This window comes from Enterococcus sp. BWT-B8, from assembly GCF_020567625.1.
GTDB lineage: Bacteria > Bacillota > Bacilli > Lactobacillales > Enterococcaceae > Enterococcus_L.
This window is the reverse complement of sequence record NZ_JAJDJV010000004.1, coordinates 115,343-173,013: the sequence shown is the minus strand read 5'-3', so window position 1 is coordinate 173,013 and position 57,671 is coordinate 115,343. Positions and strand designations below refer to the sequence as shown.

Annotated in this window: 58 protein-coding genes and 1 riboswitch (2 of these 59 running past the window's edge); of the genes, 45 read left to right on the top strand and 13 right to left on the bottom strand. The window is 39.2% G+C overall.

The window, feature by feature from the left end; genetic code table 11:
• From secY to truA, 12 genes are all read left to right on the top strand, one after another.
• Nucleotides 1–347, top strand: the final stretch of a protein-coding gene (secY, locus tag LI951_RS06175) for a preprotein translocase subunit SecY (protein WP_202069163.1). The gene continues 952 nt to the left of window position 1, outside the view; only the last 347 of its 1,299 coding nucleotides appear in the window; its start codon lies beyond the left edge, outside the window; its stop codon occupies nucleotides 345–347.
• Between the two features lie 201 nt (nucleotides 348–548).
• The gene (locus LI951_RS06170) at nucleotides 549–1,199 is read left to right on the top strand and encodes an adenylate kinase (RefSeq protein WP_202069165.1); all 651 of its coding nucleotides are present in this window, start codon (nucleotides 549–551) and stop codon (nucleotides 1,197–1,199) included.
• Between the two features lie 201 nt (nucleotides 1,200–1,400).
• Nucleotides 1,401–1,619, top strand: a complete 219-nt coding sequence (gene infA / locus LI951_RS06165; protein ID WP_067395111.1) for a translation initiation factor IF-1 — start codon at nucleotides 1,401–1,403, stop codon at nucleotides 1,617–1,619.
• A 32-nt stretch (nucleotides 1,620–1,651) separates the two neighbouring features.
• Complete coding sequence (rpmJ, locus tag LI951_RS06160; protein WP_002288710.1) at nucleotides 1,652–1,768, top strand: 50S ribosomal protein L36; 117 nt, start codon at nucleotides 1,652–1,654, stop codon at nucleotides 1,766–1,768.
• Between the two features lie 18 nt (nucleotides 1,769–1,786).
• Nucleotides 1,787–2,152 carry a 30S ribosomal protein S13 gene (gene rpsM, locus LI951_RS06155; RefSeq protein ID WP_202069167.1) on the top strand — a complete coding sequence of 122 codons (366 nt, stop codon included), beginning with the start codon at nucleotides 1,787–1,789 and terminating at the stop codon, nucleotides 2,150–2,152.
• A gap of 27 nt (nucleotides 2,153–2,179) precedes the next feature.
• Nucleotides 2,180–2,569: a 30S ribosomal protein S11 gene (rpsK, locus tag LI951_RS06150; RefSeq protein WP_202069169.1), complete on the top strand. Its 390-nt coding sequence runs from the start codon at nucleotides 2,180–2,182 to the stop codon at nucleotides 2,567–2,569.
• Nucleotides 2,570–2,649: 80 nt separating this feature from the next.
• On the top strand, nucleotides 2,650–3,588 hold the full coding sequence (locus LI951_RS06145) for a DNA-directed RNA polymerase subunit alpha (RefSeq protein WP_202069171.1): 939 nt from the start codon (nucleotides 2,650–2,652) through the stop codon (nucleotides 3,586–3,588).
• A 27-nt stretch (nucleotides 3,589–3,615) separates the two neighbouring features.
• A complete protein-coding gene (gene rplQ, locus LI951_RS06140; RefSeq protein ID WP_229441613.1) occupies nucleotides 3,616–3,996 on the top strand; it encodes a 50S ribosomal protein L17 in 381 nt (126 codons plus the stop codon).
• A 697-nt stretch (nucleotides 3,997–4,693) separates the two neighbouring features.
• Nucleotides 4,694–5,533, top strand: a complete 840-nt coding sequence (locus tag LI951_RS06135; RefSeq protein ID WP_202069173.1) for an energy-coupling factor ABC transporter ATP-binding protein — start codon at nucleotides 4,694–4,696, stop codon at nucleotides 5,531–5,533.
• On the top strand, nucleotides 5,509–6,372 hold the full coding sequence (locus LI951_RS06130; RefSeq protein ID WP_229441612.1) for an energy-coupling factor ABC transporter ATP-binding protein: 864 nt from the start codon (nucleotides 5,509–5,511) through the stop codon (nucleotides 6,370–6,372). Before LI951_RS06135 ends, LI951_RS06130 begins: the two co-directional genes overlap by 25 nt.
• Nucleotides 6,369–7,166: an energy-coupling factor transporter transmembrane component T family protein gene (locus LI951_RS06125; protein WP_229441611.1), complete on the top strand. Its 798-nt coding sequence runs from the start codon at nucleotides 6,369–6,371 to the stop codon at nucleotides 7,164–7,166. Before LI951_RS06130 ends, LI951_RS06125 begins: the two co-directional genes overlap by 4 nt.
• Nucleotides 7,167–7,186: 20 nt before the next feature.
• On the top strand, nucleotides 7,187–7,933 hold the full coding sequence (gene truA, locus LI951_RS06120; protein WP_202069176.1) for a tRNA pseudouridine(38-40) synthase TruA: 747 nt from the start codon (nucleotides 7,187–7,189) through the stop codon (nucleotides 7,931–7,933).
• Between the two features lie 924 nt (nucleotides 7,934–8,857).
• Here truA and brnQ read toward each other — a convergent pair.
• The 3 genes from brnQ to LI951_RS06105 all read right to left on the bottom strand — a co-directional run bounded on the left by brnQ (nucleotide 8,858) and on the right by LI951_RS06105 (nucleotide 11,490).
• Nucleotides 8,858–10,210 (bottom strand): branched-chain amino acid transport system II carrier protein, encoded by a 1,353-nt coding sequence (gene brnQ / locus LI951_RS06115; protein WP_229441610.1) that lies wholly within the window; start codon nucleotides 10,208–10,210, stop codon nucleotides 8,858–8,860.
• A gap of 391 nt (nucleotides 10,211–10,601) precedes the next feature.
• On the bottom strand, nucleotides 10,602–11,090 hold the full coding sequence (locus tag LI951_RS06110; protein WP_229441609.1) for a GNAT family N-acetyltransferase: 489 nt from the start codon (nucleotides 11,088–11,090) through the stop codon (nucleotides 10,602–10,604).
• A 67-nt stretch (nucleotides 11,091–11,157) separates the two neighbouring features.
• Complete coding sequence (locus LI951_RS06105; RefSeq protein ID WP_202069404.1) at nucleotides 11,158–11,490, bottom strand: MazG nucleotide pyrophosphohydrolase domain-containing protein; 333 nt, start codon at nucleotides 11,488–11,490, stop codon at nucleotides 11,158–11,160.
• Between the two features lie 130 nt (nucleotides 11,491–11,620).
• Between LI951_RS06105 and LI951_RS06100 the strand changes: the two genes are divergently transcribed.
• Together LI951_RS06100 and LI951_RS06095 are read left to right on the top strand one after the other, a co-directional pair.
• On the top strand, nucleotides 11,621–12,250 hold the full coding sequence (locus LI951_RS06100) for a histidine phosphatase family protein (RefSeq protein ID WP_229441608.1): 630 nt from the start codon (nucleotides 11,621–11,623) through the stop codon (nucleotides 12,248–12,250).
• Between the two features lie 25 nt (nucleotides 12,251–12,275).
• Nucleotides 12,276–12,863 carry a TIGR00730 family Rossman fold protein gene (locus tag LI951_RS06095; RefSeq protein ID WP_229441607.1) on the top strand — a complete coding sequence of 196 codons (588 nt, stop codon included), beginning with the start codon at nucleotides 12,276–12,278 and terminating at the stop codon, nucleotides 12,861–12,863.
• Nucleotides 12,864–12,929: 66 nt separating this feature from the next.
• Here the strand turns inward: LI951_RS06095 and LI951_RS06090 are convergent, their stop codons facing one another.
• Nucleotides 12,930–13,667: an amino acid ABC transporter ATP-binding protein gene (locus tag LI951_RS06090; RefSeq protein ID WP_202066709.1), complete on the bottom strand. Its 738-nt coding sequence runs from the start codon at nucleotides 13,665–13,667 to the stop codon at nucleotides 12,930–12,932.
• A gap of 11 nt (nucleotides 13,668–13,678) precedes the next feature.
• Complete coding sequence (locus LI951_RS06085; protein WP_229441627.1) at nucleotides 13,679–15,238, bottom strand: ABC transporter permease subunit; 1,560 nt, start codon at nucleotides 15,236–15,238, stop codon at nucleotides 13,679–13,681.
• Nucleotides 15,239–15,379: 141 nt separating this feature from the next.
• A riboswitch (Lysine riboswitch) is annotated at nucleotides 15,380–15,552 on the bottom strand.
• 271 nt (nucleotides 15,553–15,823) lie between these two features.
• On the opposite strand from LI951_RS06085, the gene LI951_RS06080 reads away from it, so the two are divergent.
• Nucleotides 15,824–16,432: a YczE/YyaS/YitT family protein gene (locus tag LI951_RS06080; protein WP_229441606.1), complete on the top strand. Its 609-nt coding sequence runs from the start codon at nucleotides 15,824–15,826 to the stop codon at nucleotides 16,430–16,432.
• A 161-nt stretch (nucleotides 16,433–16,593) separates the two neighbouring features.
• A complete protein-coding gene (gene queG, locus LI951_RS06075; RefSeq protein ID WP_229441605.1) occupies nucleotides 16,594–17,778 on the top strand; it encodes a tRNA epoxyqueuosine(34) reductase QueG in 1,185 nt (394 codons plus the stop codon).
• A gap of 218 nt (nucleotides 17,779–17,996) precedes the next feature.
• Here the strand turns inward: queG and LI951_RS15380 are convergent, their stop codons facing one another.
• Complete coding sequence (locus tag LI951_RS15380; RefSeq protein WP_420705920.1) at nucleotides 17,997–18,170, bottom strand: transposase; 174 nt, start codon at nucleotides 18,168–18,170, stop codon at nucleotides 17,997–17,999.
• Between the two features lie 156 nt (nucleotides 18,171–18,326).
• Nucleotides 18,327–18,539 (bottom strand): hypothetical protein, encoded by a 213-nt coding sequence (locus LI951_RS06070; RefSeq protein WP_202066714.1) that lies wholly within the window; start codon nucleotides 18,537–18,539, stop codon nucleotides 18,327–18,329.
• 790 nt (nucleotides 18,540–19,329) lie between these two features.
• Between LI951_RS06070 and LI951_RS06065 the strand changes: the two genes are divergently transcribed.
• From LI951_RS06065 to LI951_RS05990, 16 genes are all read left to right on the top strand, one after another.
• Nucleotides 19,330–19,899, top strand: coding sequence for a LysM peptidoglycan-binding domain-containing protein (locus tag LI951_RS06065; protein WP_229441604.1), 570 nt, complete (start codon nucleotides 19,330–19,332; stop codon nucleotides 19,897–19,899).
• A gap of 774 nt (nucleotides 19,900–20,673) precedes the next feature.
• On the top strand, nucleotides 20,674–21,213 hold the full coding sequence (locus tag LI951_RS06060; protein WP_202066716.1) for an HdeD family acid-resistance protein: 540 nt from the start codon (nucleotides 20,674–20,676) through the stop codon (nucleotides 21,211–21,213).
• Nucleotides 21,214–22,202: 989 nt separating this feature from the next.
• Complete coding sequence (locus LI951_RS06055; RefSeq protein ID WP_202066718.1) at nucleotides 22,203–23,219, top strand: lipoate--protein ligase; 1,017 nt, start codon at nucleotides 22,203–22,205, stop codon at nucleotides 23,217–23,219.
• A gap of 6 nt (nucleotides 23,220–23,225) precedes the next feature.
• On the top strand, nucleotides 23,226–23,960 hold the full coding sequence (locus LI951_RS06050; RefSeq protein ID WP_202066719.1) for a methionine ABC transporter ATP-binding protein: 735 nt from the start codon (nucleotides 23,226–23,228) through the stop codon (nucleotides 23,958–23,960).
• Entirely contained in the window at nucleotides 23,953–24,627 is a 675-nt protein-coding gene (locus LI951_RS06045; protein ID WP_202066720.1) for a methionine ABC transporter permease, read from the top strand. Before LI951_RS06050 ends, LI951_RS06045 begins: the two co-directional genes overlap by 8 nt.
• 11 nt (nucleotides 24,628–24,638) lie before the next feature.
• Nucleotides 24,639–25,472 carry a MetQ/NlpA family ABC transporter substrate-binding protein gene (locus tag LI951_RS06040; protein WP_229441603.1) on the top strand — a complete coding sequence of 278 codons (834 nt, stop codon included), beginning with the start codon at nucleotides 24,639–24,641 and terminating at the stop codon, nucleotides 25,470–25,472.
• 586 nt (nucleotides 25,473–26,058) lie between these two features.
• Nucleotides 26,059–27,768 (top strand): glucosaminidase domain-containing protein, encoded by a 1,710-nt coding sequence (locus LI951_RS06035; RefSeq protein ID WP_229441602.1) that lies wholly within the window; start codon nucleotides 26,059–26,061, stop codon nucleotides 27,766–27,768.
• A 286-nt stretch (nucleotides 27,769–28,054) separates the two neighbouring features.
• Nucleotides 28,055–29,410 (top strand): metallophosphoesterase, encoded by a 1,356-nt coding sequence (locus tag LI951_RS06030; RefSeq protein WP_229441601.1) that lies wholly within the window; start codon nucleotides 28,055–28,057, stop codon nucleotides 29,408–29,410.
• 208 nt (nucleotides 29,411–29,618) lie between these two features.
• Complete coding sequence (locus LI951_RS06025; protein WP_229441600.1) at nucleotides 29,619–30,752, top strand: hypothetical protein; 1,134 nt, start codon at nucleotides 29,619–29,621, stop codon at nucleotides 30,750–30,752.
• A gap of 18 nt (nucleotides 30,753–30,770) precedes the next feature.
• A complete protein-coding gene (locus LI951_RS06020) occupies nucleotides 30,771–32,015 on the top strand; it encodes a hypothetical protein (protein WP_202066725.1) in 1,245 nt (414 codons plus the stop codon).
• 213 nt (nucleotides 32,016–32,228) lie between these two features.
• Nucleotides 32,229–32,909: an ABC transporter ATP-binding protein gene (locus tag LI951_RS06015; RefSeq protein WP_202066726.1), complete on the top strand. Its 681-nt coding sequence runs from the start codon at nucleotides 32,229–32,231 to the stop codon at nucleotides 32,907–32,909.
• The gene (locus tag LI951_RS06010; protein WP_229441599.1) at nucleotides 32,910–34,181 is read left to right on the top strand and encodes an ABC transporter permease; all 1,272 of its coding nucleotides are present in this window, start codon (nucleotides 32,910–32,912) and stop codon (nucleotides 34,179–34,181) included. It abuts the gene before it with no gap.
• A 368-nt stretch (nucleotides 34,182–34,549) separates the two neighbouring features.
• Complete coding sequence (locus tag LI951_RS06005; protein WP_202066728.1) at nucleotides 34,550–35,146, top strand: nitroreductase family protein; 597 nt, start codon at nucleotides 34,550–34,552, stop codon at nucleotides 35,144–35,146.
• 133 nt (nucleotides 35,147–35,279) lie between these two features.
• On the top strand, nucleotides 35,280–35,456 hold the full coding sequence (locus tag LI951_RS06000; protein WP_202066729.1) for a hypothetical protein: 177 nt from the start codon (nucleotides 35,280–35,282) through the stop codon (nucleotides 35,454–35,456).
• A 948-nt stretch (nucleotides 35,457–36,404) separates the two neighbouring features.
• A complete protein-coding gene (locus tag LI951_RS05995) occupies nucleotides 36,405–36,911 on the top strand; it encodes a DNA-3-methyladenine glycosylase I (protein ID WP_229441598.1) in 507 nt (168 codons plus the stop codon).
• Nucleotides 36,912–37,104: 193 nt separating this feature from the next.
• Nucleotides 37,105–37,941: a hypothetical protein gene (locus LI951_RS05990; protein WP_229441597.1), complete on the top strand. Its 837-nt coding sequence runs from the start codon at nucleotides 37,105–37,107 to the stop codon at nucleotides 37,939–37,941.
• 181 nt (nucleotides 37,942–38,122) lie between these two features.
• Here the strand turns inward: LI951_RS05990 and LI951_RS05985 are convergent, their stop codons facing one another.
• Nucleotides 38,123–38,854, bottom strand: a complete 732-nt coding sequence (locus LI951_RS05985) for a MerR family transcriptional regulator (RefSeq protein WP_202066731.1) — start codon at nucleotides 38,852–38,854, stop codon at nucleotides 38,123–38,125.
• Between the two features lie 160 nt (nucleotides 38,855–39,014).
• On the opposite strand from LI951_RS05985, the gene LI951_RS05980 reads away from it, so the two are divergent.
• Complete coding sequence (locus LI951_RS05980; protein ID WP_229441596.1) at nucleotides 39,015–41,237, top strand: ATP-binding cassette domain-containing protein; 2,223 nt, start codon at nucleotides 39,015–39,017, stop codon at nucleotides 41,235–41,237.
• 140 nt (nucleotides 41,238–41,377) lie between these two features.
• Here the strand turns inward: LI951_RS05980 and LI951_RS05975 are convergent, their stop codons facing one another.
• From LI951_RS05975 to LI951_RS05960, 4 genes are all read right to left on the bottom strand, one after another.
• A complete protein-coding gene (locus LI951_RS05975; RefSeq protein WP_229441595.1) occupies nucleotides 41,378–42,808 on the bottom strand; it encodes a 6-phospho-beta-glucosidase in 1,431 nt (476 codons plus the stop codon).
• Nucleotides 42,809–43,001: 193 nt separating this feature from the next.
• Nucleotides 43,002–44,330, bottom strand: a complete 1,329-nt coding sequence (locus LI951_RS05970; protein ID WP_202066734.1) for a PTS sugar transporter subunit IIC — start codon at nucleotides 44,328–44,330, stop codon at nucleotides 43,002–43,004.
• A 283-nt stretch (nucleotides 44,331–44,613) separates the two neighbouring features.
• Nucleotides 44,614–45,372, bottom strand: a complete 759-nt coding sequence (locus tag LI951_RS05965; RefSeq protein ID WP_202066735.1) for a MurR/RpiR family transcriptional regulator — start codon at nucleotides 45,370–45,372, stop codon at nucleotides 44,614–44,616.
• A gap of 311 nt (nucleotides 45,373–45,683) precedes the next feature.
• On the bottom strand, nucleotides 45,684–47,174 hold the full coding sequence (locus tag LI951_RS05960; protein WP_229441594.1) for an amino acid permease: 1,491 nt from the start codon (nucleotides 47,172–47,174) through the stop codon (nucleotides 45,684–45,686).
• A gap of 107 nt (nucleotides 47,175–47,281) precedes the next feature.
• Here LI951_RS05960 and LI951_RS05955 point away from each other — a divergent pair, with 107 nt between their 5' ends.
• The 10 genes from LI951_RS05955 (at nucleotide 47,282) to LI951_RS05910 (ending at nucleotide 55,982) form a co-directional block, all read left to right on the top strand.
• Nucleotides 47,282–47,716 (top strand): GAF domain-containing protein, encoded by a 435-nt coding sequence (locus LI951_RS05955; RefSeq protein WP_229441593.1) that lies wholly within the window; start codon nucleotides 47,282–47,284, stop codon nucleotides 47,714–47,716.
• Nucleotide 47,717: 1 nt separating this feature from the next.
• Nucleotides 47,718–48,758: a sensor histidine kinase gene (locus LI951_RS05950; RefSeq protein WP_229441592.1), complete on the top strand. Its 1,041-nt coding sequence runs from the start codon at nucleotides 47,718–47,720 to the stop codon at nucleotides 48,756–48,758.
• Nucleotides 48,736–49,380 carry a response regulator gene (locus tag LI951_RS05945; RefSeq protein ID WP_202066739.1) on the top strand — a complete coding sequence of 215 codons (645 nt, stop codon included), beginning with the start codon at nucleotides 48,736–48,738 and terminating at the stop codon, nucleotides 49,378–49,380. The genes LI951_RS05950 and LI951_RS05945 overlap by 23 nt, the downstream gene beginning before the upstream one ends.
• An 11-nt stretch (nucleotides 49,381–49,391) precedes the next feature.
• Complete coding sequence (locus LI951_RS05940) at nucleotides 49,392–50,135, top strand: sirohydrochlorin chelatase (RefSeq protein WP_229441591.1); 744 nt, start codon at nucleotides 49,392–49,394, stop codon at nucleotides 50,133–50,135.
• The gene (locus LI951_RS05935) at nucleotides 50,116–50,559 is read left to right on the top strand and encodes a precorrin-2 dehydrogenase/sirohydrochlorin ferrochelatase family protein (protein WP_229441590.1); all 444 of its coding nucleotides are present in this window, start codon (nucleotides 50,116–50,118) and stop codon (nucleotides 50,557–50,559) included. Before LI951_RS05940 ends, LI951_RS05935 begins: the two co-directional genes overlap by 20 nt.
• A 121-nt stretch (nucleotides 50,560–50,680) precedes the next feature.
• Nucleotides 50,681–50,836, top strand: coding sequence for a hypothetical protein (locus LI951_RS05930; RefSeq protein ID WP_229441589.1), 156 nt, complete (start codon nucleotides 50,681–50,683; stop codon nucleotides 50,834–50,836).
• A 464-nt stretch (nucleotides 50,837–51,300) separates the two neighbouring features.
• On the top strand, nucleotides 51,301–53,703 hold the full coding sequence (nirB, locus tag LI951_RS05925; protein ID WP_229441588.1) for a nitrite reductase large subunit NirB: 2,403 nt from the start codon (nucleotides 51,301–51,303) through the stop codon (nucleotides 53,701–53,703).
• A 1-nt stretch (nucleotide 53,704) separates the two neighbouring features.
• On the top strand, nucleotides 53,705–54,013 hold the full coding sequence (gene nirD, locus LI951_RS05920) for a nitrite reductase small subunit NirD (RefSeq protein ID WP_202066744.1): 309 nt from the start codon (nucleotides 53,705–53,707) through the stop codon (nucleotides 54,011–54,013).
• Complete coding sequence (gene cobA, locus LI951_RS05915; RefSeq protein ID WP_229441587.1) at nucleotides 54,014–54,979, top strand: uroporphyrinogen-III C-methyltransferase; 966 nt, start codon at nucleotides 54,014–54,016, stop codon at nucleotides 54,977–54,979.
• 220 nt (nucleotides 54,980–55,199) lie between these two features.
• Nucleotides 55,200–55,982 (top strand): formate/nitrite transporter family protein, encoded by a 783-nt coding sequence (locus LI951_RS05910; RefSeq protein ID WP_202066746.1) that lies wholly within the window; start codon nucleotides 55,200–55,202, stop codon nucleotides 55,980–55,982.
• A 4-nt stretch (nucleotides 55,983–55,986) separates the two neighbouring features.
• On the opposite strand, the gene LI951_RS15375 is transcribed toward LI951_RS05910, so the two are convergent.
• Entirely contained in the window at nucleotides 55,987–56,634 is a 648-nt protein-coding gene (locus LI951_RS15375) for a hypothetical protein (protein ID WP_420705919.1), read from the bottom strand.
• 116 nt (nucleotides 56,635–56,750) lie between these two features.
• Here LI951_RS15375 and hemC point away from each other — a divergent pair, with 116 nt between their 5' ends.
• Entirely contained in the window at nucleotides 56,751–57,656 is a 906-nt protein-coding gene (hemC, locus tag LI951_RS05900) for a hydroxymethylbilane synthase (protein WP_229441585.1), read from the top strand.
• Nucleotides 57,657–57,671, top strand: the 5' end (the start) of a protein-coding gene (locus LI951_RS05895) for a uroporphyrinogen-III synthase (protein ID WP_202066749.1). Its footprint extends 672 nt past the window's final position; only the first 15 of its 687 coding nucleotides appear in the window; its start codon is at nucleotides 57,657–57,659; the stop codon falls past the right edge of the window. It abuts the gene before it with no gap.

The following is a 57,671-nucleotide window of genomic DNA, read 5'->3' as shown; positions in this document are numbered from 1 at the left end:
TACTGATCGTTGCTTTTACATTCTTCTATGCATTTGTTCAGGTTAATCCGGAGAAACTTGCGGAAAATCTGCAAAAACAGGGAAGTTATATACCAAGCGTACGACCAGGTAAAGGGACAGAGGATTACGTGTCCGGAGTGTTGATGAGACTGAGTGTCGTTGGTTCTATATTCTTGGGTATCATTGCTTTGCTGCCAATTATTGCGCAAATGCTTTGGAACCTGCCTCAATCAATTGGGTTGGGCGGAACCAGCCTGCTGATTATCATCGGTGTTGCGTTGGAAACAGCGAAGCAACTAGAAGGTTTAATGTTGAAACGTCAATATGTTGGCTTTATCAATAAGTAAGAATCGTGTGTTGAGGATCTTCCTCAGCACCATTCTCACATATTTTCTAGATTGATTCAGCTTACTCAGATTTATCTAGCTTTACAGGTCAGCATTTAGAGAATGACAGATGAGTACTTTAAAGGAAGCAGCTCATTGTTTCTGTTTTTCAACTGTTGCTGTTTTAAACCTGTTCAGCTTTTAAATTTAGGAGGAAAACAAATGAACCTCATTTTAATGGGACTTCCCGGAGCAGGGAAGGGAACGCAGGCAGAAAAGATTATCGACAAATATGGGATTCCTCATATTTCTACTGGTGATATGTTTCGAGCTGCAATGAAGAACGAAACTGCTCTTGGAGTTAAAGCAAAATCGTTTATGGATAAAGGTGAACTGGTTCCGGATGATGTAACAAATGGAATCGTAAAAGAACGTCTTGCTGAACCGGATACAGAAAAAGGCTTTCTGTTGGACGGGTTTCCAAGAACGATTGATCAGGCTAAAGCTTTGGATAAAATGCTTAAAGAGTTAGACAAAAAAATTGATGCTGTAATTGACATCCATGTAGAAGAGAATGTGCTGATCGAACGGTTGGCGGGGCGCTATATGTGTAAAAACTGCGGAGCGACCTATCACAAACTTTTCAACCCTACAAAAGTAGAAGGAACATGTGATCGATGCGGCGGACATGAGTTCTATCAAAGAGAAGATGACAAACCTGAAACGGTGAAAAATCGTTTAGCGGTAAACATCGAAAGCAGTGCGCCGATTTTGGCTTACTACAAAGATAAGAACTTGCTGCACACAATCGATGGAAATCGTGAAATCGCTGATGTATTCTCCGATGTAGAAAAAATTATTGAAGAGAAATAGTCGATCCAGATTTGCCCGCCGGTTTCCGTTGTGTCTGTGCTTAGTAGATTCTCTTGCTAAATAGAATATTTTATGCTAAACTGTATCAGTCCGACTTCTATGCGATTTTTTAGAAGTTAAATTGAAAATTCCAGGTGGGAGCAGCAGTTTCCGCCGTTTTATCGTGTGAAAATGCGAAACAAGTACAAGGAGGTACTGTGCGTGGCAAAAGATGATATGATTGAAATCGAAGGTACAGTCGTCGAAACTTTGCCGAATGCAATGTTTAAAGTCGAATTGGAAAATGGGCATGTTGTATTAGCTCATGTTTCCGGTAAAATCCGTATGCATTATATTCGAATTTTACCCGGGGATAAAGTAACTGTTGAGTTATCACCATATGATTTAACTCGCGGTCGCATCACCTACCGATTTAAATAATTGTACTCCGTAAAATCTCAGGAGGTATTATCATGAAAGTAAGACCATCAGTAAAACCAATGTGTGAACATTGTAAAGTAATTCGTCGTAAAGGACGCGTTATGGTTATTTGCCCGGCAAATCCAAAACATAAACAGCGTCAAGGATAATAGGAGGTGTAACGAATAATGGCTCGTATTGCAGGAGTAGACATTCCTCGTGATAAACGTGTAGTAGTTTCTCTTACTTATATTTTCGGTATTGGTAACACTACTGCGAAACAAGTTTTAGCGAATGCAGGCGTATCAGAAGAAGTTCGTGTTCGTGACTTAACAAATGAACAGACAGATGCGATCCGTGCAGAAATTGACAAATTAAAAGTTGAAGGTGACCTTCGTCGTGAAGTGAACTTGAATATTAAACGTCTGATGGAAATCGGTTCATACCGTGGAATCCGTCACCGTCGTGGATTACCGACTCGTGGACAAAACACGAAAAATAATGCACGTACTCGTAAAGGCCCAGCTCGTACTGTAGCAGGCAAGAAAAAATAATTCCTAAGTGAAGGAGGTTAGAACTTCATGGCAGCAAAGAAAGTTAGTCGTAAACGCCGTGTGAAAAAGAATATAGAAGCTGGAATTGCACATATCCATTCTACATTCAATAATACAATTGTGATGATTACTGATACTCATGGAAATGCGTTAGCATGGTCATCAGCAGGATCTTTAGGCTTCAAAGGAAGCAAAAAATCAACTCCTTTTGCCGCTCAAATGGCTGCAGAAGCTGCAACTAAGGTAGCACAAGAACATGGACTTAAAACTGTCGAAGTAACAGTTAAAGGACCTGGCTCTGGACGTGAAGCAGCAATTCGTTCATTACAAGCAACAGGTTTAGAAGTGACTGCAATTCGTGACGTGACTCCAGTTCCTCATAATGGATGCCGCCCTCCAAAGCGTCGTCGTGTTTAATGAGTGCTGCTCATTTTGAGTTTGAAATTAAAAGGTCATTGAACAAGACACTTTTCGTTTTGAAAGGGGTATAGATAAGAATGATTGAATTTGAAAAACCAAGAATCGAAAAAATTGATGAAGATAGAGATTATGGCAAGTTCGTTGTAGAGCCTCTTGAACGAGGTTATGGGACTACTTTAGGCAATTCTCTACGTCGTATTTTATTATCTTCATTACCTGGGGCCGCAATTACGAATATTCAAATTGACGGTGTTTTACATGAATTCTCCACGGTTAAAGGTGTTAGAGAAGACGTGACACAGATCATTCTGAATATTAAAGGATTAGCGCTTAAGCTCTATGCTGAAGAAGAAAAAACCCTTGAGATCGATATTACAGGACCCGCTGCAGTAACTGCCGGCGATATTATCGTAGACAGTGATGTTGAGATCCTAAATAAAGATTTACCTATCTGTAGTGTTGCTGAAGGAGCTACTTTCCATGCTCGCTTAACAGTGAAACCTGGTCGTGGCTATGTTCAAGCAGACGAAAACAAAAAGGAAGATATGCCGATTGGTGTTCTGCCTGTCGATTCCATCTACACACCAGTACGCCGTGTGAACTACCAGGTAGAAAATACGCGTGTTGGACGTCGTGATGACTTCGATAAACTAACAATGGAAATATGGACAGATGGATCAATCATTCCACAGGAAGCTCTTAGTTTAGCGGCTAAGATTATGACTGAGCATTTAGATATCTTTGTGAATCTGACTGATGAAGCGAAAAACGCTGAAATTATGGTAGAAAAAGAAGAAACACAGAAAGAAAAAATGCTGGAAATGACCATCGAAGAACTAGACCTGTCTGTTCGTTCATATAACTGTTTAAAACGTGCAGGAATTAATACTGTACAAGAGCTTACAAACAAATCTGAACCTGAAATGATCAAAGTACGTAATTTAGGCCGTAAATCTCTTGAAGAGGTTAAGCTGAAATTATATGATTTAGGTTTAGGCTTACGTAAAGACGATTAATACTTTTTACGAAGGAGGGAAACCAACGTGGGTTATCGTAAATTAGGACGCACATCTAGCCAACGTAAAGCGATGTTGCGTGACTTAACAACTGACTTAATTATTAACGAACGTATTGTTACGACTGAAGCTCGTGCAAAAGAAGTTCGTTCAACAACTGAAAAAATGATTACTTTAGGTAAACGTGGAGATCTTCATGCACGTCGTCAAGCTGCTGCTTATGTGCGTAATGAAGTTGCCAGTGTTCGTGAAGAAAATGAAGCTATCGTAGTTGAATCAGCTTTACAAAAACTGTTCAATGACTTAGGACCTCGTTACGCAGAACGCCAAGGCGGATACACTCGTATCCTTAAAACTGAACCTAGACGCGGAGATGCTGCGCCAATGGTAATCTTGGAATTTGTTTAATAATCAAACTATACCGTCACTTTATAGATGATTCTGTTAGAGTGTTATGATGTTGGAGGCGACTCCGAGTCTAGCTCGCGCACTACCCGCTGGTATTTCCGGCGGGTAGGCACTCATCATATAGGGTGTTTTTTTGTCTAAAAATGGATGCACAGCTGATTGCTGTTGTGTCTTTTTTTATATCATCAGAAAACTATCTGCTGCAGCTGTAGCAAATGATTTTCTGGCCGCATGGATACAGATCGCCAACAATGCTGGGTTTTTGAATAATTATTGAGCTGACCAATCTTGACCAATTATAAGGAATACTTTTTCTTCAGCCTGTCAAAGTTTTCACAGATAAAGGTATTAAAGTTTCTTTGAATCAATATTTTCAGCAATTTTTTCAGTGAGATTCATATATTATTTTTTTTGTTGTTTCACCTGAGTTTCCTTTTTTCTAATCTCTTGTTTTTGATCACTTACATGGTATCATATAAAAATCAGACTACTCTTCCAGTAAATATTTTAGGAGTGCCTTGACTGTTAGAACTCCCAATTAAAGGATTCTTTTGTTATAATGGAAACTATGGAATTAATCGAAAGAAAACATTGAAAGACAATGTTTTTTTGATAGTATTGGTGCGTGTCTGAAAACTCCAGCGTTAAATGCTTTTAGACATGCTCTAATTCGAATAAATAGGCGAAGGAGTCTATCATGGAATCAATCATAGAGTTGAGTAATATAAATTTTAGTTATCAGCTGGAGGATGCTTCTCCTGCACTAAAAGATGTTTCTTTTACTATTCAAAAAGGGGAATGGGTAGCGATTATCGGGCATAATGGGTCAGGAAAATCAACATTGGCTAAAACGATTAATGGTCTGCTGCTGCCTGTATCTGGTCATATTTCTGTTGGCGGAAAGGAACTGAATGAAGCGAATGTCTGGGATATTCGCCGTATGGTGGGAATGGTTTTTCAAAATCCTGATAATCAGTTTGTGGGTTCGACCGTTGAAGACGATGTGGCATTTGGGTTGGAAAATCAGGGGATACCCAGAAACCAGATGGTGGAACGCGTACTTGATGCACTGCAAAGGGTCCGAATGGACAGCTTTGCAACCAGAGAGCCTGCCCGTTTGTCTGGTGGTCAGAAGCAGCGTGTAGCAATTGCCGGAGTTGTTGCCTTACGTCCGGATATTATTATTTTAGATGAAGCAACCAGTATGCTTGATCCAGAGGGCAGAGAAGAAGTTATTTCTACAATTAAGAAGATTAAATCAGAAAGTAATCTAACGGTTATTTCGATTACACATGATATTGATGAAGCTGCAAATGCGAATCGAATCCTTGTAATGAAGCAGGGGGAGCTGGTTAATGAAGGAACCCCTGAAAAAATTTTTTCTATGGGCTCTGATTTGGTTAATATGGGACTGGATCTGCCTTTTCCTGAAAAATTAAAAATTGCATTGAAGGATCGGGGTATTCAAGTTCCGGAAGAGTATCTGACAGAAGAAAGGATGGTGGATTGGCTATGGACATCCGTTTTGAACAAGTAGATTTTACCTATCAGCCGAATACACCATTTGAACAGCATGCATTGTTTGATATCAATTTAACCATAAAGGATGGTTCCTATTCTGCAATTGTCGGGCATACGGGGAGCGGAAAATCGACACTTCTACAGCATTTAAATGCGTTAGTGAAACCAACAAAAGGAACAGTAACGATAGGCGATCGAGTGATTACCCCAGAAACAGATAATAAGAATCTGAAACCCATTCGGAAAAAGGTTGGTATTGTATTTCAGTTTCCTGAAGCACAGTTGTTTGAAGAAACAGTGGCTAAGGATATTGCTTTTGGTCCGCAAAATTTTGGTGCTTCTGAAGAAGAAGGTCGGAAGCTGGCAGAAGAAATGCTTGGATTAGTTGGAATGGATGAGAGCTATTTGGATCGTTCACCTTTCGAATTATCAGGTGGACAAATGCGGCGTGTAGCAATTGCCGGAGTATTGGCGATGGAACCGGAAGTTCTTGTTTTAGATGAGCCGACCGCCGGCTTAGATCCTCAGGGGCGTAAAGAAATGATGGAGATGTTTCAGCATTTACATGAAAACCGTGGAATGACGATAGTATTGGTGACACATTTGATGGATGATGTTGCCAACTATGCAGATCAGGTCTTTGTAATGGAAAAAGGACAGGTGATTAAAACAGGCAAGCCTTCGGATGTGTTTCAGGATACTCAGTGGCTCAAGAAAAAGCAACTAGGAGTACCAACGGCGGCTGTTTTTGCTGAGAAGCTGTCAGAAAAAGGTTTCTCAATAGATCAATTGCCGTTAACAGCAAATCAACTGGCTGATCAGATTCTGAATGCAAAGGCTGGTGAAGCGCAATGATGAATAAGCTGATTTTTGGACGCTATATACCGGGAGCTTCTTTTATTCATAGAATGGACCCCAGAGCAAAACTGCTAGGCAGCTTCTATTTTATAGCAATCATTTTTCTGGCTAATAACTGGCAGACTTATGCGGTATTGGCTGTCTTCACTTTAAGTGCTGCGGCACTATCAAAAATTAATCTCCGCTTCTTCATCAGGGGAATTCGACCATTAATATGGCTGATTCTGTTTACTGTAGCATTGCAGATGCTGTTTACTCAGGGAGGAGCAGTGTACTTCCAATGGTGGATTTTCTCTATTACAGAATTTGGTGTAATTAATGGGTTGTTTATTTTCTGCCGCTTCGTTTTAATCATCTTCATGTCGACTTTACTAACACTTACAACACCGCCGCTGGCTTTATCGGATGCTATTGAGTATCTGCTGCGGCCGTTCAAGGTTATTAAGGTTCCTGTGCATGAAATTTCCCTGATGCTTTCGATTGCGCTGCGTTTTGTGCCCACATTAATGGATGAAACTGAAAAGATTATGAATGCGCAACGGGCTAGAGGGGTTGATTTTGGTGAAGGGAATTTAATTCAGAAAATGAAAGCAATTATACCTCTTTTAATTCCGCTTTTTGTCAGTAGTTTTAATCGAGCAGAGGATCTGGCTACTGCTATGGAGGCACGTGGCTATCAAGGGGGAGAAGGAAGAAGTAAGTATCGGATTCTTGATTGGCAGTTCGGTGATACAATGGTTATGCTGCTGTTCGCAGCATTAACAGCAGCTTTAATTTTTATCAGAAGTTAATTATAGAAGAAGGTGAGTGAATGCCTCGTTATAAAGCAGTAATTGCTTACGATGGAACCAATTTTAATGGGTTTCAGGCTCAGCCTAACGGAAGAACCGTTCAGGAAGAAGTTGAAAAGACGTTGACAAAAATGAACAACGGTCAGGTAATTCAGGTTTTTGGGTCTGGACGAACGGATGCTGGTGTTCATGCACTCGGACAGGTGATTCACTTTGATTATCCAGAAGACAGACCATTGGAACGCATGCGTTTTGGTTTGGATACACAGACACCAGAAGACATCAGTGTAAAGAGCGTGGAAAAGGTATCGGATAATTTTCATGCCCGTTATCATGTGATTGAAAAGACATATCAGTTTCGAGTTGATATAGGTAAGCCGCGCAGTCCGTTTCGCCGTTTTTATGCGAGTTATTTTCCATATCCTCTGGATTTGGAAAAAATACAGCGGGCATTGCCTGATCTGATAGGTACCCACGATTTCACGTCATTTTGTGCTTCCGGAAGCAGTGTAGAGGATAAGGTGCGCACAATTTATGAAGCTAGAATGGAAGTTAATGCAGAAGGCGATGAACTTCTATTTACGTTCCGAGGCGATGGGTTTCTTTATAAAATGATTCGAATACTTGTTGGAACACTACTGAAAATTGGTAATGGACGGATGGATGAAAAAGCAATTCCGGCAATTTTGGAAGCTGAAAACAGAAATCTGGCTGGACCAACGGCACACCCAGAAGGACTTTATCTTAAAGAAGTCGTATATGAATAAAAAGTTTATCTGATGGATTTAATGAATCCCGTCAGATAAACTTTTTGTTTTACATCAGCATATTGTTTTCTTTTTTAAAAGTTGATGAAGCTGGATATAAAGATTTGCAAGATATTTATCTTCAATGAGATATCCATAAAATAAAGCAGAAGACCTGAATGAGTCTTTAATAGCAAGAAGGATAAACTGATAACCAAATCAATCATAGGCAGCAGTGTATTTTTCCAAATAAGGACTTATTTTAAAAGAATCCAGTTGATTCAGGAAATGATACAAACTCTTTATTGTTAAATGGTAATATATAAACAAAAAATAATGTCATAGTCCCCTAAAACCGAATAAATGGTGTTCCAGTCTTTGTATGATTCGAGCATTCGGATAAACCGTAGGCGCAGAAAAACGGATACAGTGTAATGGTTTGTCTCGAGAATCGTTAGACTCGTAGAGACAGCAGTTCTGGAAATAAGTCGAACTATACTAAAAATATGAATAACTTCAGGGAGGTATTCATATATTCCGCTGACTTGTCAGAGTAGATGATGCTGGTTCTTGAGGCAGAACACTTCTTATACGCAGGTTCTATGACCTAATGAATGGTACATATCTTTTTGTGCGACGAGTAAGCGCAGGAGCAAGTATTTTGTGCGACGAGTAACCGCAGGAGCAAGTATTTTGTGCGACGAGTAACCGCAGGAGCAAGCATTTTGTGCGACGAGTAACCGCAGGAGCAAATAAGTAGAATGATCTAGTTTGTCCCTCAAGGTCAACTTGAAAAAGAACCTCAATAAGTGATCGACCTACAAGCCCTTCTGTCCTCTTTAGTATGACAGGAAATAGCGTGTAGGTCGATCGTTTTTTCTTTTCATTCTGTTTGATGTGGGCGATAGCCCTCATGAGTGTTTGTCACAACCTCATTTATTAAATTTAAATGTTTGCTTTCTCAGGTGTAACTTTGCTCCATATCCAGCCAACAATAAAACCTATAATTGATGGAACAATCCAGCCCATACCGATTGAAAAGAATGGGAGATAGGACCCAGCCCATTCAAGGATGTTTTGGACAAATCCGCTGTCTTTAATAAAACTGGGAGAATTGTTCAATGCATCCAATAAAGCTGCCAGCAAAGTTACGTAAGTGGTCATCTGGTAGACTTCAGGTCGATGATGAAATAGCGGTCCGATAATAACCAGCAGCATCAATGTGATCGCTAAAGGATACAGGAACATCAATACTGGAATAGAAAACTGAATAATGTTTGTCAGCCCTACATTAGCAAACAGGCAGGGAAGAATACTTACTGCAATAATATAAGTTGAATAGCCAGCCTGGGGAAATAATTCAGAAAATGTTTCTGCACAGGCCGTTATCAGTCCGATCGCTGTTTTGAGACAGGCAATAATAATAATTAAAGCCAGAATCAGGCTGCCCCAGCTGCCCAAATAATGATTGGCGATTTGAGCTAAGGCAATGCCTCCATTTTCGCTTAAAGGAAATGCTCCCATACTCATTGCTCCCATATAAGCCAGCAAAGAGTATATGATGCCCATTAAAAGAATACTGACAGCTCCGGATTTAATCGTATCTCTGGCAATTTCATTAGGTTCTTCAATACCCATTCTGCGAATCGTTGTGACAATAATGATTCCAAAAGCTAAAGAGGCCAGTGCATCCAATGTATTGTAGCCTTCTGTAAATCCTTTGAAAAAGGCATGTTGCACATAGGCTTCACTTACAGGGGCTGTACCCGCTGATCCAAGTGGATAGATAAAAGCAAGCAACAGCAGAATGCCTAGTAAAACTAAAAAGAGAGGATTCAGAAATTTTCCGACATAATCCAGTATTTTAGAGGGTTTTCTGGAAAAAAGCCAGGCTGTAAAAAAGAAAAGAGCTGAGAAAAGAGCTAGAAAAACAGGCTGCTGTTGAGGCGCAATGAATGGAGCCAAACCAATTTCAAATGAAGTGGTCGCCAGTCTCGGCAGTGCAAAAAATGGACCAATTGTTAAATAAAGCAGTGTAGTAAAAATAATTGCATAAGGACGGCTGATTCGCTGAGCCAGATCAAAAAGCCCATTACTCTTTGAAATACCGATAGCAATGACTCCCAGAAAAGGCAACCCTATTCCGGTGATTAGGAAGCCCAAGTTAGCCCAAAAGACGGCTGAACCAGCCTCCTGTCCCAGATGAACAGGGAAAATCAAATTACCGGCACCAAAAAATAGGCCGAAAAGCATAGATCCGACGAAAAGATATTCCCGCCAGGAAAGTTTTTTATTCATTTTAAGTCTCCTCTTGATGATAAAATTGTGACAGCTTGTTGCTTAACTCAAGCTGCTAGAAGCATCTTTATTAAAATAACAGACTTAAGAAGACGAGGCAAGACATTGGAATAAGAATTTATTGTCTTTTCATAATAGAGAAACTAGTGTATTTTTCTATAAAGGCAACTGTAAGAATTGTCATGCTCAAGTAAGCGGGCTGCCCGATTTATTGCTGAATCGAGCCAAACTAGCTGTAAAGTAGTATAAAATTTAACTGAGCTCGCTTCTTTCAAGGAATACTTATTGAAGCTGCTCAGTTTTGTCATTGAAGTATATGAGTTAAAATTTTCTAGCATGGAACATCATTTATAGACTATCTTTTATTGTAATTTATAATTTGGTCAATACACTAAGGCAAAATGAAGGCAAATAAATAGTCATCGCAATAATCCCCGTTGATATAGAATTCATCAACTAAATGTCCCTCTTGAATAAACCCATTTCGTTTATAAAAAGCAATCGCTCGTTTATTTGGTCCCATTACCCGCAGGGATATTTTGTGAATATTATAAACTGGAGCAATTTCTTTTAGATGGGTTAGAAGATGTTTTCCTGCTCCAACGGATTGAAAATCAGGATGAACACCAATCCCAATCATCCATTGATGTTGATGAGAGGGGAGCGGGGTTGGCGGATGAACATCAACAAATCCGATTACTTTTTCTGAAAGAACGGCAACAAAAATCAATTTATCCCCCATCCGTTCTTTATATTGTTCGACATTGTCATAATGGTGGAGAACAGGAGAATTTTCATTGGTCCAAATACTGTTCTCAATATGCATCAAGGCTGTATAGTCCTGCTCTTGCACTTTCCGAATGATTATTGCTTCAGTCATGGCTATCCCTCTCTTGTATTTATTTTTTGACTACTATTTTGTTTTAGGAAAAAGTCCTTCTAGTTGATTATAAATCAATTTTCTCTGTGTGGAATCGGCGAATAAGTTTTTCCTGATGAGACGTTAAAATGTCCTCCAACTGAATATCATATTTATCCGCCAGAATAAAAATATTATCTAAAACATCACCTAACTCTTCTGTCAGCTGCTGCCGCAATACGTGTTGTTCTTTATCCGGCTCATCGGGACGGTCACGACCAATTTCCAAAGCGCGTACTGCCTGCGCCACTTCACCGGTTTCTTCTGATAAAAAATTTACTCGAATAAAAGGATTCAACTCATACCATCCTCTTTTTTTATAAAAGTCGCTAATCCATTTCTGGTAATTTTGTATATTCAATGAAACTCCCCCTTTATCTTCTATTTATCATATCACAAGATTACTTAAGATCCATTCACAATAGAAGGACAGATAAAAAAATAACTGCTATAATCAAAAGCAGCAGAGTGAGAAAGGAACGGATTTTTGTATGACAACATTTTATTTGATTAGACATGGGAAAACAGAGTTGAACAAAAAGACTTGTTTTCAAGGCGGAGGCATTGACTCGCCATTGCTTTCAGAAGGCATTGAACAGGCGGTTAAACTTGGGCAATATCTGTCGAAAACGACTTTTGCAGCAGCAGCTGTCAGCACGCAAAAACGCGCTATGGATACAGCAAACTATATCTTGACAGAAAACCAATACGTGAACGATTTAACTGTACAGTATTATGATGAATTAAAGGAGCTTGGATTTGGTGAGCGTGAGGGAATCGAAGTGGATATTGCTGATCAGCAAACTAACTATTTACGCCAAAGACCAGATCTGTATAATCCTTCTGAGTTTAATGGTGAAACCTATGACTCGCTGATTAAACGAGGAATGAGCATGGTTGAAAGGTTAAGCACAGATTATCCGGACGGCAATGTCCTGATTGTGGCTCATGGGGTTTTACTGCTGGTATTGATCAATTATCTGATGGGTGAAGAGAAAAGAAATTGGCGGAAAAATGGTCCATTGGAAAATACAAGTGTGACGGTGATACACAAAGAACAGGGGAACTGCATTTTAGAAACATTTAACGATGTCTCCTATCTGGAAGAGCAGCTGCCGTAAATAAGCAATCGGGTTAAAAGAATAAATGAAACGGGGAAATGTATTGAAACGAATAGCAGTATATTGCGGCGCCAATAAAGGAAATAATCCTGTTTATCAGGAACAGGCAAAAAAGCTGGGAAAATGGATGGTTTCTCAGGGGTATGGTCTTGTGTATGGCGGCGGCAATGTTGGGTTAATGGGAATTATTGCTGACATAGTTTTGCAAGAGGGCGGTGAAGTAATTGGCGTGATGCCAACATTTCTGGTGGATAGAGAGATTGCTCATCCGTCTTTGACAGAACTGATTGTTGTGAAGGATATGCATGAACGGAAGAAGAAAATGATGGATGAGGCTGATTGTTACTTAGCTTTGCCCGGAGGACCAGGTACGCTGGAGGAGATTTCCGAAGCAATTTCATGGGCTCGTGTGGGAGAGCATGCACATCCATGTGTCCTGCTGAATCCGAATGGCTATTACGATTTGCTGGCTGATTTCTTTAATCATATGGTTACGGAAGGATTCCTGTCACAGGAAGATCGTGAAAATATTCTAATTACAGAATCATTTGATACCATAGAAGAATTTATTAGAAATTATCAGGCGATGAAAGTCAGAAGCTACAAGGAATAACAGGATAAGCATCAAACCAAAAAGCAGCGGTTCATCCCAGAGCCGCTGCTTTCTATAAATATATTATCATTTTGATAATATCCGCTGAAGAAATTCTTTTGTCCGCTCCTCTTTTGGATGGGCAAAAAATTCTTCTGCGGTCCCTTCCTCTGCTATGACCCCTTTATCCATGAAAATGACGCGATCAGAAACATCACGGGCAAACTCCATTTCGTGAGTGACGATCATCATTGTCAGCCCGGTATGAGCCAGGCTTTTTATTGTCTTTAACACTTCTCCTACCATTTCAGGGTCAAGTGCAGAGGTTGGTTCATCAAATAATAAAACATCGGGATTCATGGACAGTGCACGAGCAATTGCGACACGCTGCTTTTGTCCTCCGGAAAGTTGTGCCGGCTTCGCTTTGATAAAACGAGCCATACCGACTTTTTCCAAGTTTTCTTTTGCTATTTGCTCAGCTTCGCTCTTTGAGCGTTTCAAGACAGAGAGTTGTCCGGCCGTACAGTTATCTAAAACGTTTAAGTTATTAAATAAATTAAATTGCTGAAATACCATGCCCAAATGAGTTCTGTATTTAGGCAGATCATAACCAGGTACTAAAACATTTTCTCCCTGATAGATAATTTTTCCTGCTGTTGGTTTCTCCAAAAGATTGACGCAGCGCAGCATTGTCGATTTTCCAGAACCGGATGAGCCGATGATGGTTACGACCTCTCCTTTTTCTACAGTCATGTTGATATCTTTTAACACTTCGTTTTCACCGAAATTCTTTTTTAGATGTTCAATTTTAATAATTGTATTCATGAGCGGTCTCCTTATTTATCTTCACCGGTAATAACAGCTTGCTCTGCTTCTTCAACTGGAATATATGCAGCAGGTCCGTCGATTCGTTTTTCTACCCAGCGTAAAATGCGGGTTATTGTAAATGTCAGTATGAAGTATATTACACAGATGATAGAGAATGTTTGGAAAAACTGATAATTTGCTCCGGCAGCCGAATTTCCCTGGAAGAACAAATCGGATACTGAAATAACACTCAATACAGAAGTATCCTTAATATTAATAACAAATTCATTCCCTGTTGCCGGCATGATATTCCTGATAACCTGAGGCAGTACAATTTTAGTCATCGTCTGACTGTGCGTCATTCCAATCGCCTGTGCAGCTTCAAACTGTCCTTTATCGACAGAGAAGATTCCACCGCGAACGATTTCCGACATATAAGCTCCGGTGTTAATGGAGACAATGAATAAAGCGGCTGCCGTACGATTTAAATCAATACTGAATGCCAAAGCAATTCCATAATAAATAACCATCGCCTGTACCATCATTGGTGTACTGCGGAAGATTTCTATATAGGCAGACAATAACCAGTTACTGACTTTTTGGAGAGCATATTTCCCTTTATTCTCTGACTCTGGAACTGTCCGAATGACACCAATCAATAAACCGATTAGAGTACCGACAACTGTACCGATAAGTGCCAGAAGTAAAGTCGTTCCTGTACCACGAAGGAACAGCACACCATATTGATTTAGAATATTTTTAAAATCAGTCAGCAAACCAGGTTTTGATTGGTTCTCATCTCCGATATTTTCAGCTGCCGGTTGATCAATGATTGCCTGATCCATGATTTTCGTTCGTTCTTCTTGAGAGATGCCTGCTAAAATTTCGTTTATTTTATCAAGATTTGGATCTTCTTTACGCAGTCCAATAGCAATCGTTGTATCTGCAGGATCTGTTTGGAAGCCGTTCTCTTCGCTAAATTCAACCATTTTGATGTCAGGATTAACACTTGCAGCAGTAACACCCTCAGGACGTTCACTGACATAACCGTCAATGACTCCGGAAGCTAAAGCTGTACGCATGGCACCGAAATCTGCCTGTGCCTGTTGTTTCTGGACACCGGGAATTTGATCAATCACTGTGTAGTGGAAGGTATTTAGCTGAGCGGTAATTTTTGCCCCTCTGAAATCTTTAATACTTTTTGCGTCTGCGTATTTACTGTCTTTGCGGGTAACAATCACCAGATTTGATTCATAATAAGGGTCTGAAAAATCAATTTCTTTTTTTCGTTCCGGCGTTGGCGACATGCCTGCAATAACAGCATCTATTTTACCGGACTGTAAAGCAGGAGCTAAGCCGTCCCATTTTGTTTTTACAATCACGAGACGTTTATTCAAGCCTTCTGCAACTTTTTTTGCGATTTGTACATCGTAACCGCCAGCATAAGAATGATCCCCCGGAATTGCGATAGCCCCGTTTGCATCAGTTGTCTGAGTCCAGTTGAATGGTGCATATCCTGCTTCCATGCCGACCCTAAATTCACCGTTTGCGATGCTTGAAGTTCCTTCAGCAGTGACACTCAGCGGCATCCAGACAATCCCTAGTAATAAAGTGAACAATAAGCTGAAGGAAAAAAATTGTTTGTTCTTAATCATTTTATTTATCCTCTCTTTCTACATAACAAAAAACAACCATGCGCATGCTGGTTGTTGAAATCAAAAATTCCTCAACAGAAACATAGCGCAACTTGGCATTACTGCCAAGACAGTCCATCAGCTATTTGCATGATGTCCCAATATATAACAGGGAGGCTGCTATATATTTCGGCGATTGTTCCTAGGCTTGCTTCAAAGTGTCCTCTCACTCCGCAAGATTAATAAAAATCGCGACCTCTACCTCAGTCTGAGGTACTTATTTAGTTGTCTTTCAAGTAGTAACCAGTCTACGTTATCTAAAGAAAAAAGTCAATAGATTGGAAGTAGGTTGAGGGAAGAAAATGTGTTCTGTTTTATAGTGAAGGAATTTGGCTTCGTTCTTCTAACCTGTGGTAAAATGAGAGTACATTGACTAATTCTGTTTTTTGAAGTATAAATAACAAGTTACAGGGTTTTTTTGTAAGGTTTCTAAAATATAAAATATTTGACTATACTATAAGAAAGAAAATGTGAAAGAAAATGACAAAATTAAATCCGGTTTATCGTATTTTTTCTGTGTTTTTTGGAACAACGTTAACAGCATTTGCTATTTTTATATTGTTAAAGAGCGGATATGGAACAGATACCCTAAGTGTTTTTCTTACTGGAGTGCAAAATCATATTCCGTTGGAGTTTGGCTATCTTAGTATGCTGTTCAACTGTCTGGTTATTATTGCAGCCTTTTTCATTAAAAGGGAATTGATTGGTCCTGGGACTATTATCAATGGTTTTGGTATAGGGATCATTCTTAATTTCTTTTTTTCAATTTTTGGTGATTGGGAGCTTTCTTTTTCATTAATCTGGGCAGTAGCAGCAGCTGTACTTTATGGCGTGGGTATTGGCTTCTATGTTTCAGCTCAAATGGGATCGGCAGCCATCGAGTGTCTTTCTTTTATTCTGGAAGCATACAGTAAATTTAGTCTGCGTGTTGTTAGAATAACTCTGGATACCAGTCTGGTGATTGTGGGTATTCTGCTGGGAAGCAAGGATTTTCATGTGGCGACCTTTATTTGTTTGCTGGCAACAGGACCTATTGTAGAGTGGATGCTAAGAAAAAGCATGAAAATTGAAGAGAACCGCAGCGAATGATTTTTGCAGCTTTTTATTTTGAAAAGACAGCTGTGAGAGTAATGGAACGGTCGATCATGGAGAACAAGCTGATAGCCAATTGCGTAACTATTTTCGACAGTTCTGGAAAGTAATTTAAGCCGCACTTTTATTTGGGTAGTGAATCGTGAAGGAGGAGACAGATGAGGGGCATAAAAGAAAAAATCATTTTGGAGAGTAAGCGTCTGGGAATCGATAAGATTGGTTTTGCCTCTGCAGAACCATTTTCTCATTTGGAAGATTCACTAAAGGAGCAAAAAGAACGAGGTTACACTTCTGGTTTTGAACATCCGGTAATAGAGGAACGAATTTATCCTGAAAAAACATTTCAAAATCCTCAAACAATTATAGCAATTGCACTGGCTTATCCGACAAAAATTAGGGGAAAAGTTCCAAGAGATGAAAAGAGAGGACAGTTTGCCAGAGCCTCATGGGGAATTGATTACCACGATATATTGCGTGAAAAGCTGAATCAGCTGATTGCGTTTATTCGAAAGCAGGCCGACAGCGTAGAGGAGCAGGAGGAATGGCAATTTAAGCCGCAGGTGGATACAGGAGAATTGATTGATGTTGCAGCTGCACAACGAGCCGGTTTGGGATTTATCGGTAGAAATGGGTTGCTCATCACAAAAGAATTTGGTTCTTTTGTTTATCTGGGGGAAATAATAACGAATATTTCATTTGAACCAGATCAGCCAGTTCCTTTTGGCTGCGGAGACTGTACAAGGTGTATTAAAGCCTGTCCGACAGAAGCACTTTTGGGAGATGGCAGAATGAATGCCAAGCGTTGTCTGTCCTACCAAACACAGACAAAAGGAATGATGCCGGAAGAGTATCGAAAAAAGATGCATAATATTATTTACGGCTGTGATATTTGTCAGATGGTCTGTCCTTATAATAGAGGGAAGGATTTTCATTTTCATGAGGAAATGGAACCTCAGCCAGACGAAGTATATCCGAAGCTTCAGCCGCTGCTGTCACTTTCCAACAGAGAATTTAAGGAACAGTTTGGACATCTTGCCGGTTCATGGCGGGGCAAAAAGCCGTTACAGAGAAATGCATTGATTGCTTTGGCTAATTTAGGCGGCAGAGAAGCGTTACCTGAAATTTTGAAGTGTGCGGGGGATGTACGTCCAGTGATTCGTGGTACCGCAGTGTGGGCAATCGGTAAACTTGGAACTAGAGAACCGCAGAAATGGCTTGATATTTTACGGGAGATTGAAGAAAATGAAGATGACAAAGAAGTTTTGGCAGAAGCAGGGAAGGCCATTGAATTTTTAAGGAAATATGCTTTTGGTAGTCAGCAGGTGACTCGGAGGAAAAAATAGCTAAAAGATAAAAAATAAAAGATTGCAGATGAAAGTTAGATTGTTTTTGTCTTTGTGTATATTAAAATAAGATAAATGATTTTATGAAGATAATGGATGGAGAGCATGTCTCGCATTTATTATCTTCTTTATTGTTAATTTATTTTAATTAGACCTGCAGTTAAAAAGATGCGTGTCTTCATACTTAGTGTAGGATTTGAATTTATAAGAGAAATGTTTTAAACGTCTTGATAGAGGTGCAGGATTGCTTCATGCCCATCTGTCTTTAGTTCTTTCATTTCTTGGATTCGGAAGTTGTTAGAGGCTGAATTCAAGTACTCAACAATGTGAAAGCGGTCGACAATTACTTCTGCTATTATAGAACTGTTTTTTGTTTGAAGAGTACAGCGCATAAAAATTTTGTTCTCTGTTTCTGCTCCAATTACAGGGACTGTGAACCCTACCTGGTTATAAAAATTCTTGGCGGTAATATTCTCCGGATGAAGACTTAGCCACAATTTATCATTATCAAATGCTTCACTCAGATGGGTTAGAAGAAGCTGCAGTGCTTATTTTCCGTAACCCTTGCTTTGTTGAACATGGCTGATCATAAATCTCAATAGATTCAAATCTCCGACATCATCCAACTGGTAAGCAAGAAACCCAATCGGTATTTCTTCTTTGTAAATCGCCAGTATGCTCATTGCATCTTCAAATTTTGATTCGGCCAGAGAATAGATATTTGAAGGAAGATATTGGCTCTGTCTTTCTGAAACACTCAATGAAGCAATCGCCTGCCAGTTATTTTTGGTGATTTTCTTTAGTTCAATAGTCAGGAAGATTCCTCATTTCTTTCATCGATTTTCTAATCAAGAATAGTTTCCTACTATTATAGTGGACTTAAACAACATGTAACTAAATAGCAGTTGTTCAAAGAATACATAAATAGAAGGTTCTGCTAAATTTTATAAGGTAGATTGACTTGTGAGAGTGTGTCCAAAAATGATTAACGACAAACCGATAAATATTTAACTGTTGTCAGGAAAAATTGTCAGGAGAAAGTAAACCAGATTTATATTTTCTATCAATTTGATTAATGGAAAGATAACTTTTGCACTTACATATGAGGAGCCTATGAACTTGCCGAAATTACTGGGAAATCTATCTGAAAAAGACAGTTGATGCTTCATTTTTAAAAGGAAAAACAGATAAATTCTTTGAAAAAATGATGAAAATAACATAAAACTTGCTTTTTTATATTACATTTTTGATATATACTACATTTTTTTTGAAAAAAAACTTCATTTATTATTGGAAAAAGATTAGAAAAAGATAAGTGAACACAAATTTTACATGTTCTTTATAAAAAATGGTAGTTTTTTTAAGAGGCTGTTAGATTGCTAAAACCCTTATATAAAGGGAATGCTTAATGCTTCTTTTACAGAGTGTTACGAAAAATAAATACTCGTAATGAATTGTCACGATATTTTCACCTATGAAATACGATGAGATGATAAAGTATGAAACGTCTCATTGAGAGGCAAAAATCATTTTTGCGAAGGAGAATAGATAATGCGATCTATTAAAACAATTCTTTTAGGAACAATCTTAGCAGCAGGCTTTGGAATTTTTGTAGGAACAACAGACGTACATGCAGACACTTTATATACAGTTCAATCAGGGGATTCACTTTCAAAGATTTCCCAACAATTTGGCGGGGATGCTAATTTCATCAATAAAATTGCTGAAGACAACAACATTGATAACATTCACATGATCTATGTAGGTCAGGAGCTGGTAATCAAAACAGGTGAAGGGACGGAAATAGCTGCAGCACCTGCAGCAGCAGTACAAGTAGAAACTCAACCAGCAGCACAGCCGGCAGCAACTGAGTCTGCAGCTGCATCAGCATATACAGGAACTTCATCATCAGCAAAAGAATGGATTGCACAAAAAGAATCAAACGGTTCTTATACTGCAACTAACGGAAGATATATTGGAAGATACCAATTAGATTCTTCTTATCTGAACGGAGACTACTCTGCAGAAAACCAGGAACGTGTAGCAGATCAGTATGTTGCACAACGCTATGGCTCTTGGGAAGCAGCACAAGCTTTCTGGTTGGCTAACGGCTGGTATTAATAATTCGCTGGGTACAATGAAAGCAAGAGGGCGTGACAAACACTCATTCCCTCACCAAACAGAATGAAAATAAAAAAGAATTGACCTACAGGCTATTCCCTGTCATACGAAAGAGGACAGAGGCGGCTTGTAGGTCGATTTTTTTTGCAAGTTGACCTTGAGTAACAAACTAGGTCATCCTACTTATTTAGGGACTGTGGCATAAGTATGTCTGAGATCCCTAAAACCGAATAAACGGTGTTCCAGTCTTTGTATGATTCGAGCATTCGAAGAAGCGTAGAAGCAAGTTCCTACATGCCCCCCAGACATGCTTCGAGGATCGGAACGAAGACCTTCAATTCTTAATGGCTCTGACATTTAGAATTGAAGGACCTTGTTCGATTCTCGATACAAACGTGTTTATTTGGAAAAGTGTTGGCAACTCGGCACAGTTTAGACTGACAAGTGCTAGTTCTACTTTGCCGCTGCTGCTTATATCAGTACTTTAGCAGAAGGGTATGCGTAGCGGAGCTGCTTCGGGAACAGCGTTTATTCGGTTTTAAGGGTTCAAGTCCCCAGCGTGTTTGAGTAGTGGAAAATGTCTGGTTGAGGACAAGGATATCCATGGTGACGTGGAATCTAAAGGAAGTAATGAAGCGGAGCAAAGGAGCTGCTGTTTTTGACGTTGAACAGCTGTTAATGAGAAAATAAATAGAAATGATAGATTTCGATTCTAAATAGTAGTGTTTAAGCAAAAAAATTTATACAATGAATAAAAAACAGGAGGTGCAGAATGTGGATACACTAATTTATCATTTAAGAAGACACGCTTTATTGCGAGGAATCGTTTATGCATTAGCAGGGTTGGCAATTGTGGTGAATCCGTCTGCAGTATTTAAAATTGCTGTTTATTTAATTTCAGGATATTTGGCATTTATGGGGCTGGTTGATTTGATAGAAGGGATTAAAGTCAAACGGTCTGCAGATGTTTATGACAGCAGTTTTGTTCTTGGTATTATCTTTTTAGTCTTAGCGGGGATCGTTTTAGTATTTTCCAAAGTAATTGTGAGTATTTTTCCGATTTTTCTGGGGCTGCTTCTTGTTATGCTTGGAAGTACACGTTTGATTCAATCATTTAATCTAAGAAAATATACAGATGTTAATTGGGTACTTTTTCTCCTGTATGGCTTATTTTTATTAATCGGTGGTATTCTTTTGATATTTAATCCATTTAAGAGTATTTTGCTGTTGTTTCAATTGTTTGGTGGAATTCTTATTGTTATGGGAATCTCTGAATGTCTGACATTGTTTCAATTGCGCAAAATCGACAACTAGCTATTATTTAACAATGGGGATGTGACGAAAATATGTCATATCCCCTAAAAACTAAATAAACGGTGTTCCAGTCTTTGTATGATTCGAGCATTCGTAAGAAGTATAGGAGTAAAGCCTTTCCCTTTCGATCCTTGATACATGCAATTTAGAATGTGTATCTACAGTTTTCCTACACTACACTTCGTTTCGATCTCATCACTTTCTAAACGGCAGAGCCGCTAAGAATTGAAGGACTTCGTTTCGAGCTCAACAATTTCTAAATGGCAAAGCCATTAAGAATAGAAGGATTTTGTTCCAATTTTTGATACATAACCATCTAGTTACTGAAAGGTATCCTACAAGCTTTCTTGTCATTTCCGTAAACGCCTTATTATTGCCTCTGCGATTAATTATTTCTCTTTTTGGAATGAATGATCGCTAATTCATTTGACTATCGCACTTATATCATTTCACTAAAAAATTTGATAAACATTGTCACAAATCACTGCGATTGACCTGTCAGAGTAGACGCTCCATGATACCTACTTGATTCTCCGAGATGAACACTTATGCTCCTGCGGTTACTTGTCGCATGGAGAGCTATGCTCCTGCGTTTACTCGTCGCAGTTACGTTCGCGTATGTGCTCCTGCGTTTACTCGTCGCATGGAGAGGTACTGTATGTTTCTATCCAAGCAGGACTGGCAATTCCTCAGTTGCTTTTGAAGCTGCTTGTTCTTATCATTGAGCATCGTTTATAGAATATCCTTTATTGTAATTTATAATTTGGTCAGAGCATTAGCAGAATTGGCAGCCCAATACAAGCTAAGTTCTGTCATAACTTCGTTTTTTGATACAAAATAATAAGCTGTATTACATTTGTTATCTGTTATATAAATAAGGAATATTATTTACCTGAGGATAAATAAGTGCGTATGTTCATTTATGATGGTATAATTGTGATGTTATCTTTGAAAATATTTATGAATACAGATGTGGAGTTGATCTGAAGGTGTATCATATTCGACTTGAATCCAGAGATATACGTGAAAATCTTGCAGCAGAACACTATCTGTTAAATCATTTCAATTTAAAGGATTCTCTGGTGCTGTTTTATATCCAAACACCGTCTGTCATTATTGGACGTAATCAGAATGCACTGTCAGAAATTGATATGAGTTATGCAGAGAAAAAGAATATTATCATAACAAGAAGGCAGTCGGGCGGCGGTGCGGTATATGATGATCTGGGAAATGTAAGCTTTAGTTTTATAATGGATGCAAAAGACCATGAGTTTGGAGATTTCAAAACATTCACTAAACCCATTCTGAAAGCCCTCCATCGCATGGGAGCAGTAGGAGCAGAAATGAATGGCAGAAATGATCTATTTATAGATGGAAAAAAATTTTCAGGTAATGCAATGTATAAAAAAGGACAGAAGATGTTTATGCATGGAACATTGATGTTTGATGTGGATATGGAAGAGATGGTCTCAGTACTTGATGTTTCTCAGAAAAAAATTGAAGCAAAGGGAACGAAATCGGTGAGAAGTCACGTAACCAATATAAAACCCTATTTATACAAAGCGTATCAGAATCTGACAACTGAAGAATTTCGTGATCAGCTTCTTCTTCAGCTGTTTGAAGTGGAACGGATCGCTGATCTGGAACAATGGAGTTACCGACTTACTCAAAAGGATAAAGATAAGATACAAAATTTGGTTCAGGATATCTATGGGAACGAGCAATGGATATATGGTGAAGCACCAAAATATACCATAGAAAAAGAGGAAAAATTTCCTGGAGGTATGCTTGAACTTAAATTTTCAGTTGAAAAAGAGGTGCTGACGCACTTGAGAATTTATGGAGACTATTTTAATCAGCGGGATACCAAAGAAATTGAGGAGCTGCTGATTGGGAGCTTATATACCAAAGCTGCGATTGAAGAGAGGCTGAAAGAGATATCTTTTGAAGACTATTTTACAAATATAACTCTTCAGAATTTTGTCCAATTATTGACAAGCAGGTGACACCGGATGATTGTATTTGAAAAAGTAAGTAAGCACTATGAACAGAAAAATGAAAAAATAACAGCAGTGAAAAATGTTGATTTGTTTATCCAGCCAAAAGAAATATTCGGCATAATCGGAGAGAGCGGCTCCGGGAAATCAACACTGCTTAAACTTTTGAACACATTGGAAAAGCCTGATAACGGCATGATTACAATTGATGGAAAAGATATCTCTAAAAGAACGAAAGCAGAACAGCGGGAGGATCGCCGAAAGACAGGAATGATATTTCAGCATTTCAATTTGCTGTACAATAAAACAATCGCTGAAAATGTAGCTTTGCCGTTAAAATTGTCAGGAATTGAAAACCCTGAAAAAGTTAACGCAGCACTTCGCTTTGTAAAAATGGAAGAAAAAAGAAATCGCTTTCCAAAACAGCTGAGCGGCGGGGAAAAGCAGCGGGCAGCTGTTGCCCGCGCTTTGGTAAGCGAGCCAACTCTTCTTTTATGTGATGAGCCGACTTCTGCTTTGGACGGTCAGCATGCTTATGAAATATCAAAACTGCTGCAAAAAGTAAATGAAGAGTTCGGTACAACGATTGTCATCGTCAGCCATGAACTGGAGTTGATACGTACGCTATGCAGCCGAGCAGCAGTCATGGAAAAGGGGCAGCTGCTGGAAACAGTAACCATATCCCAGCCTGAAAAGGCACAGACTTTTTCTTCTTACTATGATCGAATAAAGGAGACTCTAAATGAATGAATATTTAACGACACTCTCCTATTATTTACCGGAACTGCTGAAAGCTTTGAGAGAAAGCGGCATAATGATGTTTTACGCTATACTTTCGGCAGTTTTTCTGGGTGTTCCTCTGGGAACGGCTTTATACCTGATTAGTAGAAGAAAAGCAGCTCGTTCAAAAATACTGTCGATCAGTTTGAATAGAGTCATTGATATTGTCCGTTCGTTTCCTTTTCTTTTGCTTGTTATAGCATTGATCCCATTTACGCGTCTTGTTGCAGGAACAGCTTTTGGAACAAAAGCTGCAGCAGTTCCTCTTAGCTTTGTTGCGGCTGCGCTTTCTGCGCGTCTGGTTGAACAGACATTGTTTGAAGTGCCGGAAGAAGTGCTTGAATTGGCAGAAATTCTTGGTGCAGGGAGAAGGCAGTTGATTTTTCATTTTTTATATGTGGAAGCGAGGTCTGGCATCGTGCTGTCGTTAACATCAGTAATAATAAGTATGGTCTCATATTCAACTGTGATGGGGGTAGTCGGTGGCGGAGGAATTGGAGACTTTGCTTTACGGTATGGATATCAAAGATATGAATATGCATTAATGTATACAGCCATTATTTTGATGATAGTCAGTGTCAGTCTGATACAGATTGGCGGAAATTATCTTGCCAAAAGACTGGATAAAAAACATTAGGGGGAATACAAATGAAAAAAATCTTAAGTATCAGTCTATGTCTTGGAGGTCTTCTTATGCTTGCAGCCGGGTGCAGGAATCAGGCAGAGGATCAATTAGAGGGAAATGTAGAAAAAGAAACCAATATTATTAAAGTAGCTTCTCATATGCCGCCGATGACGGATGTTGTAAAAATAGCCGGTGAAGTCATTGAAAAAGACGGTTATAAAATCGAACTGGTTCAAGTCAACGATAATATTCAATATAATGAGCTGCTGAATGACAAGGAAATCGATGCCAATTTTGCTCAGCATGAACCTTTCATGGAGAAATTCAATCAGGAAAAAAATGCAGACCTGGTGCTGGTTCAGAAAATTTATAATGCCAAAGTGGGCTTCTATTCTAGAAACTATACATCTGTAGAGGAAATTCCAGATGGAGCGAAAATAGCTTTACCGAGTGATATTTCCAATGAAGGTCGAGCTTTGGCGATTTTAGACGAGCAGGGGTTGATTCAATTGGAAGAAGGCGTTGGATTTGAAGGAACGATTAAAGATATAAGAGAAAATCCTAAGAATTTTGAATGGCTGTCGATAGATTTGCTTAACTTGGCAGAAGCTTATAATGAACAGGATGTCGCACTGGTCTACAACTATCCGACCTATATTGCTAAAGTTGGTTTAACACCAAAAGATGCACTTATCCTGGAAAAGACTATCGATGACCGTTTTGCAATCAGTCTGGTAGCACGAGAAGATAATCAGAATTCAGATGAAATTAAAGCACTGAAAGCTGCGATGACCAGTGATGAAGTCAAAAGCTTTTTGGAAAATGAGCACAGTGAAACATTAACACCTGCTTTTTAAGAGTGAGCTGACAGTAATAAAACAGGGAATTTATTTTTCATTCATGGAAAATAGGTTCCCTGTTTTGGTTAAAAAGACTCAAATCAGGCTAGAGCTGTAAAATGTGGGAAATATCTTTATATAAATAGGAAGAAATATTTCTAAAGAGCTGCACAAAGTGATAAATTAAGTTGAAAGCTTTCTTTTTCTGGTGGGATTATTATTTAAAAAAGAATCGTATTCTATTGTAGATGTGATTTCATAAAGATGTATCATGAGAAAAAGGAAATATAAGCTCCATTTTTAGTATTATAAGCAGAAATATTTCATTTGGGAAATAAGTGGTGAAATGATTCCGGAATAAAAATTAAATAGTTGAGAAAAGATATTTCTAGCTGTAAAATGAGAGTGGGATTAGAAAAGAATCATTATTTCTCTGTTTGTCTTCAAAATTTTAGCAATCTATTAAATTTTTGAGAAGAAAAGGACTTTTTTTTCTGGTATAATATGTTAGAGTGTCCATGGTATACAATTGTTTATTAGTAAAAATCATTATATAAATAGAAAGTAATAAAGAGTGTTAATATGTTGAAAGGAAGAAAAAGAAATGAAAAGGAAAAAAAGTCTAAAAAGAATGTGTCTTGCCAGTGCCGGACTTTTGACTGCTTCTGCAACTTCCACATTCACAAATAGTACGATTATTTCTGCACAAAATAAAACAGAAGATTCAGTCCTTGAAAGCACGGAACAACAGGATGAAATTTTATTTACAACAGAAGTATCCACTGAATATGAAAATTTTGAAGAAAGCTCAACTTCTGAGGCTGCACCGGAAATGCCGGAATCTTCTACTACTGAAAGTATTGTAGACGTGCCGATTGAAACGGAAGAAAGCAGTGAAGAGAGCATTGTAGAAGAAAGTTCGACAGAGGAAAGCAGCACGACAGAAAGCAGTTCTACTGAAGCCTCTGAGTCTGAATCTGAAGAAACAAGCAGTACAACCGAGTCAAGTACAACTGATTCAACAACAGAAGAAAGTACGTCATCTTCTTCAACAAACGAAAGTTCGGAAACAACAACAAGTTCAAGTAAACCCGATACATCAACAAGTACAAGCAAGCCTAATAAGCCGAGCAAACCGAGTGTTTCTACAAATAATAATCGGCCAAGCACATCAACAAACAACCCGTCAACTGTTGGACCGGCACAGTCGATTCCTGTATACAATCAAACGACAACAGGAACAGATTCTGGGATTTCAACCAGTGTTTACTATATTCCAAGAAATCTGACGACACAGGCATTTATTGATGAAATCAGTGAAGATGCCCGGGAGATAGCAGGCAAGAACAATCTCTATGCTTCAGTAATGATTGCCCAGGCGATTTTGGAGAGCGGCTCTGGAAACAGTGCGCTGGCTTCTGCACCTAACTATAATCTTTTTGGGATTAAGGGAAGCTACGAAGGTGAAAGTGTTAATTTTCTGACCCAAGAGGACACGGGCGGCGGCAATATGATCAGTATTCGCGCCAGCTTTAGAAAATATCCGTCATATAAAGAGTCATTAACAGATTACATGAAATTATTAAACGGCGGAGTGAACAGCAATAGCGGTTTTTACAGCGGTACCTGGAAAAGCAATACAAAGGAATATAAAGATGCTACAAAATTCCTTACAGGGCGTTATGCTACAGATACCAGCTACGCATCTAAACTGAACAGTCTGATTGAAGCTTATGATCTGACAGAGTTTGATAAACTGAATACTGAGACTGAAACGCTTGCAAGTCTAAATAATAAAGTAACACAGAAAGACAGCAAGACTGATCTAAAAAAAGAAGATAAAGAAATGGAAGAAAAGCTGGATATTCTTTATCACGTTGTGAAAAAAGGTGACTCTCTGAAATCTATCAGCGAGTTATACAATATCCCTGTCTCTGCTATTTTGGAAAGAAATCAATTTGAACGTCGAATGATTTTTGTAGGTCAGAAATTAGTCATTCCTACTACTGAAGTAAAAGAAGAAAAAACAGTAGTGAAGCAGGAAAAAATTGTTGATCGTTCTATTCGAAGTGTTCAACGTGTTATCAATTCGATGCAGGGAGAACAGGCGAATGCTAAATCTTATAAAATGACTGCTTCCAAAAAGAAAAGCAGCAGTGTCTATGAAGTGAGATCAGGCGATACATTAGCGAAAATTTCTAAAAAGACAGGAATTTCAGTTATTTCACTGAAAGAGTGGAATAGCTTAGATCAGTATTTCTTAACTGAAGGCCAGGAGTTGGTATTGACTCCGCCCTATGCGACGTCTATCTAATTGAATGTTGTCAAGTGGAAGCTGGGACAGATCCGTTATGAGGTTACAGATTGAATCATATCATTCAACTGTAATTTCATGATATGGACCCACAATTACTCGTCAAAAGGAATGGTGAATAAGTATTTTGCCTGTGTTGTGCTGCTTGTCGGTCAGCAGGGTGAATGTGCCATATTCCAGTTTTGGTTATTCAATTATATATGATAGCTTATGTGGCTGGGATTCTTCCCAGCCATTTTTGAACTATTTATATTTAAAATATAATGGTTTGGGTGAGAGAATAGAAATGAAAAAGAAAGCACCAGTGATTTTTATAAGTATTTTTGGTACGGTATTTCTAAGCTTTGTTATATTTGCTTTTAACAATCCAGGGAAAGCAGAACCTGTAGACAAAGTGCTTTTTCAAAAAGATAATCTGGATTTTTGGGTCATTACAGATACTCATTATATTGATGAGGAATTGTATGATTCAGGTGAAGCTTTTCAGCGTATTCAAATGACAACTGCGGGAAAAGATTTAAATTATCAGAAAGAAAGTCTTCAGGCACTTATAACAGATGCTGCAGCTCGAAAGCCGGATGGATTGATAGTTACAGGAGACATTACGCTGAATGGAGAATATGTCAGTGCTCAAAAATTTGCAGAAATACTGTCTCCCTTGAAGGACTCAGGTATAGAGACATTTGTCATCCCAGGCAATCATGATATTTATGATGGATGGGCACGAAGTTTTTTAGGAAAAGAACAAGAAAAGATCGATCAAATTTCTCCAACTGATTTTCAGGAGCTGTTTGCTGAGTCTGGCTATGCTCAGGCCGCTGTTCGGGATGACTCTTCTTTAAGTTATCTGGTTCAGATAAATGATGAGTATGACTTCATGTTTTTAGATACAAATATTTATACAAATGACTCTTCAAATCGTGCTCCGATGACTGCTGGTAAAATTGATTCGAAGACACAGAAGTGGATGTCGGAACAATTAAAAATTAGTTTTGATAAAAGTAAGAAGACACTGGTTTTTATGCATCACAATCTTTTTGAGCATAATGCTGTAGTGAGTAAGGGATACGTATTGAATAATGCTGAGGAGATTGGTAAGCTGCTTCAGGAATTTAAGGTTTCAGTCGTGTTTTCCGGTCACATACATGCACAGGATATTTTGACAAATGAAGCAACGGGAATTACAGAGATTGTAACCGGCTCATTTGCCATCACACCTAATCCAGTTGGAATCATTGAATTGGAAAAAGATAAGCTGACTTATTCAAGAAAAAAAACGGATGTTGATCAATGGGCCAAAAAACAGTCTCTTACTGACGAAAATATACTGGGACACAGTACTTATTTAAAAGAACTGTTTATTAAGGACAGTCGCAGAATGGGATACAGTACATTATTGGAAAATAGTTTTTATGAAGATGAAGCGCTGGACAAAGCGGTGGAACTTGTTAGTAGACTAAATGTGCGGTTCTTTACCGGTGAAGATGATATCTCTGATAAAGAAGCTGAAGAAATTAGAAAATCCGAAGCTTATAAGATTATCTATGAAGAATCCTCATTCTTAAAGGAATATCTAGATTCCATTATTCAGGACACCAATGAGAATGATTTGTTTTTTGAAAAAGAATTTATAAAACCATAACTATATTGACTACAAGTCTGTTTTGACAGTTCAATAAAGAAAAATATTATAAGCAGATGTAATCTACTGCTGATTGATCGCTATAATTTATATAGACCATAAAAAATGATAATTCGTACGATTGAAGTAAAAAGGGGGATAGGATAAAATAGACACATAAATATAAATATAAATAATAGTTAACATAAATTAGGAAGGCTGTGAATCCATGTTCTCTTTTTTAAAAAAAGGAAAAAATAAATCCAAAAAAGACTATGATGAGTACTATGATGAAGACGAGTATGACGACGATGATTACGATGATGATGATTATGACGACGATGATTACGATGATGATTATGACGACGATGACGACGATGATGATTATGACGACGATGACGACGATGACGACGATGATGATTATGACGACGATGATGATGATTATGACGATGACGATGACGATGACGATGACGATGATGATTATGACGATGATGATTATGACGACGATGAAGATGAAGATGATTACGATGAAGCTCCGAAACGCTTCTCATTTAAAAAGAAAGAACAGTCTGAACCGGCTGCTCCTAAAAAGAAAAAGCGGCCGGCACCAGTTGTTGTCGATGATGATGAATTAGAAGAGCTGCAGGATGAGATTCAGGAATTAAAAGCTGAATTACGAAAAAGTCAACGAGCTCTTACAAAAGCAGAAACAGAAGCGGCTGAACTAAGAGAGGAAAATGTTTCCCTTGAAAATGAATTGGCTACAGTTCAGGCTGTACCGAAGGATTATGAAATCCGGATTGTTGAACTGCAGCAGCTGCAGAGAAAATATGATGAATTATCCAGAGAAAATACACGTCAGCTGGATGAACTTGACTTGAATCGCAAGAAAGCAGAACGTTTTTCTCAAAAAGTTCGTCAATATGAGCAGGAGTTACTTTCCAAACAGCAGGAAATTGATAAATTGTCTGAGGATAGAATTGTTATTATGTCAAATGATCCGACGACAACAGATACTTCTACTTATGAAGAATTATCAAGACTGCGTCAGGAGCTTGATTCTGCAAAACGCCGTTTGGCACAGCAAGAGCTTACTACTGAGACACAGTTATCTAAAGAAGATATTGGTGAAGTTCTTCTGGAAGCAAAACGTCAGGCGAAAGAAATTGTTAATCAGGCAAACCATCGCGCTCAGCTGATTAATGAGGAAGTTCAGCGGAAAGCTGTTATTCTAAAACGATTGGAAAAAGCGGAGCGGGAATATACAAATTATTACAATCGAATCAAAAATGTAAAAGAAGAGTCAGAATTGGCGTTCAGTCAGATCATCAATTTAGTTAAAGATGACCAAATGGATTTATAGAGAAGGGAGGAAGATTCAGTGAGTGAGGCATTTGATGTTTTTTTTCACCAAAAAGCAATTCCTGATTATTTAGGAACAACAATTTATGAAAACAGTTCTGCGGATGAGTTGCTGGTTTCATGTGAAGGCATCTATAGCCGAGTAACTGGAAGTAGTTTCTCTCCAATGGAGGAACAAAAGGTAGTTAAACAGTTACAGAATTCACAGAAGAACCGCGACTATCTAGAAATCCAATTTTTTCAGGTTCAGTTAGATGAAGAAGCATTGCTGGATGAATTGAAGGAGCTGTTTCCTCAGTTTCTGTGGACGAAAATGTCGGAAGAAATTGAAGCAGAATTCAGTACGTACGCCTGTGAGTTCATTCCCATTGCCATTCGTGATGAAAGTTATGATACACCGATCTATTTCAATATCATAGAAAGCCTTCAGCAAATGAAGGGTAACTTAAATGAATCCATCAGTGAAATGCTGGAGAAGCATCTGGATGAGATTTTGAATGAAGAAGATGATTCAGGATCGGCTGAAGAGCTGTCATTTCCAGTTAATGTAACTATTGATGAAACACCAGAAGAGGATGATTACGAGTATGAGCCGGTTGCTGCCAGCAGAAAAAGTCGTAAAAGTCGTAAAAATTCTGTTGACCTTCCTGCAGTCAGGAAGTCTTCAGAAAACTCCTTAGCTCGGACAGAAGAGAGTGAAATTGTTTATCTGAAAGAAAGTCTGAAGCGGGAAAAAGCGTCAAAGGAACGTGTGCGGGTAGCAAAAGAAAAATTGGAACACGAGCTGCTCGCTATAGAAAATAGTCTGCTTGTCAGCGGGTTAAAACGTTTTAAGAAGCACAGAAAAATAACTGTGGATGAAGAAGACTGGTACAAACCAGTTAAAATTGACCTGATTCATTATGATGATTTATATAAGAAAGCTAAGTTTATTGAACAGTCATGGAAGTTGAATAAGGAGTTAGTGACAATTACAGAGAAAATGATTGTTACAAAAGACGAACTTACTTATGAGCGCGAACGAGTTGAACGGATCAAGAACAGTGTTTCTGAGATGGATCTTCAGTCAATGATGGAGCAGTGTCATCTGATTAACAATCGCGTACGAATCAATCGCGGCTTCCTGTTCATAAAACCAAGTGTGAAGCTGTATCAGATTGATTATGAACAGCTTGAAAAAATCAGCGGCTTCTTTGATGTTATTCAAACAGAGAATCGTCTGCTGGAACAGATAATTCTTAATCAGGACAATGATAATAAATAAGTAAAGCTCTTGAAAAAGGAGATGTACAGATGAATTCTGGCACAATTCCTTTTTCAGGGCTTTTTTATTATAAAAATACCCATTTCCTATTCCTGTTTTCAATGAACTAAATGATGAGAAATAAATACATCCTCAGTACCATGACAAGTAACAGGTGTTGCTTCAAAATGAAAGATGTGATAAAAAATCAGTAAAAAATGATGGAGGATAATCATGTCTGTAATTGAAGCAAGAGCGTTGAAAAGAAGCTATGGACGAAATGAATCAAAGTTTGAAGCACTGAAGGGAATTGATCTTAAAATCGAACAAGGCGAGTCTATAGCAATTATTGGGAAAAGCGGTTCCGGCAAGTCTACATTAATGCATATTTTGGCATTATTGGATAAACCTACTTCGGGTGAAGTTTTATTGAATGGAAGCAGTGTTAAAAATATCAAGACAAAGGAACTGAACCATATGAGAAATGAAGGCTTTGGCTTTGTTTTTCAGCAGTTTTTTATGAATCCGAAAGATACAGTTTTAAATAATGTAATGCTTCCGTTAAAAATTGCCGGAATATCAGGACGTCAAAGAAAAGAAATGGCAATGAAGGCGTTGAAAGCAGTGGAACTGGAAGATAAGACCAACAATAAAGCAAATAATTTATCGGGAGGACAAAAACAGCGGGTTTGTATTGCACGTGCATTGGTAAATAATCCTCAGATTATTTTTGCTGATGAGCCGACCGGCAACCTCGATTCAACTACAGGGGAAAAAATTGAAAAATTATTATTTGATCTGAATAAAAAATCAGGAATTACACTGATTATAGTGACTCATGATGATGAATTAGCTGCTCGTTGTGATCGTCAAATACGTATTAAAGATGGAGAAATCATAGAAGGGGATGAATAAATGAAAATCAGTGATATTTTAAAATCAGCAGGAGCAAATTTATTAAGAAATAAAGGAAGAACGATTTTAACTGTTGTGGCAATATTTATTGGCGCCTTCACTATCTCTTTAACAACGGGTGTAAATACAGGTGTGAATGATTATATTGATAAACAAGTCAGCAGTGTAGGCGGAGAAAATCAGTTGTTTGTCCAGCCTAAGATGGAAACAGGAATGGAAAGCAGTGACGGGCCGGCTGAATATAATCCAGAACAGGCAAGTGCTGAAATGGAATACCTTTCAAACAGGGATTTGGATAAAGTAAAAGAGAAAAAAGGGATTAAAAAAGCAGAGCCTTTCATGTTCCTGTCAACTGACTATATTCAGGGGACGGGAGATAAAAAATTTGTTTTTTCTGCAGCAACACCGAGTGAGATAACAATAGATTTGGAAGCTGGGAAAGAAGTAACTTCAACTGGGGAAGCTTATGAACTAAATCTTGCTCCTGAATACTTGGAAAGCTTGGGTTATAAAAAAGCACAGGATGCTATAGGCGAAATAGTTAGAATTGCTGTCAGTTCTCAGGCAACAGGTGAGCAGGAAATTTTAGAAGCTAAAATTATCGGGGTTCGAACAACCAGCCTGATTCAAGGCGGTCAATCAATCGTCAGCAAGGCGTTGGGAAACAGAATTGCTGAAATTAATGAGAAAGGGCTGCCCGATGCAATGAAGAACCAGTATACTGCAATTTCAGCAGTGACGGCAGATGGACTGTCAACAGAGGAAGTCAAAGAAATCCAGAAGAAGCTGGAAGAGGACGGTTATACTGCAACGACTGTTGAAGATGAAATTGGTATGATTCGGGATATTATCAATGCTATCACTGGAGTATTAACAATGTTCGGAGCTATTGCCTTGTTGGCAGCCAGCTTTGGAATTATCAATACTCTGTATATGTCTGTTCAGGAAAGAACGAGAGAAATTGGTTTGATGAAAGCTATGGGATTGAGCAGCGGGAAAGTATTTATGATTTTCAGTGTTGAAGCAGCACTGATCGGATTCCTTGGTTCTGTCTTAGGAATTGCTGGTGCAATGGGGGCAAGTGTGTTTATTAATCAGTTTGCTGCAAAGTCATTTTTAGATGCATTAACTGGGTTTACGCTATTACAATTTTCGCCAATTTCCAGTCTCTCAATTATTGTCATCATTATGGTTATTGCGTTCCTTGCAGGAACACTGCCGGCAAGAAGAGCAGCAAGCTTAGATCCAATTGAGTCACTAAGGTATGAATAAATAAACGGAAACAGTAGTTGGAGAAAAAGGGAGCGGGACAGAAATAAAGTTCTGAACGCTTTTCGTATCTATCCCTGAATAAAGGTCAGTACAAATACTCATGAGGGCTATCACCCTCATGAGTATTTGTACTGACCTCCTTTTAATTTAGGGAATTCATCCATTTCTTGTGGATAACCAGATTGATAAAGAGAATGTTTCCCAAGTGAAATTCTTTGATTTTAAGCTTAAATGTATGCGACTTCGAGAAAATAAAAAATAATCAAGCAAAAATAGGCATATCTTTTTACTTACTTTTCGTAAGGGTGTATAGTAATAACAGTAGCAGTAATTATTGATTTGTAATGATGAAAGGATGGAAGTAAATTATGTCAAATTTTGTAAATGGATTAAAGAATCGTCGTTCAATTTATGCTTTAGGAAATAATCTGCCAAAGACAAGAGATGAACTTACTGCACTTGTTAAAGAAGTGGTAAAAGAAAGCCCGACTGCTTTTAACTCTCAAACACAACGGGTGGTATTTTTGTTTGGGGATGCCCATAAAAAACTGTGGGATATAACAGAGAAAGCGTTGAAGCCATTAACTCCTGCTGAAGCATTCCCTAATACTCAGGAGAAACTAAAAAGTTTTACTGCTGCTGCCGGTACTATTTTGTTCTTTGAAGATCAGGATATTGTTAAAAACCTGCAAGAGCAATTTGCATTGTATGCTGAAAATTTCCCTGTCTGGTCTGAACAAGCAAGCGGTCTGACTCAGGCTAATGTCTGGACCGCATTGGCAGAAATTAATATTGGCGCAAACTTGCAGCATTATAACCCAGTAATTGATGAAGCTGTTGCGAAAGAATGGAACATTCCAGACAGCTGGAAGTTAAGAGGCCAACTGGTATTTGGTTCAATCGAAGAACCTGCTGGTGAAAAAGAGTATATGAGTGATGAAAACCGATTTATGGAATTCAGCTAAGTAAATAGTAAATTTTTGGAACACTGGTATCATAGCGTCTATCGCTTGGGATATCAGTGTTTTTTTCAAGCAGCGGAGTAATTTTTTTTAAGTTCTATACTAAAGTATAGTAAAAAGGCAGAGAAGGACGAATATGCTGATTGTAATAGATGCTCGAAATTGTAATTTAGATCTGGCTGGTAAAAAGTATGCAGCACCTAATGAAGCGTTTATAAAAAGATTAAAGCTTAAAATACATGAGTCCATAAATAAAGAGAGTCCTGTCCTGTATACAAGAGATATTTCTGTTGAACAAAAAAGGGAAAAATGAGGATAGCTGGTGCAATAGTAGGCGATTTAAAGGAAGTTTTACAGATCAAAGCTCGGAACCAAGTCCGTAGCTTATTTCTAAAGGAAGCGGTGTAAATGCAGTAATATGGACAGATGGCAGAGCTGACCACAGTTTATATCTTTTTGGTATCAAAGGAAGCCGGTTGTGTTATAGGACAAATTTATTCGATTATCAGCGACAGCTTCTTTGCTTGATAGAAGAGGAGATGAGTAGTAATGCTATGGGCCAAAGGACGATCCGAATTTTTGAACCACTACTGTGGAAAAAGACTATAACCATTAGTAATGCTCTTTGGTAGAAGCTTATCTGGAAGATTGGGTGATTCCAATTGCCATTTTATAGGCGAGAGAGCGGCTGGGAAATTCATCTGATTCTGAAAAGAAAAAATTTGAAAAAGAGGTGTATCCTAAAAAAACAGAATAAGTACAACGATGAAAAAATCAATCAGGCTCTTTTGAATGATAATGTTAGGGTTTATTTTAAAGAAGATAGCTGACAGGTTCAGATTAAGGGAGTGAAAAGAGCTTCTGACTTATTTTCAACAAAAAGAAGCGGGTGAGCGATTCAAAGAGATACCAAGAATAAAGAATCAAAAGTAGTTACTTATAAAAAGACAGATCAGCTATATTCTGATTAAAGGGTACCTAAAAAATACATGAATATGGTTATTAGATATGCTGAGGAAAACGTATTGGCAGATTTGTTCCTGTTTAGGAAACTGAAAAAACAGATGAAGCTCGTATTCAATCTATTTGAAGTCTATTAAAAATGTTTCCTCAGTTTTTGCGTACATTATTATACTAGGTGAAAATAATGAATATGATACAATAATAAAAACTGAAAGTCGGAGAAAAAAATTCAATATTTGTGATGTATAAAATATCCAACTACACTGGAACACGTTGGATTTAAGAGGAGGCAGGAGTAATGAAAAAATATCAATGGTACAGCGATCAATGGGGAAAGCCGGGGAAAAATGATCAGGAGCTCTTTTTATTATTAACAGTGGGTGTCTTTCAAGCGGGCTTGAGCTGGCAGGCCGCGGCTGGGAAAAAAGATGTGCTGATGCGAAATTTTTGTGAGATGGATTTTCGACAGGTTGCTGCTTTCTTTCCAGATGATGTTGAGCGTATTGCAAAAGATCCTGATATGATCCGGAATCCAAGAAAGATAAAGGCAGTGATACAAAATGCACGTGCAATCGTCAGACTGCTGGAGGAGTACGACAGCTTTTCAGAGTATTTGTGGGATTTTGTTGGCGGAGTTCCTGTTGTAAAAAACTATAAATCAGAGGAAGAGATTCCTAATGTACTTCCAGAGGCAACAACGATTGCAAAGGACATGAAGAAAAGAGGTTTTTCCTTTGTAGGACCGGTAGTAACCTGTATGTTTTTGAAGGCTGCAGGAATAATAAAGGATGAAGCAGCTGTATAGATGTAAAGACTGGGTATAAAATGCAGAAGTACAAATATTTCTTGTGTTCATACCTTTTTATTTTCCTCTCGTATTTACAGATTGTTTCCGATAGAATTTAACGATTTTTGTAATGAATATCGAAACATTTATTCACTTTACAGCTTTTAATGATATGATTAAATTATCTTGTTGTAAAGGAGAGGGATTTGAAATGAAGAAAAGTGTAAAAACAGTATTATTATCTTTACTGGGAGGAGCAGCAATTCTTGCACTTGGACTAATCTTGGGGCAAAGCACAACGGCAAATGAACGGAAGGTGTATATTCCGGATGATAATCTTAGGTCAGAGATTGTTGAACAAGTGAAATGGAATCCTGAAACTGGGGAAGAAGAGCCCGTTGAAAATGAGCTTCCAACAGTTAGCCAAATGGAGCGGCTGGAACAATTGAGTGCCAGTAATGTAAGTTCTTTGGAAGGACTTCAATTTGCTAAAAATGTGACGAGTTTATCATATACAGCAAGTACCGATTTATATGTGGTTGATTTTCGCCCGATTAGCGGGATGGATAGCTTAGAGCAATTTTTCTGTTATTCTTTTGAACCGGGAAGAAGTACTCCGGTAGACATTACGCCCTTTGGAGAACTGAAAAATTTAAAGACACTTCACTTAGGTTATTATGGTTCTGTTTTTGATTTCAGTCCGCTTTCTGATTTAGAGAATTTAGAAAGGGTAACTGCTGTTGGTTATGGAAGGGTTGAATTTCCTGCAGTGTATGTTGATAGAACGACTAAAACATTTAATATGAGACATCCAGTTACTTACTCTACTCAGTTTGATGGTACATGTGGAGTTGAAGCAACTCTATGGGAGGCTGATGAAGAGGCTGGGGCTATTGGAGAAGCACAGCTAACATTGGAAGATCAGAAAATAACTATAAGCAATATCGAAGAAGAAACAACAACGATTCAATTTACTTTCAGCGCCAGCTCTCAGGACGGAAATTTTGATGCCGTGACAAATTGTGTCGTACCGATTATTTGGGAATAGATATTGATTTTAGACAAGCGGCTCACTGTTAAAAGCAGTCCCAAAATTTTTTAAGTATAAAACGGAAAGCGAAGGACTCCTAAGAGACTTTGCTTTTCGTTTTGTTGTACTTTCTAAAAGTTCGTTGTCTATCATTTGGTTTAAAAAGAAACTACCTCTTACTATTAACCTCTCTTAGGTCCTAGAATTCCATTCCGGGAAAATCAATAAAGTACTCGGGGGTTAAAAAGGTAATCAGCTGATACAAATAGTTTTGAGCGATGAATTGACGCTCCAGTCCCTTATTCAGTGCCTGAAGGGACTGCTCTGCCAATTTGATCAGCTCTGCTGGTGTATCAGCATTGAATGTATTCAGTATTTCTCTGACTGTGTCCAGTGACCAGATTGATGATCGAATCAGCCGGATGATCAGAAGTCTTCTTAATGCTTGTTCATCAAATTGTCGATAATTGCTTTCAACATCTCTGGGTATTTGGATGAGCCCTTCTTTAGACCAGTGACGGATCGTTGTTTCAGTAACAGACAAACGTTCGGCTGCTTCCCCAATGCTGATCCAGCCTTTTTTAGGCATGTGTGTAATCACATGACTTTCTTCTTCATGAAGCAATGCCAAAGTCTGCTCAGTAATATGCTTTTGTTGATGCAATTTAAACTGTGCATCATTAATCAGCCAAAATAATTGAATATATTTTCTTTTTTCAACAAGAGCTGTCATTTCTTTAGTCATTTGATAACCATAAGCAAGAGTACATGTTCGAACGGCTTTCAAGAAGTGCAAGCTTGTTTCTGTATAGATACGATAGCCGCTTGCAGAACGATCAGGTTTAGGAAACAGTCCGTATTTTTCATAATGTCGCAGCAGACTGGTGCTTATATTTAGTTTTTTTGCAATATCAATTGGACGATAATTCATTATAAACTCCTCTCTATGCTAAACTTTTAGTATAAGTATATTATAATAAAGGGCTTTTTAAAACAAAACTTTAGAATTTGCATTAAAGTGTTATGATAGGGTTGCTGCTATAAAAAGCAGAGTGTAGCATTGAAAATAAACAATTGAAGGAGGACGCGATATGATAGAATATCTGCGAATTACCGGTGCAAGAGAAAATAACTTAAAGAATGTGGATGTCGTTATCCCGAAGAGAAAAATAACTGTTTTTACAGGAGTATCTGGTTCAGGAAAGTCATCGATTGTATTTGAGACAATTGCAAGCGAATCGCAAAGACAGCTGAATGAAACCTTCAGTGCATTTGTTCGCTCTTTTTTACCAAAATACAAGGAGCCCAATGTAGATTCCATTGAGAATTTATCGACTTCGGTTGTAATTGATCAAAAAAGACTGGGTGGGAATTCCCGCTCAACGCTGGGAACAATTACGGATATCAATTCTTTATTGAGAGTATTATTTTCAAGAGTAGGTCAGCCAAGTATTGGAACAGCTAATCATTTTTCCTTTAATGACAAAGAAGGGATGTGCAGGGAATGTCAGGGGCTCGGAAGGAAAGTGGAAGTGGATGAAAATAAGCTTTTGGACCGGGAACAGTCATTGGCAGAAGGAGCCATTATTTTTCCGCCATTTAAAAACACAGAATGGTATATGAAAAGTTATCTTGATTCGGGATTGTTCGATGTAAATAAAAAGATTAAAGAATATACTTCGGAGGAACTGGAGCTTCTGTTGTATGGTCAGGATCTTAAAGTTAAAATTGATGGTGTGAATTCCAGCTATGAAGGTCTTGTCATCAAGTTTAATCGTCTCTATCTTATGAAAGAAGGGGAATTGACTGCACGAGCACAGAAAGTTTTAAATGAATATACACATGAAACGATTTGTCCTGTATGTGAAGGAAAAAGATTATCACAGAAAGCGTTACAGGTTCAAGTAGCCGGATATTCTATTGCTGATCTGACTGCTTTTCAGCTAAATGAACTACAGTCAGTACTTGAAACATTCGAGTTGCCGCAGGCGCTGCCTATTTTACGCGGTCTACAGGAAAAAGTCGGAAATTTGGTTGATATTGGGTTAGGCTATTTAAGTCTGGATCGGGAGACAGCGACGTTATCTGGAGGAGAATCTCAACGAGTGAAAATGGTAAAGCATTTGAACAATAGTCTGGTTGACTTGCTGTATATATTTGATGAGCCGAGTATTGGTTTGCATCCAAGAGATGTTCATCGGCTGAATGAGCTGCTGATTAAGCTAAGGGATAAGGGAAACACAGTCATTGTGATAGAGCATGATCCGGATGTGATTAAGATTGCTGATCAGGTCATAGAAGTGGGACCTCATGCAGGAAAGCATGGAGGAGAAATTATGTTCACTGGAAGTTATGGTGAGTTGCTGAACTCAAATACTCTGACAGGAACTTTTCTGAAAAATCAGGTGCCTATCAATCAGGAGCCGAGGGAGGCTGTTGATTTTTATCAGGGGAGGACCTCTTCTAGGCATAATCTGAAAAATATTTCATTAAATATTCCCAAAAAAACATTGAGTCTGATCACAGGAGTAGCCGGATCAGGGAAAAGCACATTGGTTAGAGAATCTTTTCTTGCTCAATTTCCAGAAGCTATTGTCATTGACCAAGCTGCTGCGCAGACAAATTCCCGCTCGAATCCTGCTACATATATTGGGATTATGGATGCCATAAGAAAATTGTTTGGTCAGGTAAACAGTGTCTCTCCTTCATTATTCAGCTACAATTCCACAGGAGCTTGTGAGAACTGTAAAGGGCAGGGATACATTGAAACGAATCTTGCATTTATGGATGCTGTAAAGTTGGAGTGCCCAGTCTGTGAAGGTAAAAGATTTAAGCAGGAAGTGCTGAGCTACCGATATCAGGACCTTACGATTAATGAAGTACTTGCTTTGACAGTAGAAGAAAGCTTGAATTTTTTCAATACTGCTGGGATAGTTAAAAAGCTGAAGGCAATGTCGCAGGTAGGGTTGGATTATTTAGCGATTGGTCAGCCGATGAGCACCTTATCTGGAGGAGAATGCCAGCGGATGAAGCTGGCAAGTGAGTTTTACAAACAAGGCAGTATTTATATTTTAGATGAACCTTCGACTGGGCTGCATCTTTCGGATATCGAACAAATTATGAAAATTATGAACCATCTCGTGGACCAAGGAAATACAGTAGTTGTGATTGAACACCATGTAGATATTATTCGACAGGCAGACTGGATTGTAGATATAGGACCTGATGGAGGGGATCGGGGCGGACAGATTGTTTTTGAAGGGAAACCTGCGGATATTAGTGAAACTAGTTCACTGACAGGAAAATACTTGTAAATAAAAAAGATACTGAATAATAAATAGTCAAAATTTGGAAAAGAAGAAACATGAGATTTCATAAACAAGCTCATGTTTCTTCTTTTTTGAACGGAATCTAATTTTATCTATTCTTTTAGTTGAGATAATAAAGCTGAGATTTATAGTTTTTCACCATTGGATTTAATAACTTCCTGATACCAGTCGAATGATTTTTTCTTATACCGATTCATTGAGCCGCTGCCATCATTATTTTTATCAACATAAATGAAACCATAACGCTTTTTCATTTCACCGGTCCCTGCTGAAACAAGATCAATAAAGCCCCACGGCGTATAGCCGATCAGATCAACTCCATCGTATGCCACAGCTTCTTTCATCGCTTCAATATGTGCTTTAAGATAATCAATACGATACTGATCATCCACAGTTTGAGCAGGTAGAAGTTCGTCTATTGCGCCAAAGCCGTTTTCAACGATAAATAAAGGCAATTCATATCGGTCATTAAGCCAGTTCATGGCATAACGGAGACCTTGAGGATCAATTTGCCACCCCCAGTCAGATGCTTCGACATAAGGATTTCTGACCAGATCTTTTGATTCGTTGTAATCAAATGCAGGGGCTTTATTTTCTCCCTTTACTGCAAACGACATATAGTAGCTGAAACCGATGTAATCTACACAGCCTTCAGCCAAAGTATCCAAGTCTTTGGAGGTGATATCCAGCCGATAGCCTTTGCGATCCAAATAACGTTCGATGGTACTTGGATAATGACCGCGTACATGAACATCTGTAAACCAGTATCTTTTCTGCATGGCACTGACTGAAGCCATCATGTCATCTGGTGAACAGGAATAAGGATAGATGGGAACCATAGCTGTCATACAGCCGATTTGCAGATCAGGTTTGATTTGGTGCCCTATTTTTACGGCTTCTGCACTGGCAACTAATTCATAGTGGGCAGCCTGATACATGATTTCTTCCCGGTTATCTTTTTCCGTATATTTGATTCCTGAATTTGTAAATGGAAAAAAGTCTTCTTCAAAATTTGTTTGGTTGTTGATTTCATTGAATGTCATCCAGTAGGTTACTTTATCTTTGTAACGTTCAAAGCAGACCTCAGCAAACCGGGTAAAAAAATCAATCAGCTTACGACTGCGCCAGCCGCCGTATTCTGTTACCAAATGATAAGGCATTTCGAAATGAGAGAGGGTAATGATCGGTTCAATTCCATAGTTCAAACATTCATCAAATAAGTCATCATAAAATTGCAGACCTTCTTCATTTGGTGTTTCTTCATCGCCGTTTGGAAAAATTCTGCTCCAGGCAATGGAGGTTCGAAAGCAGTTCAAGCCAAGCTCAGCAAACAGTTTCACATCTTCCTTGTAGCGGTGATAAAAATCAATTGCCTCATGGTTTGGATAATTTTCACCTGGAATAACACCATCTGTAATTTTTCTGGGTGTCCCGTGTGCACCGACTGTCAATACATCTGCGACGCTGATGCCTTTCCCCCCCTGATCCCAGCCGCCTTCCAGCTGATGGGCGGCGACTGCGCCGCCCCATAGAAAGTTCTTTTTTAAAATTGACATAATCATCGTCCTTTTCAATTGTTAGTGTATGATAATAGAAAATCTGGAACAGAAGCGCTTGTGTGAGATTATCTGCGCCGAAAACTGCAGGCAGGAAAAATTCTTCTGCGATAAGTCAGCGTATGAGCGGCTTCTGTCCCAGCATTTATCTGTATTTAGAAGGGCAGTTACAACCTCTTCCTGTGCTTAAGAATTATTGTGCTTCAATTTTTTCTAAAATACTTTCTTCAATGGGTTGATTTGTTTCCTGAGCATAGTTAATTGCATCCATCTTTCTTGCAAACGGCAGGTAGATGAAGAAGCCAAGTACCAGGACAAACGCCTGCAGTAATGCTGTCCGCCAGCCGCCGACAAGTAAGCCGGAAAGAATGGCTGGTGTTGTCCATGGAACCTGAACAGCTGTGAAAAGCGGTACCAACCCGGTATACAAGGCAAAATACGTAATGATAGAAGAAATAACAGGTGTTAAAATGAACGGAATCATCATGATTGGGTTCATAACAATTGGTGTTGCAAAAGTAATAGGCTCATTGATACCGAAAATTGCCGGCGCGAGTGATAGACGACCAAGCTGTTTGAACTGAGCTGATTTTGCAAAGAATACCATGAAGACAACTAATCCAATCGTCATACCGGCACCTGTAACAGTCTGGAACTGATCCATAAACTGTTTTGTCACGATATGTCCGCCATTTTCAATGGTCAGTGCTTTACCGGCCTTCAGGATTTCCGTGTTTTCCAAGGAGTTTGCCTGTAAAATCGGCTCCATGATCCCACCAACGATAGTTGAACCATGGACACCAAAAAACCAGAAAAATGGAACAAGGAAACCGATAATCAATGCTCCGCCAAGCGTATCTGTTACCCCTTGAAGCGGTGACTGCAGAATGTCGTAAATAAAGTCAAAGAATGTTGTGCTGAATACTTTATCAAAGAAAATATAAATCAGCATTGCACCAGTGATTAATGCTGCAGCAGGAATCAGTGCTGTAAATGAGTTTGCCACATTTTCAGGAACCTGTTCAGGCAGCTTGATTCGGATGTCATGACGCAGGAACCAGCTGTATACCCAGCCGACAACTAAACCAACAATAATGGAGGTGATCATTCCCTGACCGCCAGTCCAGGTTTTGTCAATAATATTGCCAATGGTCGCGCCGCTTTCTGCATCGGTCACTTCAGCAGCCATAAACAGAATAAAGATGACTAAACCGATCATACCGGCAGGAAGACCTTCAAAGCCTTCCGCTTTAACATAGGAATAAGCAATACCGATAACGGCAAAAACAGCCATAATAGCAAAAGATGCACCAAATGCCTGATTAAAATAGACGCCCAAACCAGATTCAGTTACCCAGTTCGCTGCCGGTTCATAAGGGATATTGGCAAGAAGCAGGAAAATAGAACCGACGATCGTAAATGGCATGGTGTACAGCATACCGTTTCTTAAAGCAGTAATTGGTTTTGTGTTAACAAATTTTAGTACGGGTGGAAGGATTTTGTCGTTCATCCATTCATTCATTCTAATTCATCTCCTCTAAAAATTAATCATGTAGAAAAATAAGTTCGTAGTGTGTATTCAGAAATAAAATACCCCGATTGACTGAATACGTTTACAAGATAACTATAAGAGATCAGATGAAAAAAATATATAGATTTTCTTCTTTGAGAAACATGTTCCGTCCAAAAAAACAAAGCAGACTTAAAACGCCGGTAAACCAACATTTTAATATCTGCTTTTCATAAGCTCTGAAACAAGAAATCAAATAGTTAAGGGATGAAACTGTTCATTTTAACCAGGATAGTTATTTATCCGCAGCTTGTGCTGAAAGCTGTTTTCCAGCCTGATGAGCAAGCAGCTCAATTAAAGCAATAACCGGAATTTGAGTGGTCAGATTAATATATGGATCTGCATAAGCAGATTTTTCGTCCGGCATATAATAGGAAATATTGTAATCTGCCAGTCGCGCAATTGTTGATGTTTCATCATTAGTAATACTTAAAATATGTGCATTGGATTTTTTGAAATCCAATACCATTTTAATCAGTTCAGAGGTTTCACCGGAAACAGACAAAACCACAACCAGTGTACTCTCAAATCCCCTTGGTGGAATAGGTGTAAATGGATCGCCTACGCTATAGGCATTGATTCCAATATTGGCAAAATACCGGCTGCCGTAGCCGCCTAAAACACCGCTGGTACCCAAACCAATAAAGACAACATGACGGGCGTTTAAAATCAGGTCAACTGCCGGTTTGAAGGTTTCCTGGTAAGTCTCGCGATTGATTTTTTTGAGAAACGAATCTACATGTACTGCAGAAGCATAATAATCTTCAAATTCACTTGGTTCGTTGTTTGCTTTCTTTACAGCAAATTTTAATTCAGAAAACCCTTCAAAGTCCATTTTGGTACAAAATCTTAAAATAGTTGAGGTTGAAACATGGCATTTTGCTGAAAGTTCGCGAATAGTCAGTTTAGGAATCTGTTCCAGATGTTCAATGATATATTGATAGACAATCAATTCCAAATCATTTAATGATTGAATTTTTTCCAAATCAAACAAAGCAGTTCCCCTCCCTATATAACGTCCTTTTCAGTTTACAATACAAAAGGAAAAACGTATAGCGATAGTTAATAGAGAAAACTAAAAATAATATAAAAAAGCGGTATTTCAATTAGTAAAAGAATTGAAATACCGCTTTTTGAAAATTAACAATTTTAAGTTCATCGTGGGTATATCTTAAAAAATCTGCATAAATGGGACCTACAAAATAAAATTTCTCAGATGCATTTTTTTGAGAGAAAAATGCATCTGCAAGTCAGACATTTCCAATGGAAGCCTGTTACATACTGAAAGTTGAAGACCTGTTTTCTCTATTCAGCTAGTTTCTTATTGAAGAAGCGTTGATAGAGAATGGAACCAATCAGAGAAAAAATCAATGGGCCCATTGCCAAACTGAGTGTCTGGCTGTAATTTTTTTCCATTAGCGGAACATACAACTGAGAAAGAATGGACAGAGTGATGGTCAGTACTACGCTTCGGCTGATAATAATGGGCAGCAGTTTCGGATGTACGTGCAGTATATCTGATTGTTTTGCATATCTTTTTTTGAAAGCCGGATAAGCAAGAGCAACAAGCAGATAAGGCAGTGCTCTTGAAATGTTCGTCATCATGGTCAGTTGATTGTAAAGCACGGAGACGTAAGAATTCCCCCATGTGACGGCCAGAATAAATAAACTGATTAGAAGACCTTGAATAAATAGGGCATTTGTCGGCATTTCCTGACTGTTTTTCTTTCGCATCCATAGAGGCCAGTAATGATCGGGGGTTCCTTCAACCAAAACCCGCAAAGGCAGATAAAAAATTGAAGAAAGCAGTCCAATATAAGATAGGAGCAGAGTTAGAGCAGTCAGACGACTAAAAAGCTGTCCTGTCCAAACTGCTGTTTCAGAAGATCCACCTAAAGCATTGGCCAACTGCTGCCCTGAAGTATTCATCAGGCTGTACATTAGATTTCCTAAATGGAGAGTTGGGTCCTGTTGGAGCTTTTGCCAGTCCATTGCGCCGCTCCACAAAAAAATACCTGTAAAATAGCAAAGAACAATCAGTACGCTGCTGATAATAACAAGACGGGGAAATTTTTTCTTCTCACTCCCAGTTTTATCTACCATACTGGCAATAGTATCCAGACCGCCAAAAGCAGTAATGGCAAAAATCATAAAGCTGAGTTTGGAAAGAACAGACCCTCCTTGAGCAGAAACAGACTTTTGTGCACTGGTCTGCAGGTGGGGAATAATTTGATCAGGCTGCAAAAGCTGAAGAAGCAAATTACTGCTGAAGCTGATGAAAACCAGCAGGCACATCAAGGTGCTGCTGATAACTAAAAGTCTGGTGATTGGCTTGAAGCCGCGGCTGCTGAGTGCCAATGTGCAGCAAACCGCAAATATGGAAAGCAGACCAATCAGCTGTGTTGTGCTGAAAAATGAGACAGGGCTCGCTTCCTTTGTAAGATCTTTCCCGACAAATAGAAGCGACAGAGGTATCCATAGTTTCATAAATAAACTGATCATCCAGACAAAATAACTGCAGTACCATAAAAAAGCAGCAATAAATGCGGTTTTCTCGGATAAACAATCAGACAGCCAGTGATACAAGCCGCCGGAATCATTTTTATAAACGGATGTAAATTCTGATATAATAAGAGCATATGGGATAAAATAAAAAACAGCCGCCCAAATAAAATAAGGCAGGGCACTCATACCCATAAGGAAGAATGCAGTTGTCAGACTGGAAAAAGAAAAAACTGTGGTTGTGATAATCATCACTAATCGTTTGGAACTGAGAATTTGTCTGTATTTAGTCATAGAAAGGTTTCCTTTATTTTTATAGATAGGTTTAATGATTTCAGCATAAAAAAGTTTAATGAATAAAACAAGTACTTTTAAAAAAAATAGGGAATAGGAGTATGAAAATGTCTGTTCAGATACAAGCGGAGATTGATAACATGAGGAAGCAGCTGCATGTTGATTTTATCGGAATTGCTTTGTCAAAAGTAAATGAAGGGACAAACAGCCGAACGATTCATTGGGCATATGTTTCAGGAAATACCAATGAAAATTACCGGAGAATCCGCCTTCAGGTTGGTAAGGGCATCGCAGGAATCGTATGGCGAACGGGTCGAAGCTATCAGGCTTCAGAGCTGCAGAGAAATCCAAAAAATCTGTTGGAGTTGCCGATTGCCAGAATGGAAAAGCTTGAAACTGCAGTTGCAGCACCAATTCTCAAAAATGGAAGAGTACAGGGGGTTTTACTGTTTGGTTCTCGGACCCCTAATGTGATGGAAATGGATCAATTAAAAAGTGTCGAAGATAAAGCAGAAGAGCTGATACCATTGTTGGAGGAATAGGATGGAAAAGAAAATATTTGAAGACATATTCTTGTCAGCTGCGGATGGATTGTATTTACTTTTTCGCTCAGGTGAAATCAAAAGAAATAAAGCAGCTGTTGAATTGGAGAAGCAGATGAAGGTTCCACTGCAAAAAATTATTGAGATTGCAAATGGAAAAGGCTGTATGCTGCATACTACGATGGAAAACTGTCTGAACTGTGAAGTGAAGGAAAACTGGACCAAAGAAGTATTCCCGCTTATTTTGGAAACAAAAGACGGTCGTCAGGAGCATTTCAGCGGCAGTTTGACTGAGGTATCTGATGAGGTCGAGCTGTTGAGTCTCAGACGCGCAGATGCTCAGGACAAGCTGCGTCAGGTAATTGAAAATAAGCGTTTAATTGAATATGTCAATCAGGCGCATGAAACCGAAAGAAAAGCAATTTCTCAGGAACTTCATGATGGTCTGGCACAAAGTATATACAGTCTGATGCTGGATGTCAGACTGTTGAAACGTCTAAATCAGAAAGAAGAGCAGCTGTATAAGATCAGTGAAATTGATAAGGATTTTGTAGAGCTGTTACGTGAAGTGAAGCAGCTTGCCATTGACCTTCGACCAACAGCACTGGATGATCTGGGGTTGATTCCGGCAATTGAAGCTTTGCTGCAGCGGTTGATGGAAACTACGGGTGTGATGATTCATTTTATTCCAGTTTTGGGACAGCAGCGTTTTTCAGATAAGGTCGAGACAGTGACATACAGAGTCTTGCAGGAAAGTCTGATGAACAGCATTAAGTATGCAGAAGTTGATGAAATCTGGGTTATGCTGCATGACCGGGAGAACCTGCTTCATTTGGAGGTTAGGGACCATGGGAAAGGCTTCTCAATTGCGGGCATTAGGAAAGAAACATCTGGGGGCCTGGGGCTGCTGCATATGCGGGAACGTGCCGAATCTGTTGGCGGAATATTAAACATACAAAGTGAAATAGAGAAAGGAACAACAGTTGTGCTGATGCTGCCTATCAAACAGGGAGGAACCTATGAATATAATAATAGCAGATGATCATGCGGTGGTTCGAAGCGGATTGCGCCTCCTGTTGGAATCAGATCCGGAAATTCAGGTTGTCGGGGATGCAGCAGACGGCACAGAAACATTTTTATTGCTGGATCAGCATCCAGTTGATATTGTGTTGATGGATGTTCGGATGCCGCCGGGAGAAAATGGATTGCAGACAACCCAGCGGATCAGTGAGCGCTTTCCAAAAATAAAAGTAGTGATTCTGAGTATGCATGACGAAGAAGAATATTTAAGAAAAGCGCTGGAGTATGGAGCATGGGGATATATTTTGAAAAGCTCCTCAGATGAAGCGCTGTTGGCGGCTCTTCGAAAAGTCATGACAGGAGAGCATGTCATTGATCCCATATTTAACATTGCGGATCCTCAGAAGTGGCTGAGCGAACCTGCGAAAGAGCAGGAGCAGTTATATGAACGATTGTCCAAGAGAGAGCGGGAGGTATTACCGTTAGTTTCTTTGGGGTACAGCAATAAGGAGATTGCAGAGCGCTTGTTTATCTCTGTAAAAACAGTGGAAGTGCATAAGTCTAATTTAATGAAAAAACTGAAGGTTGAAACTTTTTCTGAGTTGTTGCAGTATAGTATAAAGCATCAGCTGATTGATTTGTGAGGTGAAGGGGAATGAATGGGATAGTATATGTGTTTCATGGTAGTCAGAAAGAAGAAAAGAATAAAGCAGCGATGGATTTTGTTCAGCAGCTGAAGAATCGGCTGAATGAGGTGGCTCTTCAAGAGGCAGCGTTTCTTGAAAATCATCCATGGACAATTCAGCGGCAGATTGAACAGTTGATTGAAAAGGGTGCAGACCGAATAGTGATCGTTCCTGTTTTGCTGTTTGCTGCCAGACATGCGTTAGTGGATATTCCGATGGAAACAAAAAAAGTTCAGAAAAAATATCCGGGAATTGACATTGAGCAGACAGAAACCTTTGGAGATAAAGAAGGCAGCCGTCAGATTTTATTGGAACGCTTTATTCAGGCGAGAGCAGAGTGCAAGCCCAAAGATACTGCAGGTGTCCTTCTAGCTCACGGGACAAAAAGAACGGAAGAACCTCAAAAGATGTTGGAAGAGATTGCAGGGGAACTGCAAGAAAAGACAGAATTGCCTGTTACAGCCATGAGTCTAAAAGGACAGGAAGATTATATTGAGCAAATTTACGGATTATTGCAAAAATATTCTCAGTTGATTATTGTTCCGTTCTTTTTATTTGACGGACATCTGATTCATCTGCTGAAGGAACGTCTGACCAAAGAGTTTCCGAATCATACTTTCATAATTACACCGACACTGGAATTTGATCACAGGATTCTTGATGATTTGGAAAAAATTGTTCGTGAGGCGCTTTATGTACCCAATAATGATTGATCTAACGAATAAAAAGATTGTTGTAATCGGCGGTGGAACTATTGCTTTAAGGAAAGTAGAGCACTTGCTTGCAGCTGGGGGCAGACCAACTGTCATTGCTCTGGAAATTAAAGAAGAATTCCAACTACTGGAAGAGATTGAGCTGATTAAAGCTTCTTATCAAAAAGAACAGCTAAAGGAAGCACAGTTGATTTTCGCATGTACTGATTCAAAGGCGGTTAACCAAAGGATCGTTGATGATGCAGAGGATTGGCAATGGGTGAATGATTGCAGTCAAAAGAAAAATAGTGATTTTTTTAACATGGCAGTGATTGAAAATGAAGAAGTTCTTATTGCGTTATCCAGCTTTGGAAAATCTCCTGCGAACATTAAGCAAGTAAAAAATCATTTGAAGGAATTTTTAGAGAAGGAAAGCAAACAATGAGACAAAGCTATGTGAAATGATTCTTAATCTTAGGGGCGTTTTGCTCAAAAAATAAAGGAAAAGGTTGAAGTTGTGACAAAGCTTCCTCATGTGACGAGAAATCGCAGGAGCAAATGTCTTTATGCGACGAGAAATCGCAGGAGCAAATGTCTTTATGCGACGAGAAATCGCAGGAGCAAATGTCTTTATGCGACGAGAAATCGCAGGAGCAAATGTCTTTATGCGACGAGTAATCGCAGGAGCAAGAGTAGGTACGCTCGCCGCTTGTAAGCTCTAAATTGTGATGAGCACTTATGCGAGAAAATATCGAATTACTTCATTCTTCGATGCAATAAGGCGGACAATCCGAAATTTATCAAGAGATACTATTTTTGAATTTACCCAAAATTTTAGAAACAAATACAGAGAATCATTGAACTAACAGCATTTCGAAGCGTATTTCATTTGTTTAGAAAACAGCTTCTGTAACTACTGATATAATGGGATTTTTAGTGAATAATGGGTAGATTCAAAATACTATTCGATGGAATGAATAGATGTTGATTGGTCCTTTCTTGGAGCTTCCAAGATTTTTAGTATAGTTCGATTTATTTCCGAAGAGAGTTGGGAACTTTTATTTCTGTCCCACTCTCTTTCTTTATGCTTGATTTATTAGGAAATTCCCTAATAGTCAAAAAGAAAATAGATTGTTATGCTAAAAAATAGATTGTTCAAATGATCACAATTGGGAGGAACACACAAATGAAAGAAAAGCTTCTGTTGATTGGTAATGGGATGGCTGGCGTCCGTACGATTGAAGAAATTCTAGAAAGAGACCCAGATAAATACGAGGTTACGATTATAGGGGAGGAGAGTTACCCGAACTATAATCGAATTATGCTTTCCAATGTCCTTCAGAAAAAAATGACGGTAGATGAGATAATTACAAATCCTTTAACCTGGTATGAAGAAAATCAGATTCAGCTGATTAATCATGATCCGGCTGTTAAACTGGATGCGGAAAATAAATGTGCGACAACGCAGTCAGGAAAAGAAATTTTTTATGATAAATGTATTCTTGCTACAGGCTCAAGAGCGTTCATCCTGCCGGTAGAGGGCTCAACATTGCCCGGAGTTGTCGGTTTCCGAACAATTGATGATACAGAAGCAATGTTGGATGCCGCCAAAAGCTTTAAAAAGGCAGTTGTTATCGGCGGCGGGCTGTTAGGACTGGAGGCAGCAAAAGGTTTGGTTGATCAGGGAATGGATGTGACTGTTGTCCATTTGGAGAAATGGCTGATGGAGACACAGCTGGATGCCAAAGCCGGAGAAATGCTTAAGGCAGACCTTGAGAAGCAAGGTTTGAAATTTTTAATGGAGAAACGGACAGAAAAAATTCTTGGAACAGATCGTGTAACTGGAATGACATTCAGTGATGGAACAACAATTGAAACAGATTTGATCGTGATGTCTGTAGGGATTCGTCCGGAAGTGACTCTGGCAAGAACTGCCGGACTGGATATCAACCGCGGGATTTTGGTTAATGACTTTATGCACACCAGTAATACACATATTTATGCAGTGGGAGAGTGTGTGGAACATAACGGACTGGTTTATGGCTTGGTGGCACCTTTGTTTGAGCAAGGAAAGGTTCTGGCGGATGTTTTAACTAACAGAGAAACAAAGCCGTATCAGGGCAGTACTACCTTTACCTCTCTGAAAGTTTCGGGCTGTGACCTTTATTCAGCTGGTGAGATTAAAGAGTGTGAAGGCGTAAACAGTATCGAAGCATTTGACGGGATTAATTTCACCTACAAAAAGATCTTTATCAGAGAAAATCAAGTAGTCGGAGTTGTATTGTATGGCGATACAGCAGAAGGAAACCGTTATTACAATATTCTTAGAAAAAAAGAGATCATTGATGGCTATACACCGGTTTCACTACTGCATATGGCAGGAGAAGAAGCAAGTACGGATGTTGGGGAATGGTCAGATGACGAGATGATCTGCGGCTGTAATGGGGTAACAAAAGGAACGATTGTTAATGCCATTAATGAAAAGGAACTGACCTCTGTGGCAGATGTGACAAAGTATACAAAAGCCGGCGGTTCCTGTGGAAAATGTAAAACTGTTATTGGTGCTGTACTGGAACATACACTTGGCGGAGAAATAGTGAGTGCACCGACTGGAATCTGCAGCTGTACGCCATTAACAAGGGATCAGATTGTGACTCAAATCCATGCAAAACATCTGACTTCTTCAGAAGAAGTTTACAAAGAACTTGATTTCACTAATGCAGAGGGCTGTCCCAAATGTCGTCCTGCGATTAATTTCTATTTAAATGTTGCTTGGCCGAAAGAGCATGAGGATGAACGAGAGTCCAGATATGTCAATGAGCGGATGTATGGAAATATTCAAAATGATGGAACTTATTCGGTGATACCAAGAATGCGTGGAGGAAAGACAGATCCGCAGCAGCTGATTTTGATTGCCAAAGTTGCTGAAAAATATAATGTTCCGATGGTGAAAATTACAGGAAGTCAGCGGATTGGTCTATTCGGAGTGAAGAAAGAAGATATGCCGAAGATTTGGGAAGAACTGGATATGACAGCCGCCGCAGCTTACGCCAAAGCAGTTCGTTCTGTTAAAACATGCGTAGGAGCGAATTTCTGCCGATTTGGAACACAAGACTCACTAGGCTTGGGAATTAAACTGGAGCAGCGGTTTGAATTTATTGATACGCCGCATAAATTTAAAATGGGTGTTTCAGCTTGTCCAAGAAGCTGTGTCGAAAGCGGCGTGAAAGACTTTGGAATTATTGGTGTTGAGAATGGCTTCCAGATTTATATTGGCGGAAACGGCGGAACAGAAATAAAAGAAGCACAGCTGCTGACGACTGCAGAAACAGAAGAGGAAGTAATCGAAATCTGCGGTGCGATGCTGCAATATTATAGAGAAACAGGTGTCTATGCAGAACGGACTGCTCCGTGGATTGATCGTCTGGGCTTTGAAACAGTAAAAGAAGTTCTGTTGGATGCCGAGCATCGGAAAGAGCTGATTGTACGTTTAGATGAAGCTGTTGCAGGACGTCGAGGTAATCCTTGGGAAGAAGTTGTCAACAGTCAGGAATTACAAAATGAAATGTATACAGTAGGGAGAGCATAAAATGGAAAAAATATTTGTAGCCTCTTTAAGTGAACTGGTACCGCGAATCGGAAGAGAAGTTCTGATTGGAGATCAAAAGATTGCGGTCTATCGTTTAAGTGATGACCGTGTGAAAGCAATAGAGAATGTCTGTCCCCATAAACAGGGACCGCTTGCTGAAGGGATTGTGTCTGGTGATTTTGTCTTCTGTCCATTGCATGACTACAAAATTTCTCTAAATGACGGGATTGTACAGGACCCTGATGAAGGCTGTGTACGTACATTTGAAACAATGGTTGAAGGCGATAAAGTCTACGTTATGGTGGACTAGATGGGGAAAGTTTATTTTGTAGGTGCCGGTTCAGGAGATCCGGAATTACTGACTCTAAAAGGCAAAAGACTGCTGGAAACAGCAGATGTCATCATTTATGACCGTCTGGTTCATCCAATATTTCTGCATTTGGCTAAAGAGGAAGCACGATTCATTTTTAGCGGAAAATATCCAAAAAATCATGTATTGAAGCAGAAAAATATTAATGAGCTGTTGAAGGAAGAATGCCGGAAGGATCAGTTAATTGTACGTTTGAAAGGCGGCGATCCAAGTATATTCGGCCGTGTGGGAGAAGAAATCGCTGTTCTCAGAGAACAGGGAGCGGTTTACGAAGTTGTCCCCGGAATAACAGCCGCTTCGGCTGCCAGCAGCTACAGCGGCATCTCACTGACACACAGAGAACACAGCAGTAAAGTAACATTTGTCACTGCTCATCGCAAACAGGGAGAGCAGCTGGACTTTAAAGGTCTAACGGAAAAAGGGACTGTCTGCCTATATATGGGGGTGGAATATGCTGCTGAAACACAGCAAAAGCTGATGGAACAAAATGTTTCTGCGGAATTGCCTGTTGCTATTATTGAATGGGGAACAATGGGAAGACAACGTACCTTTACGACGAATATCCTTCAGATGATTGACTGTATTGCTCAGAATCAAGTCAAAAATCCCTCGATGATTGTTGTGGGAAATGTAGTTTCTGAACGGAAGGGTCCGGACTGGTTTGAACAAAAACCACTATTCGGTAAAAGACTGCTGCTAGTAGACACAAAGAAAATCTGTTTTGAAACAATCCTTGAGTACACAGAGCAAGGTGCTGATGTCTATGCAGTTCAGGTCGGTGAAGAAAGAGACCAGCGTTTTGATGAAGTAGACCGACAATATCTAAAGGATTATACATTTGATGAAGTGGTTTATTTAAGTAAACAAGTAACCGAAATAAATAAGAAACACTTACAGTATTTATAAATAGTTTTGACGGGAGAGCTCTACTCTCTCGCTGATATAGGGGACAGCGAGAGAACGAAGAGCAGCAGTACAGTGAGTTTGAGACTGCATAAAGAGTAATGAAAAGATTGAACAGCTGGGGCATGCTTAAAGATGAACGAGGAATCTAAATTTTTTGGACAGTTCCCTGTTTGTGGTCTGCTCACAGGAATGAATATTCACAAAGAAAAGGAGATAGAGTATGGGGTCACTTCAACCACCGGAAATTGTAGATTTCACAATAGAAAAAGGAATACAAAAGGCACGAGGCAGCTTTTTGACATTAGCAGTGTTAGGGTTTTTAGCAGGAATGTTCATAGCTATTGCAGGAGTTGCCATGATTCGGACAATGGGGACAATGCCGAGCGAATGGGGGTCTTTGGTAAATGTTATTGGGGCAGCTGTTTTTCCTTTTGGGTTAATCTGTCTGCTGTTGGCAGGCGGAGAGCTGGTTACGGGGAACATGATGGTCGTTTCCATGGCTCTTTTTGCAAAAAAAATCAGCGGTAAAGAATGGCTGAGAAATATTGTCATTGTGACGGTGTTCAATTTAATTGGGTCGCTGTTTGTTGCGTATTTCTTTGGCTATCTCAGTGGTGCACTTCAAGGCGATTTTGCAGAACGTGCAATTCAGGTTTCCCTGGGGCGAACAAAAGACACCTTATTACAAGGGTTTTTATCAGGGATTGCCTGTAATATTCTAGTAAGTACAGCTGTTTATCTACAGTTCGCAGCGAAAGATTTTATTGGGAAAATTGTAGGGATTTTTCTGCCAATTATGGGCTTTGTCATTTGCGGCTATCAGCACGTTGTTGCGAATATGTTTCTGATTCCGATGGGGATTATTCTTGGAGGAAATACATGGGCAGAGTTTGGTAAAAATATGGTCAGTGTTTATTTCGGAAATTTAGCAGGCGGCGGAATTTTTATCGCCGGCATGTATTTTCTTGCATATAAAGTGGGTACACGAAAGCTTTCAAATTAGGGAGTTACTTGTGTAGCGCAGCTAACGTGCAGCTTCTAAAGAGGTTGCACGTTTTGCTTGTCCATATAATTGAGGTTGTGCCGAAGCTTCTCCATACGACGAGAAACCGCAGGAGCAATCTTTTTGTGCGACGAGAAATCGCAGGAGCAGATGTCTTTATGCGACGAGAAATCGCAGGAGCAAAGGTCTTCATGCGACGAGAAATCACAGGAGCAGATGTCTTTATGCGACGAGAAATCGCAGGAGCAAAGGTCTTCATGCGACGAGAAATCGCAGGAGCAAAGGTCTTCATGCGACGAGTAATCGCAGGAGCAAAGGTCTTCATGCGACGAGAAATCGCAGGAGCAAAGGTCTTCATGCGACGAGAAATCGCAGGAGCAAAGGTCTTCATGCGACGAGAAATCGCAGGAGCAAAGGTCTTCATGCGACGAGTAATCGCAGGAGCAAAGGTCTTCATGCGACGAGTAATCGCAGGAGCAAAAGTCTTCATGCGACGAGTAATCGCAGGAGCAAAGGTCTTCATGCGACGAGAAATCGCAGGAGCAAAAGTCTTCATGCGACGAGTAATCGCAGGAGCAAAAGTCTTCATGCGACGAGTAATCGCAGGAGCAAATACTGTATGTGTATGACAATACGTGGGATACGGCAACATTCCTTCTTTAAATAGAACTAGCCCATATCTATTTTTTCGAAAAGACCTGCGGCTAGAATTTTTGGATAGGTCCTAGTATGATAAGAGTAAATGTAGAAAAAGGAAGAGACTAAATCATGAGAACAGTTCGTGTAGGAACCCGCAATAGCCCGCTGGCTATGAAGCAGACAGAAATTATTATTGAACTACTTAAAGCAGTACACGGAGAGTTTCAAATTGACATTGTTCCCATGGTTACCACAGGGGATCGTTTGCTTTCTGTCAGTTTATCTAAAATCGGCGGGAAAGGTCTTTTTATAAATGAAGTGGAGAATGCTTTGGTGGCAGAAGAGATCGATTTTGCGGTTCACAGTTTAAAGGATATGCCGGCGGTGATGGCAGAGGGCTTGACGCTGGCTGCATTGCCTAAACGAGGAAAACCAACGGACTGTCTGATTTTCCGCAGAGTTCAAAGTATTTCTGAGCTGCCGGCAAATGCCAGAATAGGCACCAGCAGTCTGAGAAGAGACTTTCAGATGCGGCATTTGAAAACCGGCATACAAGTTGAATCTATTCGTGGAAATGTCGGAACCCGACTGAAGAAAATGGAGGAACAGAAACTGGATGCGATTGTTTTAGCATCAGCTGGATTGGATCGCTTAGACTGGTTTGAACAGTCCGAGTATGCGTATCAGGAGCTGCTGGTGGAAGAGTGTATCCCTGCAGTAGGTCAAGGCGCATTAGCTGTGGAATGTCGCGCGAAGGATCAGGAAATGATTGATTTCTTAAAGGTCATTGATGATCAGGAAAATCGCAAGCTCGTAACAGAAGAGCGTGCATTTCTTCGTGTGCTGAATGGAAACTGCGAGCTGCCTGTGGGTGCATATACGCGGAAAATAGCAATTGGTTATCAGATGTTCGGTTTTTTGGGAGATAAAACGCAGCAGCATTCTGTTCAGAAAAGTCTTATCGTTGATGAAATTACCGGTGCCGGCAGGAAGCTGGGAGAAGAGCTGTTGAAAGAACTTGGGGACAGTGAATAGATGAGAAAAATTCTT

Excerpts from the sequence above, each read along its gene's own strand:
- LI951_RS06170 (WP_202069165.1), top strand. The coding sequence starts at position 549 with ATGAACCTCATTTTAATGGGACTTCCCGGAGCAGGGAAGGGAACGCAG.
- rpmJ (WP_002288710.1), top strand. The coding sequence starts at position 1,652 with ATGAAAGTAAGACCATCAGTAAAACCAATGTGTGAACATTGTAAAGTA.
- rpsM (WP_202069167.1), top strand. The coding sequence starts at position 1,787 with ATGGCTCGTATTGCAGGAGTAGACATTCCTCGTGATAAACGTGTAGTA.
- rpsK (WP_202069169.1), top strand. The coding sequence starts at position 2,180 with ATGGCAGCAAAGAAAGTTAGTCGTAAACGCCGTGTGAAAAAGAATATA.
- LI951_RS06145 (WP_202069171.1), top strand. The coding sequence starts at position 2,650 with ATGATTGAATTTGAAAAACCAAGAATCGAAAAAATTGATGAAGATAGA.
- LI951_RS06135 (WP_202069173.1), top strand. The coding sequence starts at position 4,694 with ATGGAATCAATCATAGAGTTGAGTAATATAAATTTTAGTTATCAGCTG.
- LI951_RS06130 (WP_229441612.1), top strand. The coding sequence starts at position 5,509 with ATGGACATCCGTTTTGAACAAGTAGATTTTACCTATCAGCCGAATACA.
- LI951_RS06125 (WP_229441611.1), top strand. The coding sequence starts at position 6,369 with ATGATGAATAAGCTGATTTTTGGACGCTATATACCGGGAGCTTCTTTT.
- truA (WP_202069176.1), top strand. The coding sequence starts at position 7,187 with ATGCCTCGTTATAAAGCAGTAATTGCTTACGATGGAACCAATTTTAAT.
- brnQ (WP_229441610.1), bottom strand. The coding sequence starts at position 10,210 with ATGAATAAAAAACTTTCCTGGCGGGAATATCTTTTCGTCGGATCTATG.
- LI951_RS06110 (WP_229441609.1), bottom strand. The coding sequence starts at position 11,090 with ATGACTGAAGCAATAATCATTCGGAAAGTGCAAGAGCAGGACTATACA.
- LI951_RS06100 (WP_229441608.1), top strand. The coding sequence starts at position 11,621 with ATGACAACATTTTATTTGATTAGACATGGGAAAACAGAGTTGAACAAA.
- LI951_RS06095 (WP_229441607.1), top strand. The coding sequence starts at position 12,276 with ATGAAACGGGGAAATGTATTGAAACGAATAGCAGTATATTGCGGCGCC.
- LI951_RS06090 (WP_202066709.1), bottom strand. The coding sequence starts at position 13,667 with ATGAATACAATTATTAAAATTGAACATCTAAAAAAGAATTTCGGTGAA.
- LI951_RS06085 (WP_229441627.1), bottom strand. The coding sequence starts at position 15,238 with ATGCCGCTGAGTGTCACTGCTGAAGGAACTTCAAGCATCGCAAACGGT.
- LI951_RS06080 (WP_229441606.1), top strand. The coding sequence starts at position 15,824 with ATGACAAAATTAAATCCGGTTTATCGTATTTTTTCTGTGTTTTTTGGA.
- queG (WP_229441605.1), top strand. The coding sequence starts at position 16,594 with ATGAGGGGCATAAAAGAAAAAATCATTTTGGAGAGTAAGCGTCTGGGA.
- LI951_RS15380 (WP_420705920.1), bottom strand. The coding sequence starts at position 18,170 with ATGCGCTGTACTCTTCAAACAAAAAACAGTTCTATAATAGCAGAAGTA.
- LI951_RS06065 (WP_229441604.1), top strand. The coding sequence starts at position 19,330 with ATGCGATCTATTAAAACAATTCTTTTAGGAACAATCTTAGCAGCAGGC.
- LI951_RS06050 (WP_202066719.1), top strand. The coding sequence starts at position 23,226 with ATGATTGTATTTGAAAAAGTAAGTAAGCACTATGAACAGAAAAATGAA.
- LI951_RS06045 (WP_202066720.1), top strand. The coding sequence starts at position 23,953 with ATGAATGAATATTTAACGACACTCTCCTATTATTTACCGGAACTGCTG.
- LI951_RS06040 (WP_229441603.1), top strand. The coding sequence starts at position 24,639 with ATGAAAAAAATCTTAAGTATCAGTCTATGTCTTGGAGGTCTTCTTATG.
- LI951_RS06035 (WP_229441602.1), top strand. The coding sequence starts at position 26,059 with ATGAAAAGGAAAAAAAGTCTAAAAAGAATGTGTCTTGCCAGTGCCGGA.
- LI951_RS06030 (WP_229441601.1), top strand. The coding sequence starts at position 28,055 with ATGAAAAAGAAAGCACCAGTGATTTTTATAAGTATTTTTGGTACGGTA.
- LI951_RS06025 (WP_229441600.1), top strand. The coding sequence starts at position 29,619 with ATGTTCTCTTTTTTAAAAAAAGGAAAAAATAAATCCAAAAAAGACTAT.
- LI951_RS06015 (WP_202066726.1), top strand. The coding sequence starts at position 32,229 with ATGTCTGTAATTGAAGCAAGAGCGTTGAAAAGAAGCTATGGACGAAAT.
- LI951_RS06010 (WP_229441599.1), top strand. The coding sequence starts at position 32,910 with ATGAAAATCAGTGATATTTTAAAATCAGCAGGAGCAAATTTATTAAGA.
- LI951_RS06005 (WP_202066728.1), top strand. The coding sequence starts at position 34,550 with ATGTCAAATTTTGTAAATGGATTAAAGAATCGTCGTTCAATTTATGCT.
- LI951_RS06000 (WP_202066729.1), top strand. The coding sequence starts at position 35,280 with ATGCTGATTGTAATAGATGCTCGAAATTGTAATTTAGATCTGGCTGGT.
- LI951_RS05995 (WP_229441598.1), top strand. The coding sequence starts at position 36,405 with ATGAAAAAATATCAATGGTACAGCGATCAATGGGGAAAGCCGGGGAAA.
- LI951_RS05990 (WP_229441597.1), top strand. The coding sequence starts at position 37,105 with ATGAAGAAAAGTGTAAAAACAGTATTATTATCTTTACTGGGAGGAGCA.
- LI951_RS05985 (WP_202066731.1), bottom strand. The coding sequence starts at position 38,854 with ATGAATTATCGTCCAATTGATATTGCAAAAAAACTAAATATAAGCACC.
- LI951_RS05980 (WP_229441596.1), top strand. The coding sequence starts at position 39,015 with ATGATAGAATATCTGCGAATTACCGGTGCAAGAGAAAATAACTTAAAG.
- LI951_RS05975 (WP_229441595.1), bottom strand. The coding sequence starts at position 42,808 with ATGTCAATTTTAAAAAAGAACTTTCTATGGGGCGGCGCAGTCGCCGCC.
- LI951_RS05970 (WP_202066734.1), bottom strand. The coding sequence starts at position 44,330 with ATGAATGAATGGATGAACGACAAAATCCTTCCACCCGTACTAAAATTT.
- LI951_RS05960 (WP_229441594.1), bottom strand. The coding sequence starts at position 47,174 with ATGACTAAATACAGACAAATTCTCAGTTCCAAACGATTAGTGATGATT.
- LI951_RS05955 (WP_229441593.1), top strand. The coding sequence starts at position 47,282 with ATGTCTGTTCAGATACAAGCGGAGATTGATAACATGAGGAAGCAGCTG.
- LI951_RS05950 (WP_229441592.1), top strand. The coding sequence starts at position 47,718 with ATGGAAAAGAAAATATTTGAAGACATATTCTTGTCAGCTGCGGATGGA.
- LI951_RS05945 (WP_202066739.1), top strand. The coding sequence starts at position 48,736 with ATGAATATAATAATAGCAGATGATCATGCGGTGGTTCGAAGCGGATTG.
- LI951_RS05940 (WP_229441591.1), top strand. The coding sequence starts at position 49,392 with ATGAATGGGATAGTATATGTGTTTCATGGTAGTCAGAAAGAAGAAAAG.
- LI951_RS05935 (WP_229441590.1), top strand. The coding sequence starts at position 50,116 with ATGTACCCAATAATGATTGATCTAACGAATAAAAAGATTGTTGTAATC.
- LI951_RS05930 (WP_229441589.1), top strand. The coding sequence starts at position 50,681 with ATGCGACGAGAAATCGCAGGAGCAAATGTCTTTATGCGACGAGAAATC.
- nirB (WP_229441588.1), top strand. The coding sequence starts at position 51,301 with ATGAAAGAAAAGCTTCTGTTGATTGGTAATGGGATGGCTGGCGTCCGT.
- nirD (WP_202066744.1), top strand. The coding sequence starts at position 53,705 with ATGGAAAAAATATTTGTAGCCTCTTTAAGTGAACTGGTACCGCGAATC.
- cobA (WP_229441587.1), top strand. The coding sequence starts at position 54,014 with ATGGGGAAAGTTTATTTTGTAGGTGCCGGTTCAGGAGATCCGGAATTA.
- LI951_RS05910 (WP_202066746.1), top strand. The coding sequence starts at position 55,200 with ATGGGGTCACTTCAACCACCGGAAATTGTAGATTTCACAATAGAAAAA.
- LI951_RS15375 (WP_420705919.1), bottom strand. The coding sequence starts at position 56,634 with ATGTTGCCGTATCCCACGTATTGTCATACACATACAGTATTTGCTCCT.
- hemC (WP_229441585.1), top strand. The coding sequence starts at position 56,751 with ATGAGAACAGTTCGTGTAGGAACCCGCAATAGCCCGCTGGCTATGAAG.